Origin of the sequence: Enterococcus sp. DIV1767, from assembly GCF_050542585.1 — a bacterium.
Lineage (GTDB): Bacteria > Bacillota > Bacilli > Lactobacillales > Enterococcaceae > Enterococcus_D > Enterococcus_D innesii.
The window spans coordinates 1,324,474-1,380,531 of record NZ_CP172936.1; the positions used below are offsets into that span (position 1 = coordinate 1,324,474).

Here is a 56,058-nt window from a genome sequence, read left to right on the forward strand (position 1 = left end):
CTGTACTTATCAGTCTACTGGCTTTTGCTTGTGGCTCATTGATACGCGAAATCAGGCATTAGTGAGGCTGCACCAAATCAAATGGCATTATCAAGAAGGGGTAAGCAGTCGACGAATTGCTACACAAAAAGGGGAGCCTTACAGGAAAGAGACACTTCGACCTTTGTGCGAAACAGAAGGATCGAAGACCCACAATTTTTCTGAATGGGTAGCGACCGATTATCGGTTGTGGGTGATTCGAAAACTACGAAATAAACTGCCCAAAATCAGAGAGATTCAAGAAATAGTATACCCGTTGAATGGGAATGTCTCACAGCTGCCTTTGTGGTGCTACTGTGAAAGTCGGTTTGGCATTTTATTTGAACACCGCATACTGATTTTTCGCTTTCTCTATTTAAGTGATTGTCCCATTAGTTTTGAGCAGTGGTTGATCCGGCTGAGGCAGTTGCATTGGCAATGGCACTTTCCTTTGCTTGATCAAAGAGAAATATTGCGAGAAATCTTTCAAGAATGCCAATATTTAGAAAATTCGGTTTCTTTTTCAAGCCAATGATTTGGTTTCGTTGAAAAGTGTGATAAGATATTTTTAACCAATGAACAAGGAGTGAAGGGAATGTCAGAAACAAAACAATTACCAGCACGTGAATCGATCCCAGTCGAAAAAACGTGGGACTTAACGAAAATCTATGCCGATGATGCGGCTTTTGACATAGAATTTCAAGAAATTCAAGCACAGGTCAAAGAAGCCAGCCGTTACCAAGGCACTTTAGCAGACGGTCCGCAAGCCTTTTTAGCCGCTTTAGAATTTGTCTTAGATCTTTCTCGCCGCTTGGAGAAACTGTATGTGTACAGCCATCTAAAAAACGACCAAGACACCGCTAATACGACTTATCAAGGCTTATATGCGAAAGCCAGCAGTTTAGTTGCGCAAGTAAGTGAAGCCGTTGCTTGGTTTGATCCCGAGTTATTGACGATGTCCGATGAAACGATTTGGGGCTATTTCGATCAAGAACCTAAGTTAGCAGTTTATCGTCATATGATCGAAAAAACCATCAACGAGCGGCCCCATGTTTTGCCTGCCGATCAAGAAGCGTTATTGGCCGGTGCTGGCGAAATTTTTGGTGCCCCTGGCAATATTTTCTCTGTTTTAAACAATGCTGACTTGGATTTTCCAGTCGTTGAAGACGAAAATGGGGAAAAAGTGCAGCTGTCACATGGTGTCTACGGTGAGTTGATGGAAAGTACAGATCGCTCTGTTCGAGAAGCGGCCTTTAAAGGTCTCTATGGCGTCTATGAGCAATTCCGTAATACCTTTGCCCAAACCTTAAGTACGAATATCAAAGCCCACAACTTTAAAGCCAAAGCCCGTAAATACGATTCCGCACGCCAAGCCGCTTTGAGTGCCAATCATATTCCTGAAAGTGTCTATGATACGTTAGTGGACGTCGTTAATCAACATTTGCCGTTACTACACCGTTATATGGCATTAAGAAAACGCCTGTTGGCTGTCGACACACTTCATATGTATGATGTGTACACGCCGATTTTAGGGGAAGCACCGATTCGCTACACCTATGAAGAAGCAGTCGAAAAAGCGAAAGAAGCGCTAAAACCATTAGGGGAAGAGTATCTCGCTGTAGTTGAAGAAGCCTTCAGCAATCGGTGGATCGATGTCGTTGAAAACAAAGGCAAACGCAGTGGTGCCTATTCGTCAGGTGCTTATGACACGCTGCCTTATATCTTAATGAACTGGAATGATCGATTGGATCAACTCTTCACCCTTGTTCATGAGATGGGGCACAGTGTGCATAGTTATTTCACAAGGAATAACCAGCCTTATGCCTATGGCGATTATTCGATTTTCTTAGCAGAAATCGCTTCGACGACGAACGAAAATATATTAACGGAATACATGCTTCAGACTGAGACTGATCCACGGGTCAAAGCCTATGTCTTGAATCATTTTCTTGATGGTTTCAAAGGCACGATTTTCCGTCAAACGCAATTTGCCGAGTTCGAGCATTTCATGCACGTAGAAGATGCGAAAGGAACACCGTTGACCAGTGAATTCTTAAGCGAGAATTATGCCGAGTTAAATGCGAAATACTACGGACCATCAGTTGAAAAAGATCCTGAGATTCGTCTCGAATGGTCACGAATCCCTCATTTCTATTACAATTACTATGTCTACCAATATTCAACTGGTTTTTCCGCAGCTTCTGCTTTGGCGAAGAAAATCTTAGCTGGCGAACCGGATGCCTTAACCAACTATTTGAACTATTTGAAAGCCGGACGTAGTGATTATCCAATCGAAGTCATGAAAAAAGCAGGCGTCGATATGACGAAAGCAGATTATATTGAAGATGCGATGAAAGTATTTGAGCAACGTTTGAATGAATTGGAAGCACTCGTTAAAGAAATCGAAGCATAAATGAAACAGTACAAACCAATCCACAATGGATTGGTTTGTTTTTTGTTCGCGCACAATGAAAACGCTGCGCAACGAGCCAAACGTAAAGTCATCGTTTGGCTCATTGCGCAGCATTGCTATTGAATAGGGTTTCATAAAAGAATCAACCCGCGATCAATTTCATGAATCGTGGAAAGTTTTGGTGCTTGTAAGGATTGTGCACTTTGTAAAAATGTATCAAGCTCTGTCGCTGTGCCAAAGATAAGTGGAAGACTTTTTAGCTCTTCTGATCCTTCCAAGAGGACACCATATTCTTCTTCACTTGAAAAATCATACACCACAGCAGAAGGTGTGATCGTGATGCCCATGTCTTTCGCTACCCTTTGGTCGGTGGCAAAGTTCTTTTTCACTAGCTCAGATGTACGGTCTTCTAAGAACATCTCTAAATCACCGTTCGTTTCTGAAAATAGCTCTTTTACTAAGGTGTCACAATATTCCTGTTTTTCGATCCCTATTCGTTGTTGCAGTTTCAATAAGAAATCCCGAGCAATTTTTTTTCCTTGCAACTGGGCTGCTTTATAGTCCAGTGACGCAGCGTAGATTTGGTTTGTCTGTTCATTACGCAAGACCAAATCCGCCTTGTTCATGGACAAATAGTCCATCGAAACGCCTACTGAAAATAAATTAACGAAAGGTAGGATCTGCAAATGGATTTTTTTGCGATTTGTATTTAATCTGTTGATAATCTCTTTTTCGATATCATAACAAATAGGCCCAATCGGATTAATAAATAAAAATAGTTCGATCATTTGAATCTCTCCCCAATTAAGATTCTTTCGTATCTTGAAAAACAAAATAAGTATGTTTTATTAAATATAGCAAAAAAACGCGGAAAAAGTAAGCAAAAGGGCAGCCTACTATGATTTTTCTTCTACAGCACGAATGATCTTGTTTTTTGCTGGTCGGTAAGGAATATCAAAGGTGTGCAACAACGATTGAAAGGCAAGCTTTCCTTGGAGCGGCTCGCTTACTTCTAGCTCCAATTCATAATCATGTTGCTGACCATACCAGCTTTCATCCAAAGCGAGTAATCCTTCTTTGATCGGGAATTCCGCCCGTCTCGTTTTTAATGCTGCAATCATGCGTAATGAATCAGGTTCGATATTCGCTGCTCTTAAGCGTTGAGCAACTACACCCGTAGATAGAATTTTTTCTGAATCAATTAATGACGCAGCGATTTCCTTCGGTAAAGGATCAGTCGTTTCTAGTAGACCATGTTCAATGGGGGTCTTTAGTGTTAACTCCGCATGGGTAGTCGTCGTGCGAATACGCAAACCAAATTGCTTTTCCCGCAATTTATGGTCTGCTGTATCAAAGTAATAATTGGTCTGTGTCTTGAAGGCTGTTTCTGATAAATTGTAATAAGTAAGCAACTGGTGGTATTCTTTTTCCGTCAGCATCGTTTTATATTCAATCTCTACTTGTTCGACCATCGATTTTCACTCTCTTTCTATTGCAACCATAGTGTACGCTGTTTCAACTATTCCGTCAAAGAAACTATACAAAGAAAAGCAGCAACGATTGGATCAGACAAAAAATCTTTTGTTTCTGCACTTCTGTCCATTCAGTTTTATTCCAAGAGTATGGTAGAATAAGGGGTATGTTATGAACAGAATCGAGGGAGAAGAATGATTCGAGATTGGGAAGAATTCTTAGCGCCTTATGAACAGGCGGTTTCAGAATTAAAAGTAAAATTAAGAGGCATAAGAAAACAATATCGGGAACAAAACAAACATGTTCCCATTGAATTTGTCACGGGTCGTGTCAAGCCAGTGGATAGTATTTTAACGAAAAGCAAATTACGAGGGATTGCAATGGATCGGCTTGAAGAAGAGATGTCTGATATCGCCGGTTTGCGAATCATGTGTCAATTTGTGGAAGACATTCACCAAGTCGTTGAATTGTTGCGAACACGCAAAGACATGAAAGTCATCATTGAACGGGACTATATCACCAATAAAAAAGCCAGCGGCTATCGTTCGTACCATCTAGTGATCGAGTATCCCGTTCAATTGATCGATGGAGAAAAAATTATTTTAGCGGAGATTCAAATTCGGACACTAGCGATGAATTTTTGGGCAACGATCGAACATTCACTAAACTACAAATACCAAGGGGAGTTTCCCGCTGAAATCAGTGAACGGCTGCGTCGGTCGGCAGAAGCCGCCTATCAGCTAGATGAAGAAATGTCCAATATCCGTGAAGAGATCCAAGAGGCACAACGGTTATTTTCACATGGGAAAGGCAAGCGAGGCGGACATGATCAGAACCCGTTGCCAAAGGGGGAAACGGAATGAAAGGTATCCGCGTGGCAATCGTCCATAATCAAGAAAGCAAGTCGGTAGAAGTGACAAAGCGTTTAACTACGCTTTTAGAACAGTCAGAAAATAAGATCGATCAAGACAATCCTGAATTAGTGATTTCTGTTGGGGGAGATGGCACGCTCCTTTCTGCTTTTCACTTGTACAATCATAAGTTGGACCAAGTGCAGTTTTTAGGGGTTCACACGGGTCACCTCGGCTTTTATACGGACTGGCGAGATTATGAATTGGAAGAATTAGTCGAGTCTTTGTGCAATGACCATCAAAAAAGCGTCAGCTATCCATTATTAGATGTTCGTATTACTTATGCGAATGGCAAACCAGATAAGCATTTCCTAGCATTGAATGAATCAACGATCAAGCGCGGCAATCGAACGATGGTTGCCGATATTTCTATTAAAGAAGACCTCTTTGAAAAGTTTCGCGGCGATGGCTTATCGATCTCAACGCCCACCGGCTCCACTGCTTATAACAAGAGTGTTGGTGGGGCAGTCTTGCACCCAAGTATCAATGCCTTTCAATTGGCAGAGATTGCTTCGTTGAACAATCGTGTCTTTCGGACCCTTGGTTCGCCGATCGTCGTGGGTCACCATGAATGGGTCAAAGTACAACTGCAGCAAAGCACCGACTATTTAGTGACGATCGATCAGTTTACCATCGAACAAGAAGAAATCGATGCTATCTATTACCGTATTGCCGATGAACGGATTCATTTTGCGTCTTATCGGCATATGCATTTTTGGAATCGGGTCAAAGATTCCTTTATTGGAGAAGAATAAACCCATGGAATTTACGTATCACTATACTGGACAAGGACAGCAAGTCAAATACTTTTTGAAGGAACAAGGGGTGTCCAAAGGACTATTAGCAAAAATCAAATTTCAAGGCGGAAAGATATTTGTCAACGATCACGAGCAAAACGTCTTGTTTTCTTTGGCGCAAAATGATAGGGTAACTATTGTAATTCCTCCCGAAGGGGAACATGAGACGATGCTGGCTGACCCGACACCGATTGAGATCGTGTATGAAGATGCCCATCTGTTAGTCGTGAATAAGCCAGCAGGAATCTCATCGATCCCTGCGCAATATCATCCGACTGGCACGATGGCCAATCGCGTCAAGGCCTACTATCAAGCGCAGCACTATGAAGATCAAGTGATTCATGTAGTCACGCGGTTAGACCGTGACACATCAGGATTGATGCTTTTTGCAAAACATGGGTTTGCCCATGCGAAGCTGGATAGCCAGTTGCGAAAGAAGCAGGTCGTAAAAAAATATCAAGCCCTCGTTGCTGGTGAACTGCCCGCACTTTCTGCCCATGGTGAGATTGAGCTGCCGATTGCTAGGGACCTGACGTCACTATTGAAACGCAAGGTCAGTGACGAAGGAAAAGAAGCACGGACGGAGTATTGGCTAAAACAACGCAATTCAGATTGCGCTTTAGTTGATATTCAGTTACACACAGGCAGGACACATCAAATAAGGGTCCATTTTTCTGCAATCGGTTGTCCCTTATTAGGAGACGAGATGTATGGCGGTACAATGGCTCTTGGGATCAAACGACAAGCATTACACTGCTGTCAGCTGCAATTTCAGCATCCCTTTACGAATGAACCGTTGGCTTTTAAGCTGCCCTTACCAGCAGACATGGCCGCTGTTTGCTCAGCCATGGATAGGCAATAACAAATGAGGTGAAGAGATTGGATGAAAATCAAGAATTAACTGAACGGTTTGATCAACTGAATCAAGCATTAAAAGACAATGATATCCAGGGATTTCGTGAGGCGTTCTTGGATCTGCATATCTACGAGCAGGGTCAGTTCTACCAATCTCTAGAAGCAGCCGATCGACAAATCGTCTATACGTATCTTTCCCCGAAAGAATTGGCAGACATGTTTGACGTCATTGAAGAAGATGATGAACACATGGTGGACTATCTTTCAGAGATGCGCCCTGCCTATGCGGCTGATATGTTGGCGCAAATGTATACCGATAATGCGGTTGACCTGCTGAATACTCTGGATAAAAAACAAACAGCGAAATATTTGAGTTTGATGACCGCTGAAGCTGCTAGCGAAATCAAAGAGCTGCTGCACTATGAAGATGAAACTGCTGGATCGTTGATGACTACCGAGTTTGTTTCCATTGTGGCCAACCAAACGGTTCGTTCAGCGATGTATGTCTTAAAAAATGCCGCAGATGTTGCCGAGACGATTTACTATATTTACGTCGTGGATACTGATAATAAGCTTGTGGGCGTTATTTCTTTAAGAGACTTGATCATCAATGATGAAGATACCATGATCGCTGATATTTTGAACGAGCGGGTCATGTCGGTTCATGTTGGAGATGACCAAGAGGATGTCGCTCAGACCTTCCGAGATTATGACTTTCTCGCATTGCCAGTCACCGATTATGACGATCACCTATTAGGGATCGTGACCGTCGATGATATCATCGACGTTATCGATGATGAAGCAGCCAGTGACTACTCTGGTTTGGCAGGGGTCAATGTGGAAGAAGTCAGTGAGAACCCGATCAAAGCGTCTTCGAGACGCTTGCCTTGGCTTATCACCTTACTCTTTCTCGGAATGGCCACCGCCAGTCTTATCAGTCATTATGAAGAGTTGGTCAGCGAAGCAAGTATTCTCGCTGTTTTTATCTCACTGATCACTGGGACCGCCGGTAATGCTGGTACCCAATCCTTAGCCGTAGCCGTTCGTCGTCTGGCGATCAATGACGACAAAGAAAACAGCTTTATGAAGACGGTGGTCGGTGAAGTGCTGACAGGACTGTTCACAGGTGCCATCACGGGGTTGACGATCTTTGCTATCGTAGCTGTCTGGAAACAAAATCCGATTCTAGGGTTTGTGATTGGGATGGCGATGATGTGTGCCATCACAGTAGCCAACTTAGCGGGAAGTTTGATCCCGATGCTGATGGACAAGCTGGGTTTTGATCCAGCAGTGGCAAGTGGTCCGTTTATCACGACCCTTAGCGATTTGACCAGTGTTTTGATCTACTTCAACATTGCCAGTCTTTTTATGAACTATTTTATTCAATGAACAAAGAGCAAGCCGATGATTCTTCATTCGAAGGAAGGTCATCGACTTGCTCTTTAATTTTTTGGTTTTGGCAATACCCCAGAAGGAGAGACACCATAAAGTTTTTTAAAAGACTTGCTAAAGTGATAAGCATCCTGATAGCCCACAGCAGAGGCGACTTCTTTGATCGTGAGGTTTTCATTTTTTAACATGTCTTTGGCACGCTTTAAGCGAATCTCAATCAAGTAGTTGATGGGACTGACACCCGTCGCCTCTTTAAAAATCTTTGAAAGGTATGTCGGGCTGAGAAATTGATCCTGTGCGAGCTTCTCTAATGTGATTTCTTCTTTGTAATGATTTTCCAAGTAATAGACCGTATAGTTGACGATCTGTTGTTGTCGTCGTTGGCTTTTGGAAAGGTAAGGCACGACATTGATATGGTCTTCATTTAGTCCACGTAAAATGTAGACGAGCATCTCCATCAAAACAGCCTTTTGCATCAATTGAAACTCATCCCGCTCTTCACTGCTTTCTCTCACCAACTGCCAGGCTTTTTCCAAAACTTGATGATGGTATTTGCCTAGCTCCAACAAGGGGTGTTTGTTCGGGAAAAAATTCCGTTTAAACCCTTCCAAAGAAATATTTTTTAAACCAATATGCAGCTGATGGGAGCGAGTGCCCTTAGGCTGCAATTCGCAGTGATCGACGCCAGGATTGAAAAGCATGACGCTGCCAGCACGGATTTTTTTCGCTGGTTCTTTTTCAAAATAATAGGTACTTTCTCCTTCTAATAAGACGCTGATTTCTAAAAAGTCATGATGGTGCATTTCTCCATGACTTTCTGATTGCGTCCATGGGTCAAAGAGATAGATGATTTCTGGATTAAACGTACGAGGGTTAACTAAATTCATGGCTGATTCACTCCAATTGGGTGCTTATTTCCTGTAAAAAAAGGGAATGGTACTTCTTACTAATATTTTACATCAAAATGAGTAAGAAAAACCATTCAAATCGCTTTTCAAAACGCTAAGCTTAACAACGAGAGGGGGAATTAGATGAGTAATACACAATGGATCTGGCGCTATGCCAAAAAGAACCGCGGAAAAATCATATTGGCGATCCTATTTTTAGTGATCAATGCAGCGCTGATCATTGTTAATCCGTACTTGGGAGGAATGGTGATCGACGATGTCATCAATCAGCAAAAAACGCACTTATTGATTCCATTACTGTTGATCATGATTGCGACGACCGTCATTCGCACCATTGTCCGCTATAGTTATCAGATTTTATTTGAACGGGTCGGACAAAATACGCTATACGATTTACGGGAAGATTTGTATCAGAAACTGCAAGAATTGGATTTCGACTTTTTCAATCACACTCGTGTGGGAGATATTATGGCACGAATGACAGGGGATACCGATGCCATTCGCCACTTTGTTTCTTGGGTGACCTATAATATCGCTGAATGTATCTTATGGTTCTTTTCAGCGGTGGTGGTGATGAGCTTTATTGACTGGAAATTGATGCTGGCACTGGTGGCTGTCACACCGATCATTTTTCTGTTGACCAACCGCATGTCTAAAAAGGCACACCCATTGTTTTTTGACATTCGTGAGAGCTTTTCTCGCTTGAACTCAATGGTAGAAGAAAATATTGGCGGCAATCGGGTCGTAAAAGCCTTCGCTCGTGAAAATTTTGAGATCGAAAAATTTCGCTCCTACAACGAAGATTTTAAGACCCGCAACATGGCATCTGCCAAAGTTTCCCGTAGCTATCTGCCCTGGCTTGATGGCTTAGCAGGAAGTTTGTCAGTCATTGCCTTAGTTTTAGGCGGAATTTTCGTAATCAATGGGGACATGACCTTAGGAGATCTTGTTGCGTTTAATGGTTATCTATGGATGTTGAACAACCCCATGCGTATGAGTGGCTGGTTGATCAACGATGTTCAGCGATTTTCTGCGGCCTGTATCAAAATTCGACAAATGCTGGCACAAGAATCGAAAATACCGGTTCACCAACAAGAAAAATTAGAACCGATCAAAGGATTTGTGGAATTTAAAGATGTCTCTTTCCATTTTTCAGATGATCCAGAGCAAAATGTACTGGAAAACATCAACTTCAAGATTGGGCCGGGACAAACGTTAGGGATCTTAGGCGAAACCGGCTCTGGAAAAACGACGTTAGTAAATTTAGTTGGACGTTTTTATGATCCGACTGAAGGGGAAGTATTGATTGATGGAAAAAATGCCAAAGAGTATCCTGTGCGTCAAATGCGGGAAAATATTTCGATGGTGATGCAAGATGTCTTCTTGTTTTCTAATACTATCTCTGACAATATTGCTTTTGGAAATCCTTTAGCAGATGAAGGCTTTATTCGCCAAATGGCCGTAGTCGCCGATGCAGATACCTTTATTTCTCGAATGCCTCAAGGCTACGAGACGATTGTCGGTGAACGAGGCGTCGGACTTTCTGGTGGACAAAAACAACGGATCTCCCTTGCGCGGGCCTTAGCCAAAGATCCATCGATCTTGATTTTGGATGACACGACGTCTGCCGTCGATATGGAGACAGAATCGAAGATCCAACAAGAGCTGACAAAATTAACCGGAGAGAAAACGACGTTTATCATTGCCCATCGGATCTCCTCTGTTCGAGAAGCCGATCAGATTTTGATGATGGAAAAAGGTCGGGTTGTTGAACAAGGCACCCACGAAGAACTCGTCAAACTGCGAGGGAAGTACTATGAAGTGTATCAAAAACAATTAGGCTTGTCAGGAGGTGAAGACGATGGCGAGAAATAAATTTGATGTGGATGAGGAATTAGACCAGGAATTTAGCTGGAAGGATTTCAAGCGTTTGTCCCAATACGTCGTACCGTATAAAAAAAGCATTGGGAAAGTACTATTTACGATCATCCTGGCAAACTTAGCAGGAATGCTGGCGCCTGTTTTCACGAAGATCGCCATCGACTCATCGATTCCTGAGAAAAATGTCAATCAATTGCTGCTTTTAGGAGCTGCCTTTCTAGTGACCTTGATCGTTATCGGTGTCTGCATGCGTTATCGTATCTACCATATCACGAATATTGGGCAAGACGTATTGAAGGATATGCGCTTTGATATTTTTGAACATCTGCAGCGGCTGCCGTTTTCTTATTTCGATACAAGGCCCCATGGCAAGATCTTGATCCGCATCGTAAATTACATCAATACACTGAGTGACCTGTTGAGTAATGGACTAATCAATTTGATTTCCGATGTTTTCAACGTCATCATCACCTTGATTTTTATGTTTGCGATCGACTTCAAATTGACCCTGTATTCCCTTGCGTTGCTGCCAATCTTGTTCATCATGGTGATGGTAATCAAAAATAACCAGCGCAAAGCTTATCAGGTGTTGAGTAATAAACAGTCCAATTTAAATGCCTACATTCATGAAAGTATTGCCGGCATCAAGATCACCCAATCCTTCGCACGGGAAGAAGAAAATGCAGAGATTTTCCAAGAAGTCAGCAATGATTATCGGACTTCCTGGATGAAAGCTGTCAAAATTCAGTTTCTCATGTGGCCTGGGGTGCAAAACATTTCAGTCATTACAACTTGTTTGATTTATTTTGTCGGCATTCGCCAAATCGGTGTCGATGTCAGCACAGGTACTCTGATCGCTTTTATCAGTTATATCAATAATTTCTGGAATCCAGTCATCAATATCGGGAATTTTTATAATTCTTTGATTACAGCAACAGCCTATCTTGAACGGATTTTTGAAACGATGGATGAAGTCCCAGATATCGAAGACAAACCAGATGCAAAAGTATTGCCGACAATGAAAGGGACCGTTGATTTTGAACACGTGACCTTCCGATACGAAGAAGGCAAAAACATTCTTTCTGATGTCAATTTCCACATCGAACCCGGGGAAAGCATTGCCTTGGTTGGCCCTACTGGTGCAGGGAAGACCACGATCATCAATTTGCTGAGCCGCTTTTATGATGTCAATGAAGGCAGTGTTAAAGTAGATGGGATGGACGTTCGTGACGTGACGCTGGAATCCCTGCGCTCACAGATGGGGGTCATGCTGCAAGATACCTTTATTTTCTCAGGAACGATCATAGAAAATATTCGCTATGGAAAATTAGACGCGACAGAAGAAGAGATCATTGAAGCAGCGAAGATCGTCCGTGCTCACGACTTTATCACGGAGTTGAAAGACGGCTATCAAACCGTCGTCGAAGAACGAGGAAGTACTTTATCTGCGGGGCAACGGCAACTGATTTCCTTTGCCCGAGCGTTGTTGGCTGATCCAAAAATCTTGATCTTAGATGAGGCTACTTCTAGTATTGATACGAAGACAGAAGAATTGCTGCAAGAAGGACTGTTGAAGCTGTTAGAAGGCAGAACTTCATTCATCATCGCTCACCGGCTGTCCACAATCAAAAATTCTGATCGAATCTTTTACGTGGCAGGGGGCACGATTGCTGAATCTGGTAACCATGATCAGCTAATGGCACAAAAAGGCTTGTACCATCATTTGTATCAATCACAATACGACTTATTGCAAGCAATATAAAAAGAATTCCCACAAACGATGCGTTCTCATCGTTTGTGGGGATTTCTTTGCGTGATTCTTTTGTGTCACGCAAGCTCAATCATTAAGGTCGACGATTCTGGTTCCATGAACTTCTTTTACACCTAATGTATCAGCAACATGTTGGGCATTTTCAAAGGAAATGCCACCGCCAGGTAAAATCGTTAAACGCTCACCAGCATAGGCGATCAATTCTTTCAGATGATCGAAGTTGTCTTCAATCGGAGTCCCTGCAGCACCACCATGGGTCAAAATCCGCTGTACGCCATGCTCAGCTAACCAATCGATCGCTTTAAATTGGCGCGCTGCAGGAATCGCGTCGAAGGCCATGTGAAAAGTAACCTGCAAGCCTTCTGCGGTTTCTAACAATAGCTCCAATGCTTCTTCGTCTAACCAGCCGCTAGGAGTTAAGCAACCTAGAACAACGCCGTCTGTTCCTAGCTTTTTTGCTTCGATCAAGTCGGTGTGCATGATTTTCAACTCAGTGTCATTGTAAACAAAATCACCGCCTCGAGGTCGGATGATCGTCATAACGGGAATTCCTTTTTCGCCAGCATATTGCAAAACTTCTTCTTGCACACCGGTACTTGGTGTTGTTCCGCCGACCGCTAAGTTATCACAGAGTTCAATCCGCTGTGCGCCTCGGGCGATTGCTAAGGGAATATTGGTATAATTTTCTGCACAAAATTCTTTTAACATGATTTACCTCCAATAGTTGGTTGTTCAGTTGATTTGTTATTCTATCCACTAGCATTCTACCACAAGAATATGCTAAAGTAGAGCAGAGATGAGGGAAGTTGAATGTTAAAAAAAATCGATCGCGGGCGCCTTTTTTTAAACGCCCATTATCACTTATTTGAATGTCCATTGTGCCGCCAAGCATTTTTCCCGACCGAAAATGGCTTGGTTTGTCCAAATCGTCATCGATTTGACTTATCAAAGAAAGGCACACTTTTCTTTTTGGATCATCAAGTCAAAGCAGATTATGATCAAGCACTGTTTCTGCCGCGTCAACGTATGATCGCTAGCGGCATGTATGCACCAGTCATTGAATGCATCAAAGCAGTTTTGGGGGATGCTAAGCATCTTTTAGATGTCGGCTGCGGCGAAGGCAGTTTTCTGGCTCAGTTGGTCAATGAAAAGACCCAGGCGGCTGTCGGCTTTGATATCGCCAAAGACGGAGTTTATCTAGCAACCAATCAAAACGTACCGGCTTTTTGGTGTGTGGCGGATCTGACCAACTTGCCGTTTGCTGAAGCGAGCTTTGATACGATTTTCAATCTATTTTCGCCGTCAAATTATGGGGAGTTCAATCGTATTTTGAAAAAGGGTGGACAGTTGATCAAAGTCGTCCCTGCGGCGGATTATTTAAAAGAATTGCGGGCTGCTTTTTATCCGAATGATGAAGCGAAACAGCAATACTCAAATGAACGGGTCGTCACTAAATTTCTTGAACATTACCCCGACGCCTCCCGTCAAAGAGTGACACATGTTTTTACGATCCCTGAAGAAAATCGCCAAGATTTACTTGCCATGTCCCCGTTAGAGTGGGGGGCTTCGGAGGAACGCAAAGAAAAGCTCCGGCAAGCTCCTTTGAGACAGATCACTGTTGATGTTGAGGTGTTGATTGCGAAAATTTCCTGAAAATATTTTGAACTTTTTTGTTATTTACTCTTGCAATCATGCCATGGGAGTGATATATTGTTCTCAAGTCATTTTTCATTGGTTTTTATCAGGTTCCTGTTCTGATAAAAGTTAGTGAAAAGAGCTTCACTAACGTAACGACTCGCAGTGATCGACACCGAGTTGGTACGTTTTTTTTATGCCCAAAATTCTACACAAAAAATGTCGTTTCTAAAAAACAAGCGTGCCAAAATATGGTACTATAGAAGTTATTGAAGAAGCTATTGAGAATCAATTGTAAAACGCAAGATACAGAGATACAAAGGAAAGCGAGAACCGATCGGTAGTATCCGAGCGAAAGGAGTTTTTATCTATGAATCACATCGTTCTTTTTGAACCTCAGATCCCGGCCAATACGGGAAATATTGCACGGACGTGCGCAGCAACAAATACTCATTTACACTTAATCGAGCCTTTAGGCTTTTCAACGGATGACAAGCAATTAAAACGAGCTGGGCTTGATTATTGGCATGATGTCAATATTACCTATCATAAAGATTTAGCTGCTTTTATGGACTTTTTAGGGGAGCGTCCGTTGTATCTGATCTCGAAATTTGCCAATCGCGTGTATTCTGACGTCGATTACACCGCAGATGACGATCAGTTCTTCATTTTTGGGAAGGAAACGACGGGGCTTCCAGAAAGTTTTATGCGTGAGCATGCCGAAAAATGTTTGCGGATCCCAATGAATGATGAGCATGTTCGTTCCCTGAATCTATCAAATACGGCTGCTTTGATCATTTATGAAGTTTTGCGGCAGCAAGGCTTCCCAGAGTTGGAATTGACGCATCATTATGAGAACGACAAATTAGACTAAGAAGCGAGGCTTTTTCGATGCAATTATACTTTACCCGTCACGGAAAAACAGAGTGGAACCAAGCACGTCGCTTTCAAGGAATGCTGGGGGATTCGCCGTTATTGCCAGAAAGTTATGACGAAATCAAATTACTCGGTGATTATCTGGCAGCTATTCCTTTTGAGAAGATTTACTCAAGTACATCTTTGCGAGCAAAAGTGACTGCCCAAGAGATCCAAGCAAGACTCCAACACCCAGTTGAAATCATTTATAATGAGAATCTGCGAGAAATCGGACTCGGTGAATTGGAAGGTCGCTCCATCGATGAAATGCATGAGAAGTATCCCCAACAATTGACGGATCTGCGTAATCACTTGGATCGTTACGATCCAAGTGCCTTTAAAGGTGAGCCGATCCAAGAAACATTGAGTCGAATCGAGACCGTCGTCATGGATGCGGTGATGCAGCATGAAGGCCCATTATTGTTCGTCGGTCATGGGGCATCCTTTACGGCTGCTATCCAGTGGCTTGCAGGCAAACCATTAGCCGAATTAAGAGAGCAAGGTGGATTAGTCAATAACAGCGTTAGCTTATTAGAGACGAATGAACAAAAAGTATTGCCTTTTGAACTAAAACTTTGGAATGAAGCAAGCTTTTTAAGCAATCAAGCAGGATTAGACGCTTTGTTGTAAACCATGAAAGGAGCGGCACCATGATTCCAGAAAGAACGTTTTTTGTCGGCCATGTTGCCGCCATCTTTTTCCAGAATCCCAGCAATTTTTATAAAGTACTATTAGTTAAAGTCACTGAGAATAATGCCGACTACAAAGACTCGGAGATCGTCGTTACTGGTAGTTTCGGCGAAATCCAAGAAGAGGAAAAGTATCGGTTTTTTGGTGAGCTGGTCAATCATCCCAAGTATGGTGTCCAGTTGAAGGCCGAAAGCTACCAACAAGAACAACCGACCTCTGAACAAGGGTTGATCGCCTATCTTTCTGGAGAAAAATTTCCGGGGATCGGCAAGAAGACCGCTGAAAAAATCGTTGACCTTTTAGGAGAAGAAGCGATCGACCGGATGCTGGAAGAACCAACATTGTTGGAGCAGATTCCAGGATTGAATGAAAGTAAGCAAAAAATGATCTTAGATACTGTACGGCAAAATCATGGGATGGATCAAGTGATCGTTGGCTTGAGCCGCTATGGTTTTGGTAGTCAGCTTTCTTTTGCAATCTATCAAGCCTACAAAAATGAAGCATTATCAATTATCGAAGAAAATCCTTACCAGTTGGTGGAAGACATTGAAGGCATTGGCTTTAAACGCGCAGATGGCATCGCTGAGCAGCTAGGGATCGAAGCTTCGTCGCCGCAACGGTTTCGAGCAGCGGTCTTGCATCAGATCTTTGCGCAATCCTTACAGACAGGCAATACCTTTATCCATGCCCAAGACTTGTTAGAGCAGACACTGCGTTTATTAGAAACGAGTCGTCCTATTGAGATTGCGCCAGACGACCTGGCATCAACGATCATTCAATTAGTGGAAGAAGGAAAAATCCAGCAAGAAGAAACTCGTTTGTACGAAAACAGTCTGTACTTTTCTGAATGGGGAATCGCTAGTTCCATCGAACGCTTGCTTTCCCGCAAAAAAGAAATCGTCTATCCTGAGAAAACAATCAGCAAAACGCTGCGAAAAATTGAGAAGCATTTAGGTATCACCTATGGGTCTTCGCAAGAAGAAGCAATCAAAGAAGCCATTCGTTCGCCATTGTTTATTTTGACAGGTGGTCCGGGTACCGGGAAAACGACGGTGATCAATGGGATCGTACAATTGTTTGCTGAGTTGAACGATCTGGACTTAGAGACATCAAAATACAGTGAAGAAACCTTTCCGATTCTCTTGGCAGCACCGACTGGTCGAGCCGCCAAACGGATGAATGAAACGACAGGTTTGCCAAGCGGGACGATCCATCGTTTGTTAGGCTTGAACGGACGTGAAAAAGCGCCATCGATTAGTCCGAAAGAATTAGAAGGCGGCTTATTGATCGTCGATGAGATGTCTATGGTCGATACATGGTTGGCGAATACGCTCTTTAAGTCGATCCCTACAAACATGCAAGTGATTTTTGTGGGGGATAAAGATCAGCTTCCTTCTGTGGGACCAGGACAAGTCCTTCATGATTTGCTAGCGATCGATGCGATCCCGAAACAAGAATTGACAGAAATCTATCGCCAAGGAGATGGATCAAGCATCATTCCACTGGCTCATGCCATCAAAAACGGGCAGCTGCCTGCTGATTTTACACAAAACCAAAAAGATCGCTCCTTCTTTGCGTGTGATGCGTACAAAATCGAACCGTTGATCGCTCAGATAGTGAAACGGGCAAAAGACAAAGGCTACACGCCGCAAGATATTCAAGTGTTGGCACCGATGTATCGTGGGGCAGCCGGGATCGATGCTCTGAATAAAATGATGCAAGAGATTTTTAACCCCAATGATGGGACAAAAAAAGAGGTGACTTTCAATGATACGGTGTATCGTATCGGTGATAAGGTTTTGCAGTTGGTAAACTCACCAGAAGATAACGTGTTTAATGGCGATATGGGCCAAATCGTTGGGATTACTCTAGCCAAACAGTCGGAAGACAAGGTTGACGAACTGGTCATTCAGTTTGATGCCAATGAAGTGACCTATAAGCGGAATGAATGGAATAAGATCACATTATCCTACTGTTGTTCGATCCATAAATCTCAAGGTAGTGAATTTCAAATGGTTATTTTGCCGATGGTTCATCAATACCAACGTATGCTGCAACGCAATCTGCTATATACTGCTGTAACCCGCAGCAAAGAAATGCTGATTTTACTTGGTGAACCGCAAGCCTATCAAACTTGTGTCAGTCACGAATCTGCTACTCGCTTAACGACATTAAAAGAACGTATCAATGGTACGGAAAAAATGACGCCGCTGCAACGAGCAAAATTGGCCCAATTTGAAGAAGCGGATGATCCGTTTTATGATGATTCCTCTGAAAACACGAAGGCAAAAATGGTAGCTTCGAAGCCAAAGGAAAATCCCAGCACTGAAGCTGCTGCTAACCAGCAAGCGACAGAAAAGTCACCAGATAGTGGGTTGGACTTGTTTGCTTTTGCCGAGCCTGAGCCGTCGACATCAAATCAGACAGAAATTGCAAAGCCTCTGTCAGGGGGAAAAGACCTAAGTGAAGGGACTATGGGGGAAGAAGCACTCATCGAAGAAACGTCGAACGATGGTGTATTGACCTTAACGATGGTCAAAAAGCATTTAGTGGATCCAATGATTGGCATGAAGGACTGTTCTCCATACGACTTTATGCCCGCAAAAAACGGCTGATTGAAAGATGAGAAAATACTAAAAAAGGTACCTTAGTGAGCGCTTTCTTTTGGTTTTTTAGCTTCTTATGCTAAGCTAAAATCAAAAGGAGGCGTTACGTTATGGCGAAAGAAACCGAAGATAAATTAGCAAAATTAGCAAAAGAATCTGGCAACGACTTTAAGAAATTAGATGAGATGGAAAAAGAATTTAAACTAGATGAAAGTCCCGATGCAGAACGAGGCGAGCGGGATGAATCAGGGTTAGAAAAAACGTTAGAAAAGGCGCCGATTTTCCCGCCTAACACACCGAACAATCCAACGAATCCCGGCAGTCCCGGAAATCCATAGCTTGTCCACTAAAAACTACGACAGTCGGATAATCGAGTAGAAAACAAAAAACCTGAAGAATGCAGCTTCGCATTCTTCAGGCTTTTTTTTGCAATCGATGAGACTTACTGTAAATGCTGATAAAAATAGATTGCTAATTGCGTGCGATCCCGCAATTCCAGTTTTTCCAGTAATTGACTGATGTAATTACGGACAGTACCATCACTCAAGTACAAAGCATCGGCAATTTCTTTATTGTTTTTTCCAGCGGCTACTTCTTTGATGATCGCAAATTCACGTTCGCTAAAAGAAGATTGATTGTTAATTGATGGTTCGTTCTTCATTAGCTGCGTGAAGGTCTCAACGATTTCATTCCCGAAGACAACTTGGCCATTATAAGCGGCTTTGACAGAAGGGATGATCGCTTGTAAATTCTGCTTGATCAAATAACCTTTCACACCGATGGAAAAGGCTTCGCGAATGTATTCTTCATCTTTGAAGGTAGTCAATAGCAAAAGGATCGCTTGGGGAAATTTAGCCAATATTTCTTTGGCAGCATCGATCCCCGTTTGTTCCGGCATGCGGATGTCCGTCAGCAAAACGTCAGGATGATAGGTTTCATATAATTCCAGTGCGTCTTTGGCACAATGGCCGATGCCCAGCACCTGAATCTCTTCTGTGCTTTCAAGAATGGTTTGCAAAGATGTGGTCACAAACGGATCATCGTCAATAATAACTACAGTAATCATTGGTGTTCCTCCTTTGGTAAAATGATCGTCAACTGAAAGCGTTGGTTTTCTTGTAAAATATGAACTTGACCTTGTTGTTCTTGGACCCGTTGACGCATCGTTTTCAGACCGATTCCAGTGTCTGGATTTTGAGGTGTGCGGACGCCATCATTCGTGATTTGCAAGCGAAAAAATGCAGGCAGCGTTCGAAAATGCAACACGAGGGTTTTCGCATAACTATGTTTGATACTGTTGGTTAAGGCTTCTTTGATGACCATTAGGAAACAGTTTTGCTGTGCTTCATTCAACCCTTCAAATAGGTTTCCTTCAATCGTGACAGGTGATGGAAAATCAGCAATTAGAAACTCTAAGGATTGCTGGAAAGAAATCGATGTCTCGTGGAGATCGTGAACACTTTGTCGAATGCGATCCATCCCTGTATGAACGGTAGCACTTAAATTTGCTAGGGGGTCATTTAGTTTTGGCTCTTGATTGATCATTTCAAGCGCGCCAATCTGTAAAATGGCACTCGACAGTAGATGGCCGACATTGTCATGGATATCGCGAGCAATTCGATTTCGTTCTTCGGCAATTTGCAAGGCTAACTTTGTTTCTTGTGATAGGGCTAGCGCTTTGTTTTGCTGCGATAACTGTTGCTGCTTTTCCTAATGGGTATCTTTTGAAGCGATGTACTTTTTCTCAAGATCAGACATTCGCTGATCTTTTTTGCGTAAGTAAAAAGCAAAGAGCAACAAAAGGATGACAAAAGCGAGCTCCGTGAGAGAATGATGGACAACCGTTGCGATCAATAAAAATCCTAATAAAAATAGAACATCATCTTTACTATCTTCCGGAGCGATCACCCGCATCAATGCAGGCAGAAAGAGGGCAAGCTCTGGCCAAAACGTACATAGAAGCAACAGAATAACTTGAAAAAACCAGTTTGCTATTCTAGGCAGTAAATAACTGACGCCAGTAAATATAACGGCGATCAGTAGATAGATGACCTGCACAGCAACAAAACCTTGATTTACCAATAAAAGTAATGAGACGGCGAGTAGGAAGCCAGCTTCGCTGAGTAGTCGAGATTTAGACATGATAAACTCCTTCATTGTGACAAATGTCATGCTTAGTTTAGCCAATCGTCACTAGTTTCTTTCCTTGAAGTTTATTATAGTCAGATTAACAAGAAATTTGGAAGGAGTTTTTCATCGTGATTATCGAAATTGATAAATTAGTTAAACGCTATGGTGATTTTGTGGCATTGAATCATTTTGATCTGCAAGTACAAGAAGGAGAGGTTTTAGGATTATTGGGACCAAACGGCAGCGGGAAATCGACCGCCATCAACTGTATGCTCTCTTTGTTAAACTATGACAAAGGCACCATCAAACTTTTTGGATCAATCATGACGCCTGAAAATTATGCCGTTAAAGCAATGATCGGGGTCGTTCCTCAAGAGGTTGCCGTCTTTGAAGAACTTAGTGTGCAAGAAAATATCGATTATTTTTGCGGGTTATATGTTGCTGACAAAGAGAAACGACAAGGATTGATCGAAGAAGTGATTCAATTAGTGGGTTTGGAAAATTTCGTGACTTTTCATCCAGGAGAGCTGAGCGGTGGCTTGAAACGGCGGTTGAATATCGCCTGCGGGATCGCACATAAACCACGTTTGATTTTTTTAGATGAACCAACAGTAGCTGTCGATCCCCAAAGTCGTAATAAAATTTTGGAAAGCATCAAAGAGCTAAATCGCCAAGGAGCAACGATCGTTTACACGACCCATTACATGGAAGAAGTGGAAATTCTGTGTGACCAGATCGTGATTATGGATCAGGGACAGGTGATTGCCAAAGGGACTAAGGAATCTCTGAAAGACATGGTACGCACGGCAGATCGTTTGACCATCGACATCCCCTTATTGCCTGACCACGTGTTGGTAGCGATTCAGAACACCAATACTGCTAACGGAATCGTTTACAAAGACGGACAGCTCCAAGTAACAACAACGGAACTCAATACGGTCTTGTTACCTATTTTGACACTCTTACAAGCAGAGAAAATCAGTTACGGAAAAATTGCAACCAAAGAAGCGACCTTAAATGATGTCTTTTTAGAGATCACGGGCAAGGAATTGAGAGACTGAGGAGGGGGAAACCATGTTTTGGCATTTTTACAAATACCGCACAAAGGTGTTGTTGCGAAATAAATCGATGCTGTTTTGGACGTTGGCGTTTCCCATTCTCTTAGGCCTAATGTTTATGGCGGCCTTTGGGGAGATCGATCAAGCGGGAAATTTAGAGACAATCACGACGGGGATCGTAAAAACCGGGGACCAAATAGCGCTTACGGAAAATTTTTCCACCGTCCTTGAACAAGTGGAAATCAATGAAAAACCATTATTTGCACTCGAGGAATTACAAGAAACAGAGGCAGTTGAAAAGCTGACTGCCGGTGAATTAGCTGGATATTTCCTGATTGACGACAAAACCATTTCTCTGCATGTGGGCCAAGCGGGCATGAGTCAGACGTTGATGAAAAATGTAATGGATCAATTTTTACAACGTACAGCGATCATTTCTAGTAAAGCAGCAGAACTTGAAACGCTTGATCTTGCACCTATTATGGCCGCATTTGAACAGGAGGCGACTTTTCAAGAAGTGAATGCAGATCGTGACATGAGTGTCAAAAGTTTTTATTTCTTTACCTTGATCGGGATGGCGATCCTCTATGGGACGATGTGGGGTGTCCGTAATGTCCAGGATCAGCAAGCCAATCAATCCGCGAATGGTATTCGGCTTTCCTTGATACCAAGAAAACGGACATTGGTTTCAAGTGCGAATTTAGCGGCGAGTTTTACGATTGTGTTAGTAGAAGTCTACATTATTTTAGCGGTGTTTCGTTTTGTCTATCAAGTAGACTTTGGCGATCGTTGGCAATGGTTACTACTGGTTGCCGCATTAGGATCATTGTGTGCGATTTTGCTAGGGACATTGATTGGAAATCTGACGCCAAAAATGAATTTGGTGCAAAAAGATGGCATTTTGGTCTCCGTTACAATGGCAATGAGCTTTTTTGCTGGGATGATGGGCTCGGAACAAATCAAGTATTGGCTTGATCTACATGTGCCGATACTGGGGCAAGTAAATCCCGTCAATTTGATCAGTGAAAGTCTTTATCAATTGTATTACTATACAGATTTGAGTAGCTTTTATACCAATCTTTTCTGGTTGACTGGCTTTATCGTCCTTTTGTCAATTGGAAATGCTTGGATCGAAAGAGGGGTGCGCTATGACGCTTTATAAAACGATTTGGACTTTGCTGAAGGCAAATAAGTCGAACTTACTAATTGGAGTATTGATCACAGTTGGTGTCACGTTCTTTTATGCGCAAAGCATCGACGTCGAAAACACCTCTTTACAAGAAGCCAACATTGCTTTGATCAGTGAGGAGGAGTCGCCAGTCGTTGATGGTCTTCGGGAGTACTTGAAGGAAAAGCAAACCTTGGTTGCTTTAGAGGGGACCTCACAAAAAGAAATTGACGATGCCCTTTATTTTAATCGTGTAAACATTGTCTTGCATTTGCCAGCTGATTTCTCCAAACAAGTGGAGGCTGGCCAGATGCCAACGATCGAGATTCAAAGCCGGCCAGATGCTTTTTCTAAAACCATTGTCACCCAGCAAGTGAACACGTTCTTACAGACGCTTTTACTTTTTCAAGAAGAAGGCAAAACAGTCAGTGAGGCGATAGAAGAAACACAAACAGCGCTAGCCGTCACAGGGCAAGTTGAGCTCAGTACAGAATATAGTCAACGAATGAAAAAAATGTTAACAGGCATGACCTTTAACTTATTGTCATATGGCCTCTTTCTATCAATATTTAGCGGGTTTGGTGTGATCAATCTGGCCTTTAACCGCCAAGAAATCAGCAAGCGAAACCAGAGTGCGCCTCTTCCAAAGCGGATGCTACAGCGGAAAATCCTGTTAAGCTTAATCAGTTACTCGCTGCTTTTAACCTTCGGCTTTTTATTACTGATGGTGTTACTAGTGATTCGCACATCCTGGGATACAGCAGCTTGGTACCACATTTTGAACACGTTTTTGTTTTTACTACCTGTCATCAGCTTCTCGGCTTGTGTCACCTCTCTTGTGAAAAATTCAGAAGCGATCGGCGGTATCAGCAATATCTTTATAACCGGAAGCTGTTTTATCGGTGGGGTCTTTGTGTCCGCGAACTTTCTGCCGGATATCGTCAATAAAATCGCGGCATTCACGCCAACCTATTGGTTTGTTCAAAACAATACCTTGATCAGTGAGACCCTCACGTATAATCAAAGGTTCACTGAATCCTTCTGGTTCAATGGCTTTGTCTTGGTAACATTTGCAGCAGTATTTTCAATGATCCACTTTATTTTGGGAAGAGAAAAAAGCCGTCGTTGGCAGTACAACTCGGCGAAAAATTAATAATCTAACGTATAGAAAAACGATACAAATCAGCAGCGATTTGTATCGTTTTCTTTATGGGCACCAAAATAATTGACTAGCTGTTGTAAAAGTAATATCAAAGGGACGTTGGCCCATTTCCTCACCGTCTTCTTGTCCATGTTGGGGCACGGTAGAGATAATTCTCAGCTTCGACGTGGAAAGATGGTGAAAGTAACGTGAATTCATGTGTTTCTTTCGCATCAGTAAACCGATCAGCCAGAAAATCTTAAAAATCGATACACGCTCGACAAGAACAAAATCAAACTTTTTCTCTTTGACCGAAGCGGTTGGGGCGATCGCAACACCGCCGCCAAAGTAAGGATGGTTGGTCGTAGTGCATAGAAAAGCTTTCTTATAACTGAATTGTTGCCCATTACACTCAACTAAGATCGGGAAGCCTTTTTGGCGAAACAAAACCCGAATAATTGCAGCGATATAGGAAAAGGAGCCGAGGTTAAACTTATTCAGACTACTTTTTGCCACAGAGTGATTGGTGGTGTAGACGATTGCCGCATCAAGGCCAATACCGACATTGTTAAGCGCAATGCCGCTTTCCTCCTGGATCTGCTCATCATAGTGGATAATGGCCAATTCTTGGGGCTTAGTAGTACCCGCAATTTTCCAAAATGCTTTTTCCGGTTCCCGCGGCAACTCGATACTTCGCGCAAAATCGTTTCCTGAGCCAGCGGGGATGTAAGCAACGGGGATTTGTTGTTGTTCAAGTTGTAACTCTGATACTACTTGGTGCAGCGTTCCATCTCCCCCAATAACGACCAGCAATGGATATAGCATTTCGCCATTTTCTAAATAAACATCGTCCCAAGGCAAAAGGCGTTCTTTTAAGAGTTTTCGGGTGATGTTTCGTTCGTCGCCGGGCGATTTTGTTAAATAGAGTTGATGGGGGAAACGATGCTTGTTTACGATTTTTTGCACACGCTCCGCCGCTTTTTTCCCCCTTCCACTGCCTGAGGCAGGGTTTACGAGGAAGTGATAATAATAGTTCATTTTATGAATAGCTCCATATCGTTTTTTCGTTCAATGCGTTTAATTATAGCATGTTTCGAAAGAAGGCGGGGAGACGATGCCTGAAAAAAGAGCAAAAAAATAGATTCGACGATTGTGCTTTCTGGGTTTTCAAAGGTTCTTATGTCCACTTTGATCCTCAGGTAACGATGCCCATCGCCGAATCCTATTCAATTAGTAAGGAGTAACTCAAATTCCCACATCCTTTGTCTTTTATTCTAAGTTGACAACAATTCTTTTCTTGCAGAACCTGCTTCGTCTGCTTTACTGGGAATCCTTGCTCCTTACACTTATAGTATAGCACATTTTTTATATTGGGCAATCGCTTACATTGTTTTGTTGTTGCCTTTTAGAGAAATTTAAATAGTTTAATGAAAGGTAAAGGAAAAAGGGTGGAGATTATGATCATCGCCGCTTTTGAACGGCTCTTCTAAAGGATTTGTAATCAAAGTGAATTTGCGAGAAGGTAGGCTAACTAAAGAATACTAGATTGAAATTGCCTTATATACAGTACATTAAAATGATTTTAAATCATTTAATTGTATTTTCATTATTATTTATTGCTTTTTCCTTGTTAAAAAAAAGCGATAGGAGTAAATTAGTAGTGTAAAAAACTTATTTTAGGAGGAAGTATTATGTGTACTGCGTTAACTTATGTAACGAAAGATCATTATTTGGGCAGAAATTTTGATTATGATGTTTCTTATAAAGAAGTAGTGACCATTACTCCGAGAAATTATTCATTCAAATTTCGCAAAGTAAGTGAAATAGATCACCATTACGCAATGATTGGGATTGCTGCTGGTGTCGCTGAGTATCCACTGTATTATGATGCGGTCAATGAAAAAGGTTTAGGTATCGCTGGATTGAATTTTCCAGAAAATGCTTTCTACAATGAATTTCAAGAAGGAAAAGAGAATGTTACGCCTTTTGAGTTCATTCCATGGCTTTTAGGACAATGCGCTACTGTTGAAGAGGTAAAAGGGTTATTAGCCAATGTCAATCTCGTTCGGATCAATTTTAGTGAAGATTTGCCTCTATCGCCTTTGCATTGGATGATTGCTGATAAAAAAAGTGCCATCGTTGTGGAAAGTATGAGTGATGGCCTTCATATTCATGAAAATCCGGTGGGAGTTTTGACAAATAATCCGCCATTTGACTATCAATTGTTCAATTTGAATAACTACCGTGTGTTATCATCGAAAACTCCGGAAACTCATTTTTCTGACAAGCTGGATTTTGATGAATATAGTCGTGGAATGGGAGGCTTAGGGCTGCCAGGAGATCTTTCTTCGATGTCTCGCTTTGTCAAAGTAGCTTTTACCCGATTGAATTCCGTTTCTGGAGAATCTGAATCCGAAAGCATTAGTCAGTTCTTCCATATTTTAGGTTCGGTTGAGCAACAAAAAGGACTTTGTGACATAGGCAATGAGCGCTATGAGTACACGATTTATACTTCTTGCTGCAATACAGATAAAGGAATCTATTACTATCGTACGTATGAAAATAGTCAAATCGTTGCAGTTGATATGAATAAAGAAGATTTGGAAGGTAATGCACCGATTTCTTATCCATTAATTGAAGACCAACAAGTTCTTTTCAGTAACTGATCCAATCTTAAAAAAACCATCTCAAAGCTGTTTTGAGATGGTTTTTTTCTTTTCCATTTTTAAAATAAATCACTCTCATTTGTTGTCGTCTTCGTCCCTGCGGTACTTTTATTCGGAAATGGAAAAAAGCGATTCACCAATATCGCAATCGTCATGCCGATAAAACTATCAACAATCCGATTAAAAGCATACAAGTAAGATTCAGTTTGAGGAATCATAAATAAAATCGTCAATAGTGTGGCACAAGCACCAACTGTTCCCTCGGAATAATCAAATTTGACCAGTAAAGCGATCATCAACATGATCACTAAAGGGATCGCAATCATTTGTATAAAGGACGAATGTCCGAAAAAGTTAAAAATTGCTATACAAAACACGGAGGCAATTGCGCCAAAGCTATTACCTGCAATCCGATGTTTCCCGTATTTGACGGTGTTTTCATGATCTTCTCTTAATGTGAAAACAGCTGTGATCGTCGATACGACGTAGGTTTCTCGATTCAAAAGAAAACTGATCAAAATACAGAGGAATACACTGATTCCCGTTTTTACATTTCTTAAGCCAAAGGTCAATCCAAATAAGTTCAATCATGTCATCCTTCCAAAATAAATTTCAACGAATTAGATTATACCACATTGCAGGCGGTCATTCGTTTCGATTCTCAGAAAAACGAACACTGACTTTTCTTCGTAAGTCAAGATGCACCTTCTATCAGTAGTTGAATAGCTAGTTTGATGCTAAGCATTTTTCAACTTCGAGTTTGAAGTAATACAATAATTGGAACGCCCTCTAGAAGTGTTGATTTTACGCTTTACCCAGCAGTTCATTTTCTAAGTGAGTTGAAATGATGAAAAATTATTTATTGCTTATAAATAGATTGTTTTTTAACAATATTATTGGCATAATCAAAAATAAGGAGGGGTTAAAATGAAAAAAGTTTCTATACTATTGGTGCTATTGCTTGGCTTCGTTGTTTTTCCGATGACAGTTTTTGCTGCATCTTCACCAAGTGTGAGCTATCAAACAAATGTCCAGTCTCAAGGGTGGCAATCATGGAAAACAAATGGTCAGACGTCAGGGACCATAGGGAAAGCAAAGCGACTTGAAGCAATCAAGATAAAAATTACTAATGAAAAATACAAAGGGAATATTGAATATAAAACCTCCATTCAGAAACAAGGATGGGAAAAATCGTATAGAAAAAATGGGACTCTGTCTGGTACAAGTGGAAAAGGGCAACGGTTGGAGGCGATCCAAATCAAACTCACCGGTGAGATCGCTAAGTATTACGATGTCTATTATCGAGTCAATGCACAACAATTTGGCTGGATGGGGTGGGCGAAAAACGGGCAGTCTTCAGGAACGTCCGGCTTTGGCTTTCAACTGGAAGCAATCCAGGTCAAACTGGTGAAAAAAGGTGGGAAAGCACCTGGAACGACGAATGATGCATTTCGAGATGGATTAAAAAAGTACGTAGACAAACAAGGCAAAGGGTTGATCAAAGGGTCCAAGCAAAAGATTTACCACATACCGGGTAGTCAATACTATAAAAAAACGACAAGTCCGATTCGTATGTTCAAGACGGAAGTGGAAGCGTACAAAGCGGGCTTTCGACCAGCTAAATAGAGGTGTGGCAGGCATTCGCTGAGTAAACATCTATGAGAAATTGCTTTACCAAAAAAGTTACGAGGCAACGAGAAGAAAGCTATTTTTGATCAAAAAGTAACTGAATCGTCTGATTCATTCTAAACATCCCTTTCCATTAATGAAAAGGGATGTTTTACGTATTCAAGATGATTACTGTGCGTAGATCAGGCGGATCTTATTAACCTTCCATCACGAGATCCGTCTTCATTTAGCGAGGTTCCAACATAAAGCCACCATCTTCATCGTTTATTTCTTCGGTAGGCGTAAAAATAATATTTTTGCCATCTCTTTCAAGGGTAAAGATTGAATCACAAGCCATTAGGAAATCTGACGATGGATGACTCATTGATCGTCGAATAGGGCTAGAAAATGAAAGCTGCGAAGTGTTTCTTTGAATCAACGAATGAAGGAATAGAGGGAGCAATTCCATCTGCATAAATTTTTGTCAGGTGAATTCGAGATGATTTGATGATTTAATGCCCAGTTTAACATTGATATATGGCTATTAATGTGTATAATAAGTACTTGTGCGAAGCGCACCGCGGTTCATCAACTAAAACGTTTAAATTCGATTAAAACCCTTCAAACCAACATAACAATCACCTTTTTATCATTTTCATCCACAAAACATCCACATGGAAATAAAATATATTTTAGAAATAACGTTCATACATAGATATAGCTTCAGTTTCCATTTTCTTAGAAATAGGAAGATACACGTTTGCGATCATATTTATCGAAGAGTGTCCTAAACGTTCCGATACATATTTAATGTTTGACCCACTTTCAAGTAAATGTACTGCATGAGAATGTCTTAGTGCATGAGGCGAGAGACGAGGTAGCTCGGCTAAATCGCACATTTTATAAAAGTAGGTTCTATAATTCGACTGCTTGATAAAGTTCCCGCGTTCATCTGCAAAAATATACTCTTGATTAGCTATGTTTCTGGATGAAGCGAGGGCTAGCTCGTTTTTCTTGATTTTGAAATTCTTCAATAATTCGATTAAGTATCTGTCAATTACAATTGTTCTATAGCTTGATTGAGTTTTTGGAGGGTTTATATAGTCAGTTTTTCCCTCGCGATACAAAGTTTTGTTTATTTCTATTTTATTTCTGTTCCAGTCATCCCATTTTAATGCAGAAGCTTCTCCCAGTCTCAAACCAGTTCGCGATAATAGTATAGATAATACAAAATACAGGTAGTCCATGAAATCATTTTCTTCCGCGTGACTTTTGCTGATGTCTAAAAAATAGACTAAATCATCTTTTTCAAAGAATTTTATCTCTTTTTTATATTTTTGTAATTTAGGATACTTTATGCTTTTCATCGGATTGGATTCTAAGAGCTGATATTCTACAACAGCATCTTCGAGCGCGCTATTGAATGGGGCAACATAGGATTTGACAGAGTCTACATTTAAGTGATCACAAAGTTCGTTAATCCATGTTATACATTCAAGTCTTTTGATTTCAGTAAGTTTGTAAAACTCGAATCGTGGAAGAATGTATAAGCGAATAGATTTTTTTATTCTATATAAAGTTGACTGTTTGACAGTCCGTGCTTTTAGATCGATCCACATCTTTAAATAGTCGCCCACAAGCATGGATTTATCAGTAGTAACAGAAAACTTTGTACCAGTGATTGTGATTGCGTGTTTAGTAGTTGGTTATATTATCAAGACTACACCTGTTTTAACCAATAAGGTGAATGATTACATTCCATTGATTGTCGGCTTACTAGGAGCAATTCTAGGGCTTGTCATGAATGGTTTTGCGGTTGAATCAATCGTTTACGGCGCTGTTAGTGGATTAGCATCTACAGGCTTGCATCAATCATTTACCAGAATTATTAGTCAAGGAGCAGCTGAATAAGCTGTTTTTTTTTATAAAAAATTTGGAGGGATAACCATGAGAAACAAAGCAAAATTTATTGAAGACTTTGAATCAGTAGCCCAGCCAGAAATTATCGAAGCTGTACATCCGATACAAGACGCGGCACACACGATGAATCAGCTCGAGGAATCAGAATATCATTTGACTGTTAAGTTTACGAGAGATAGCCAAGATAAGACCTTTCAATTTGAAGTAAAGAAACGTGAAAAAACGGATGACTCTTCTGAAGAAATTGATGATTACTTTTACATCGGAAAGGGGGAGTAAACATGGTCAAATATAATAATTCAACCTCTCATAGAGGGCATAATGCGATTGTACCTGGCGCATCTGGTTGCGGTTTGAAAGAACACGAAGTTGCTCAAAAGATTCATGACAAATTTCGAGCAGCAACTAAAGCCGTAGATGCTACTGATGATGTGGGTACAACCGCTAACGATAATCTCTACAATATCGTTCGAAAAAATGAATTCAGTTGGAAAATCCTTCCATGTTAGCCATCACCTAAATGCTTTTAATGGGAGTGCGAATGATTTTGAAGTGTGGTACTTCGCTGGGAATGAAGAAGCTCGTAAACTGGCACAAGCTATTTGTGATGCAGTATATAAAGTTACTGGCTGGGTTAATCGTGGAGCGAAGGCTACTACATCCTTATATGTGATTCGAGCATCTGAAGGATCAGCAATCTTGATTGAATGGGGCTTTATGGACAGTTAAAAAGATATGGATATCATGGCCAAGAAAATGGACGATGCAGTTAATGCTGCATTGGATGTTATGGGATACAAATCATCTTCGAATGGAGGCGTAGCAAAAGTGACAAACAAAAAAACATATATTCAAAATGCAAGACGTGTAGAAGTGATTCGAGAAAGTGGAGATCAAGAGTACACGGATTTAGAATCTACTAATATGCGTGGTAACTACTATCCGAAGGGCAGCAAGCTTCTGGTGAAAGAGGTTGTGAAGCATGGCAACATTACACGTCTTCTTTTAGAATCTGGTGGGTATTTTACAGCTAATGAAGCTTACGTGAAGAAACTCAGATAAACACAAACCCCCCTTACTCGTTTGAGTAGGGGCTTTGTACATAAACTCAGATAAATTATATAGGGGAATCAACTTCTGCCTAAATTACGTTAAAAGTTTTTCTTTTTTTCATTATAAAAGAGAAAAATTCCAAAAAGTACAATGAACGATTTTGGACTTAATATATCGTTGAATAGAAAGTGCGAGAAAGTAAAATTACCAGAAATTAAAGAAACAATCAAAATTATTAGGACATAATACAAGAGCATTTTTGAGATAAACATTATAGTTTGCTTTTTAGTCATATTAAATTCCTCCCTCACACAAATTTACATGATAATATTTTTCTGATTAAAATACTATTTTATGAGAAAAATAAATTGTCTTGAACATTCAGATAATTTATTTTTTAGTAAATTTGTGAACAGAATCATAGCTCCCTATTAATTTCTTTCTTGCTGAATCTGAGTAAGCTTTAACATTCTCTTTTACATATAAGTTTTTCGAATCAGTATCTTTATAAGTAGTAATTGTTAAGTAGACAGTAGCTTTGGGTTTAAATTTTAGGTCTAATTTTGAAAGGAAATAAGCCCCCACAGCCCCTGCAAATTCCCCAGCCTTCATCACACCTTTAAGAACTATACCACCAAAGTAAATTGTTGCTATCCCAAATATGGTGTTGCCTAGATTAGCAACGAATGCATTGTCGAACTTGGTGTCAGTTTTTCTACTATCGATTTGTTTCCAATTCCAGCCGCCATCAGCTACGACAGCTCTAGTAGAAATAGTAGATGAGTTTGAGTCTTTAATATATAAAACACCATCTTCGTATTTGGCTGCTTCTTCTTTTGTCACAGACTCAGTAGTTTGCGGTATAGTTGAATTAGGTATTGAAATTTCATCGGATGACACAACTTTAGTAGGTAATACGATATTTATTAATAGACAAACTACAAAGCCAATAACCAAAAGATTAAATACTTTTTTACTTTTTAACATATTCTGATGCTCCGTTCTATTAAAATTAAGATACTTTACGTGTCAAAATTGTCAATGTTTTAACATAATCAGGCCTTCGTCACCCACCTGTAGAGATTGGATGACTTCTACTTAAATGATGTTAAAGCTAAGCAGTTGAAATCGGTTCAATAAATCTTGTATTGGAGATACATCTTTCACATTCAACTGTGTTTTCTTTCCAGCTTGATCACTATTCAAATAAGCAACTGCTTTAGGGCGGACGTTTCATCTGCTTTTACCTCCGACGTTCAAAAAAAAGCAAATACAGCAAGAGCAAGTACCGATAACAACAACGCTAGTTTTCTTTTCATTCTACATTCTTCCTTGTTTATTTAAAGAACAAAACATACAAAATAAATAGGACAAGAATAACTCCAAAATAAATTAAAGTATCAGTCCATTTTGTACCGATATTAGGATCTCCTGCAGGCATACCAGTATCTATTCTTCGATTTTTTTCGATGGTAGAGAAAACATCGTTTTCTTTTTTCTTTTCTTTACCCTTCATAAAAACTCTCCTCGTAATATGCCAAGTAGTATCAATAGGAATTATCAGAATTATACAACAACTCAACAGGGATGTAAAATGGTAACAGACTTTTTTTAGACTGTAATATGATTTAATTACAAAAAGACACGTCCTAGCACAACCGGTTTCTAATGTAGAATTTCTTATAGCGACATAAAACTCGACACATTCTGAGCCGCACAAAGCTTCCTGAGATTTAGAAATCGAGTTCGGGAATTCATTTATAAAATCAGAAAGAGATAGGTAGCCTTGTTCATATTGAGTAATAAGATTCATATCAATTGCCACCTGGTTTATACTTTGTGTTAGGGTCGTATTTTCTAAGAATCTTGTCTTGAGTCCTAACGTGATCGAACAGATAATTTTCACCGTCTATTTTAAATACAAAAGCCAACTCTTCAGAATAATGACTATAGCTGATGGGTACAGTGAAATAGGGTTTTCCAAAGTTCTCCATCGTCCGAACAAACTGATCGTAAAGCAAGTGGGCTGGCCCCATTCCTTCTATAAACTCGTAGTAATATCTTTCCAATGCGTAAGTTCTTTGATGCGCTAACGGTATTTGCATATCATTCACTCCTTGCAAGAATTACACGAACAGAAAATAAAAAAAGCTCCCAACCAAATAAGGTAGGAGCAATTTTACGATTTTATTCAATTCAAACAACCGTATTTTAAGGTCTGTCATTCATCGATTATTTAGTCAAATCGAATGTGACATCAAAATCTTTATAATTATCCTCGTCATAATTTTCGATGTCGTAGCTAGCAGACCATTTCAATCGAATATTAGACACATTGCTAACATCTTCTATTTTAGGTACTGAAAATGTCACAATTCCTTCTTTTGTTACACCGCTTAAGATTTCTCCACCAATACTATCACTTAAAAACATTTCAGCTTCGATTTGCTGACCTTCCACAACCATTGTTGCTTGGTCTGGATAAGTATCAAAATCCATGTCCGAATTGTTGGTAATTTCGAAATATACTTGAACAGCGTATTTATTTTCTAGACCTTGCATTTCAATCTCATCATCGGATAGTTCTACAATCACCACTTTATTGATGTTCGTGGTCAGTCCATTCCAATCTTCTGAAAAATTCGCTGAATATTCGGCACGGTCCACAGTAGCGCTATTGCTTTCTATGGTGCTGCTTTCTGTAGTATTTTCAGCAGAAGATTCAACAATTGATTCGGTTTGAGCAGTGGCAGAACCTTGAGCAACTGTTTTCTCACCTTCGGGACTTGAGCAAGCCGATAAAAATAATAAATTGATACCAATAAAAACACCAAAATAAACTTTTTTTATGTTTGCTATAAGCTCCTCTTCTTTTTTCTTAATTGTATCAGAGAAGGGTGTTACTTTGTAAACAAAAATGATAGTGCTTAACTAAGTAATAAAAGTAAAAAGATTAAATAACACAGCTTTCGAGGGTTTCATCCACAAAACATCCACACAGTTTCTCCAAATTAATATAATAAACGGAAAACAAAAAGAGAACAATGTGCATGGAAAGGTTGATAAAACAATATTCTTGTGTATAATAAGTACTTGTGCGAAGCGCACCGCGGTTCATCAACCATCCCGCGTAATCAAAACTCGGAGAAAGTAGGGATCATATGGAAAAATCAACAAATCTAACCAATCAACGTTTGCGTGTCGTCGCAGCCAATGGGATCATCATGGCACTTTATATCGCTGTAACGGTTCTAGTCGCACCCGTTGCCTCAGGAGCGATTCAATTCAGGATATCTGAAGGATTGAATCACTTAGTCGTTTTCAACAGGAAATTGATGTGGGGTGTCGTCGGCGGGGTTGTTGTGTATAACTTGTTCTTTGGAATGGGGATCTTGGATGTCGTATTCGGTGGGGTCGGAAGCTTTTTGGCTTTAGGAGCGACTGCGCTGGTACAGAAGAAGATTCCAAATGTTTTCTTAAGACTAGCATTTAACACCATTGTTTTTTCATTAAGCATGTTCCTGATTGCGATTATGCTAAATATCACCTTAGCATTGCCTTTCTGGCCAACATTTGCAACAACAGCATTAAGTGAATTTATCGTGATGACGATTACGGCACCTGTGATGTATATTATCAATCGTGCTGTTCGTTTTGATAAACGCGTTTAAAGAAAACTTGTTTTTTGCTTTGATGGTTCTCAAAAAACAAGAAAAAGATCATTCCTAAGAAATGAAGGAATGATCTTTTGTTTTATTCTGCTTTTAAGTCTTCGATTTCTACAACTTTGAAGTTTTTTGCTTCTAGTTGCGTAACGATCTTGTCGCATAATTCTTTTGATGTGTTTGCTGGTAAAGTAATCATCGTACGACGAATAAATTCGTCTTTGCCGATATCCAGTGTGATACAGCTGGCGATACTGCTGTATTTTGCGATTATTTTTGAGATAACCGCTAAGTCGCCTTGTTGACCTGTTGATGCGATCGTCAACACATAGCTTCCTTGCTCAACGCTCCATGATTGTGACAACATATTCAATAAGGAGCTGTGGGTCAAGATGCCGTAAAATTGATTGTTTTCATCTAATACCGCAATATAAGGCAATTCTTTGATCGTAAAGAAAACCTTAAAAAATGAAGAGTTGACATAAATGAACTTCGTCGCATTTTTTAGCAGATAGGTGACGGGTAAAGTCATGTCGCCGCCGTTTGCTTTATGGCGATAGATGTGCATTTTATAAATATTTCCTCTAAAAATCTTTCCTGATTCATCTAGGATAGGCACACAACGATAACCAGACTCTTCTAAAATTGCCAGCGCTTCTTCTAAGGTAGCTGTTTCCTTTACCGTTGTTAAATCGCGTTTTTTGTAAACCATTGTTTTTAATAACATAATTTTCCCTCCCAAATACCCATTTAACACCATTATCATACCACAAAATCAGCAGAAACTATATTTATACGACAGAAAATCAAAAATTGACACAATCTTAATTAAATGGTATTTTTAGTGTTGGAAAACTTTATAAAAAGGGGGAGGACACTAAGATGGCAACGAAAAAAGCTGCTTTGGCTTGTTCTGTCTGCGGATCCCGCAACTATTCAAAATCAGTCAGTGAAGGTAAAAAAGGCGAACGCCTTGAAATCAACAAATTTTGCAAGTATTGCAATCAATATACTTTGCATCGTGAAACGAAGTAAGGAGGGAATCGAATGAAATTTTTGAAAAATGTTGTTGAAGAAATGAAAAACGTTTCTTGGCCATCAAAAAAACAATTACGCAAAGATACCTTTGTGGTGATTCAAACAACCATTATTTTTGCATTGATGTTCTTTGTGATGGACACACTGATTCAAACAGTCTTCAATTGGATCCTAAAGTAAGACTTCTTACTGATAGCGCTAGTCATTTATCGCAAATCATGCTATAATCGCTTTGAGGAAAAACTTCGGTGCAGCTGAGGTTTTTTTATTTTACAAAAAGATGGGGAGTCCGAAAAAAATGGAATCTTTTGAAAAAAATTGGTATGTTCTACATACGTATTCAGGTTACGAGAACAAAGTAAAAGCAAACCTAGAGTCACGTGCACAAAGCATGGGGATGGGTGATTATATTTTCCGTGTCGTTGTTCCCGAAGAAGTGGAAACAGAAGAAAAAAATGGCAAAACCAAAGAAATCGTTCATAAAACCTTTCCTGGTTATGTGCTAGTTGAGATGGTCATGACGGATGAATCTTGGTACGTGGTTCGGAATACACCAGGTGTGACTGGTTTCGTTGGCTCTCATGGTGCAGGAAGCAAGCCGGCGCCTTTATTACAAGAAGAAATCAATTCGATTTTGCGTTCGATTGGTATGAGCACCCGAACAGTTGAGTTAGAAGTAGAAATCGGCGAAACCGTCAAGATCATCGAAGGTGCGTTCTCTGGTTTAGAAGGTCAAGTAGCAGAAATTGATGAAGAGAAACAAAAACTAAAAGTGAACATCGATATGTTCGGTCGTGAAACCAGTACAGAACTTGATTTTGAGCAAGTAGATAAAATTTAACTGCTGGATAGACTAGCATGAACGGCTCATTTACGGTAAAATAACAGTAATGAGAATAAAGTGGACCAATTCGTTGGCCCACTTTTTTTCTCAAAATGAGTAAGCGCTTTATAAGAGGAAGGGGTCCTATGTCAAAATTAGTTGATTTTTTTAGAGTAAAGTTTCACAATGATTTTCATCCCCATACTAAAGGGATGATCTCTGTACATAATGGGTATAGCTTGTTGTTTCTTTTTAATTTGCTACTGTTTTTCTTTGCCATGTTGTTTTTCGATCCAAGGGTGGCAGTCGAAGAGCTCAAGTTGATTTTATTTTCGGAAAGTCATCTTGTGACAGATTATATTGCTATGACTTCTGTAGGGACGGCTTTATTAAACAGCAGTTTGATGACGTTTGTAGCGATCTCGATTTGTTATCATTATCGGGTGCCGATCACAGGCGGTGCGGTGTCCGCTATCTTTATGGTGACTGGGTATGGTTTTTTTGGGAAAAATCTACTAAATTTTATCCCGATATTTTTAGGCGTCCGCCTGTATTCGTATTTTATGAACGAACCACTGAAAAAATTTCTGTTGATCGCCTTGTACGGATCGTCGGTTTCTCCGATCGTCAGCTATTTTGCTTTCAATGATTCCTTACCACCTTATTTTAGTTTAGTGATGGGGTATGGCATTGGAATTTTTACCGGTTTTTTGATGGTTCCCATGGCACTGTACTTTCAAACGCTATTTCAAAGTGTCAGTCTTTACAGTTCGGGGTTCACTTCAGGAATGCTATGTACACTAGTTGCCGCTATCTGTCGGATGTTTGGCCTAACGATCGAGCTGCGAACAATGGTGTCACAAGAACAGCAACCGCGTTTGATTTTCATGATGCTGGTTTTAGGAAGTATGCTCGTAGGCTATGGTTCGCTGATGGCGATCAAGAAAAAACGGTTGAATATGCGAGCGATTTGGTCTCATAGTGGCAAAATCGAACGCGATATCTTACGTGATACCGGCGTTTATAATACGATGATCAATATGGGGTTAATGACATTCTTGTTAGTGGCTTACGTTGTCAGTATTGGTGCGGTTTTAAATGGACCGGTTATCGGTGCGATCTTTTGTGTCATCGGCTTTTCTGCTTGTGGCTCTCATGTGTTTAACTCGCTGCCTTTATTGGCAGGGGTGACGATCGCCAATCTATTGAGTGTATACACCATCAACGAGACGGTTACAGTCACGTCAGCGATTTTTGCGATGATGCTCTGTGCAGTAACGAATGCCTATGGCTGGAAAGGCGGCTTGGTGGTCGGTTTTGTCCACGCCTCAATGGTACTGAATATTGATTTCTTACATGGAGGTTTGAATCTGTATAACAATGGTTTTTCTGGCGGGCTCGTCGCCATGATGATCATTCCCCTATTGGATCTCAGCAAACAGCTTTGGCAAAAATCAGCCGATCAGGTGCCAGCTACCCAGAAAGAAAAAACACAAACAGTCTCGAAAGTACAAGAAAGTGAACAGCCATTAGTCCCATTGGATCAAACAGAAGGAAAACCTAAATTTTCCGAGCCTGTGAAGGTATTAACACCTGTTGCCCAAAAGAAACGCTATGGAGTAAGCGAGTGGGAGTAGAGAAATCCTCAGTGCTGTTTGTTACTTATTTAACAAATAGGAGGGACTTACCTTCCTGAGAAATAGTGAGAAAATGAAAACCAACCAAGAACAAGCAACGATTGGTTGTTCTTGGTTGGTTTTTATTGGTGTTCATTTCTAAAAAAAATCAACGATTGGCTTCTAAGATTTCTGCCTGCAAGCGTTGGGCAGTCGGTGTCATGGCTAGGCCGCCTTCAGCCGTTTCCTTGAAAATGCTAGGCATTTGCCGACCGACTTGATACATCGCTAAGACCACTTCATCTGGTGGGATGACACTTTCGATTCCTGCCAGTGCCATGTCGGCAGAGATAAAGGCTTGGGAAGATCCCAGGGCATTGCGCTTCACACAGGGGACTTCGACTAAGCCCGCGACAGGGTCACAAATCAAGCCCATCATATTTTTTAAGGTGATCGCCACCGCTTGAGCCGCTTGGTGAGGGGTGCCACCTTTTGCACAAACCAAAGCCGCCGCTGCCATTGCACTAGCAGAACCGATCTCTGCTTGACAACCGCCTTCGGCACCGGAAATCGAGGCATTGTTGGCAATCACCAGACCAAAGGCGCCGGCTGTAAACAAAAAGTCGACTTGTTGCGCTCGAGTCAGTGCCAAACGCTCACGCACGGCCATCAATACACCAGAAACAACACCCGCACTACCGGCAGTCGGAGTGGCGCAAATCAAGCCCATTTTCGCATTGACTTCATTGACTGCAATGGCATTTTGGACCGCTTGTAGAATGGTTTCTCCGCTTAAAAAATCACCGGCAGCAAGGTAGTCGTTCATCCGTGTCGCATCGCCACCGGTCAATCCCGTCACCGATTTTACACCAGCGACACCTTCAGCGACTGATTGCTCCATAACAACTAAATTCTTTTCCATGATTGCAAGGATCTGTTCGCGACTACGGCCAGTATTTTCTGCTTCGATTGCAATCATCATCTCTGCAACGGAAGGATAATTTTTACTCTCTGTTACTAATTCTTCTATTGTATAGAACATGTGCCTTTTCTCCTTTAATCAAAATACGCAGCGCTGTAAACGTGTGGCAAAACTTTGATTTGTTGGGCCAGCTGATCATTGCGCTGATCGACTTCGATGATCATGATGGCTTTATCACCGACAGCTTCTCTTGTTACGGTCATCGTACCGATATTGATTTGAGCCTCTGATAGTAAATTGGTTACTTTCGCAATCATTCCTGGAACATCTTGATGGACGATCACATAAGTTGGCGTACCTAGCGTCAGAGAAATTTTGAAGCCGTTAAGCTCTGAGATTTGAATATTGCCACCACCAATCGAAATACCAGTGACGGATAGTTTGTGGCTACCTTTTGTCAAAATCATCTTGACCATATTTGGATGTTCCGCTTTTTCTTTTTTAGGGACGAATAAGACTTCGATCCCTTTCTCATAAGCGATTTTTAAAGAGTCTGCTAGGCGAGCGTCATCTGGCTCCATGCCTAAGAGACCGCCAACTAACGCAATATCGGTTCCATGACCGCGATAGGTTTTGGCAAACGATTCATACAACAGGATATCTACACTGTCTGGCTGTTCGCCAAAAATACTGCGAACGATTTTTCCAATCCGGGCAGCACCGGCTGTATGAGAACTGCTGGGACCCACCATGATGGGTCCGATTATATCAAATACACTGCGGTATTTTAATTGTTCCATTTTTTTCACCTCGAATAGTAGTAAACGAATAGGGAAGAATTCCAGTAGTAGTGTAGCATAAAAAAATGAGAGAATGAAAAAAGCAGACCAAAAGCAAGGGATTTTTATTTATTTTTTTAGCGAAGGAATAACGAAAAGCGCTGGTGAGTATTTTTTCGAAAAAAACAGCTGAAAAACCTTGAATTATTCCTTAAAGATGCTATAATATTCCAGTGTGCTTTCGTCACACGTTTTTTGTGTGTGCACATGAATCACCAAAGTGGGAGGAGAAATTTGGATCTCCAATTAACCACATCACGGACTCAAGGAGGTATGTCTCGTGGCAAAAAAAGTAGAAAAAATCGTTAAATTGCAAATTCCTGCAGGTAAAGCAACACCAGCTCCGCCGGTAGGTCCTGCGCTAGGTCAAGCGGGTATCAACATCATGGGATTCACTAAAGAATTCAATGCTCGTACAGCTGATCAAGCAGGTTTGATCATTCCAGTAGTGATCTCTGTATACGAAGACCGTTCATTTACTTTCGTTACAAAAACACCACCAGCAGCAGTATTGTTGAAAAAAGCAGCAAACGTTGAAAAAGGTTCAGGCGAACCAAACAAAACAAAAGTTGCAAAAGTTTCACGCGATCAAGTAAAAGAAATCGCTGAATTGAAAATGGAAGACCTAAACGCAGCTGACGTTGAAGCAGCAATGCGCATGGTTGAAGGAACTGCACGAAGCATGGGGATCACTGTAGAATAATTACAGCCCTAAGGAAGTAGCTTCTCAGTCGGCTTCATATTGAAAAATATGGGACACGTGGGAGGTTCTACCGTTATAACCACATCAAGGAGGAAACAAAATGGCTAAAAAAAGCAAAAAAATGCAAGAAGCATTGAAAAAAGTTGATGCTACAAAAGCTTATTCAGTTGAAGAAGCAGTAGCTTTGGCAAAAGAAACAAATATTGCAAAATTCGACGCAACGGTTGAAGTTGCTTACAAATTAAACGTAGACCCTAAAAAAGCGGATCAACAAATCCGTGGCGCGGTTGTATTACCAAACGGTACTGGTAAAACACAAACAGTTTTAGTTTTTGCTAAAGGCGATAAAGCCAAAGAAGCAGAAGCAGCTGGTGCTGATTTCGTTGGTGACGACGATATGGTTCAAAAAATCCAAGGTGGCTGGTTCGACTTTGACGTTGTTGTTGCAACGCCTGACATGATGGCTACTGTTGGTAAATTAGGTCGTGTATTAGGCCCTAAAGGTTTGATGCCTAACCCTAAAACTGGTACAGTAACAATGGACGTAACAAAAGCAGTTAACGAAGTAAAAGCTGGTAAAGTTACTTACCGTGTTGACAAAGCTGGAAACATCCACGTACCAATCGGAAAAGTTTCTTTTGAAGATGACAAATTGATCGAAAACTTCAAAACGATCCATGAAACATTGTTGAAAGCTAAACCTTCAGCAGCAAAAGGTCAATACATGAAAAATATCTCAGTTACAACAACATTTGGACCTGGGATCCATGTAGAACAAGCTTCTTTCTAATTTAATACAAAAATTTAAAACTTTTATTGACTTGACTGCCTTATCTATGGTAAGGTAGTCAAGGTTAAAAGTTTAACTGTACCGAAGACAGTAGGTGGCATTTGCCTTAATTTCCTACCGAGGACGTTTATTGAGAACCTTCAATAGTCCCTCTATGTCTACGGTGGCATAGAGTTTTTTATTGTCTTTTTTTAAGACAAAGGAACCGTTCGTTTCGAAGAAACTCTTCCATCAAAATCAGGAGGTGAAATATAAATGAGTGAAGCAGCTATCGCTAAAAAATCCGCGATCGTTGATGAAGTGAGTGAAAAATTCTCTGCAGCCGCATCTGTAGTCGTTGTTGACTACCGTGGACTAACTGTTGATGAAGTAACTCGCTTACGTAAACAATTGCGTGATGCAAACGTTGAGATGAAAGTTATCAAAAACTCAATTCTTTCTCGTGCTGCTGAAAAAGCTGGTCTAGAAGGTTTAGGTGAAGTATTCACTGGTCCTACTGCCGTAGCATTCAGTAACGAAGACGTTGTTGCACCTGCAAAAATCATTAACGATTTCGCAAAAGACGCAAAAGCTTTAGAAATCAAAGGCGGTATCATCGAAGGCAAAGTTTCTTCATTGGAAGAAATTACTGCATTGGCGAAATTGCCAAACCGCGAAGGACTTCTTTCTATGTTGCTATCTGTGCTACAAGCACCTATCCGCAACGTGGCTTACGCTGTCAAAGCAGTGGCAGAAAAAGAAGAAGATGCAGCATAATTGCCGCATGATTTTTCAGTATTAAAAAACTAAACTACTTACTTAAATGGAGGAAAACAAAATGGCATTGAACATTGAAAACATTGTCGAAGAGCTAAAAGGCGCGACAATCTTAGAATTAAACGATTTAATTAAAGCTATCGAAGAAGAATTTGGCGTATCTGCTGCAGCTCCTGTAGCTGTAGCTGGTGGAGCTGGCGATGCTGGTGCTGCTGAAGAACAAACTGAATTCACTGTAGAATTGACTGCAGCTGGCGATCAAAAAGTTAAAGTTATCAAAGCAGTTCGTGAAGCAACTGGCTTAGGCTTGAAAGAAGCGAAAGCAGTCGTTGACGGAGCTCCTTCAGCAGTTAAAGAAGGCATCTCTAAAGACGAAGCTGAAGCATTGAAAGCAGCTTTAGAAGAAGTTGGCGCTTCAGTAACAGTTAAATAATTTTTCTTAGTGTCAAATCCTTTCGTATGAAGGGGTTTGGCGCTTTTTTTAATAAATGAAATCCCTGCAAAAGGAATAAGCAGCGATCCCCGTTTCTTACTAGCGAGGATCACTGCTTATTTTTTTCTAAATTGTTGGAATAAGAACACAAAAATAAAAAAGAAAAATGCTTCCCACAATGTTGTGGTCCAGCTAAAACTGCGGTTGATACCAAAAACGAGATTACCGATATTGGAAACCACCAAATACAATGCTGTTGCTAGCAAAGAATAGCCGAGTCGTTTGCCCATCATTACGCCTCCCTTTGCTATGATTGTAACAAGTCAAAAGAGTTGTGGCAATCAATTCTAATGCAGTGATGATAAATTGATCGATAGAAAGAGAAAAACCGAACGATCACAACGGATCGTTCAGCTGAAGAGGATATACACGGTTCGCTTAACCCAATGGGACGTCAAAGATCCAACCAGTTGGTGCGGCAATGTCTCCGAATTGAATGCCGGTCAATTGGTCATACAATGCTTTGGTTTGTGGACCAACTTCTGTTTCGCTATAGAACACATGGAAATCCTCACCGTTTTGGATCCCGCCAATCGGAGAAATAACAGCAGCTGTTCCGCAGGCACCCGCTTCGACAAAACGATCCAGCTCATTGAGATAAACATCACCTTCAACCGGGGTCAATCCTAATGAATGTTGCGCTAGATGCAGCAATGAATATTTTGTGATACTTGGCAAAATAGAAGGAGATTTTGGTGTCACAAATTCATTGTCAGCCGTGATCCCGAAAAAGTTGGCAGAACCGACTTCTTCGATTTTGGTATGTGTTTCTGGATCAAGATAGATGCAGTCGGAAAATTTCCGTTGATGGGCTTCGTATCCAGGCAATAAACTCGCCGCATAATTTCCGCCAACTTTGGCTGCACCAGTACCATTTGGTGCCGCGCGATCATAATCAGAAACAATGAAATTCGTCGGTGTCAATCCGCCCTTAAAGTAAGGACCGACAGGCATACAAAAAACCGTAAAAATGTACTCTGGTGCTGGACTAACACCGATGTTTTCTCCGACGCCAATCAATAGCGGACGAATATACAAGGTGGCGCCGCTGCCATAAGGCGGAACATATTCCTGATTTGCTTTCACTACTTGTTTTACCGCATCTAAGAAGAAGTCCTCAGGAACCTCTGGCATGCGCAGACGATAGGCACTGCGGTTCATCCGTTTGCTATTTTCGTCTGGACGGAACAAATTGATGCCGCCATCTTTTCTTCGGTAGGCTTTTAGTCCTTCAAAACATTGCTGTCCATAATGAAGAGCGGTTGATCCCTCGTGGATATGCAGATAATTATCCTCGGTAAGTTCGCCTTCATTCCAAGAACCGTCTTTCCATGTTGCCAAAAAACGCCATGGCGTTTTGATATAAGAAAACCCTAAATTTGACCAATCGATTGTCATTCGTTCACACCCTTTTTTAATTTTTCTAAGTATAGCACTTCAGAAAAGAAATGTCATTATTTTCTGAAAATTCTTCTGTAAGAATATTTGGTGACATTGACTTGTAAAGAAAGGGGAAGTGATCTTTGCTTGTACGAGTTCCCCAGATTGTTTTTCTACAAGTTCTGTGCTTCAATGAGAGTATAAAAAAACAAAAAAGGGGGAACGTTTGTGATTGAGGAAGTGTTGACGGACAGTCTAGGGATCGCTGCTGCGTATCGACGATTGAAACCAATCATGATCCATACACCACTTGCACCAAGTAATATTTTAGGTAAAGAAAAAGAGGGCACGATATTTTTGAAATTAGAAAATCTACAGCGCACCGGCTCCTTTAAAGCGCGTGGGGCGTATAACAAACTCGCTTCATTGACTGATGCAGAAAAACTTCGCGGTGTCATTGCCTGTTCTGCAGGAAATCATGCACAAGGTGTTGCCCTCGCCGGATCGTTACTGGGGATCAATGTCCGAATCTTTATGCCATTGACGGCTGCCAAAACAAAAATAGAGGCGACAAGAAGCTATGGCGCACAAGTCGTTTTAGCAGGAGAGACGTTTGATGAAACCAAACAACTGACACTAGAGGCCATGAAAGACAGTGGCGAAGTATTTGTCTCTCCTTTTGATGATCGTGCAGTAATGGAGGGGCAAGGAACGATTGCAATCGAACTGTTGGAGGATCTTCCGGATGTTGATAATGTCATTATTCCCATCGGCGGTGGTGGGTTGATCGCTGGGATCGCTTTAGCCTTAAAAGAACTTCGTCCAGAAGTCAAGATCATCGGCGTTCAATCCTATGGCGTTTATGGCATGATCGCCTCACTTTGGCAGCAAAAGCTAGTAGCCAATCGCCGTAGCCGAACGATCGCCGACGGCTGTGATGTCGCTTTGGCAGGGGAGCTGACCTATGATGTTTTAAAGACCCGTATCGATGAAACAGTCTTAGTTGAAGAATCCGACATCGAACAAGCGATCCATTACTTGGCTTTGAAGGAAAAAGTCATTGCAGAAGGTGCCGGTGCATTAAGTACGGCGGCGATTTTAAGTGGACAGATCGATCATTTGCTTCGAGGAAAGAAAACTGTGGCATTGGTCTCCGGCGGAAATATTGATTTCTCTGTGTTTAAGGAAATCATCTGAGTGCAACAAGCCTTCCAAAAAAGAAAGAAGAGACCTGATTAGACATTCTCCTAATTGGGTCTCTTCTTTTAAATTCAAAGCAGGTGCTCAGATGATTACTTTGGGGGAGAAAGGATTGCTTCGATCCACTGTCCAAAGGTTGTTACATATTTCAAGGGTCCGACCAATGTAAATCGTGCCATCGTTGGGTTGATTTTTTCAAAGTAAAAACGCCGACTTTCCCCTGAGTAAAGTGCATTGAATTCATCAATAACGATTTTTTTTTGCTGTTGTAGCAATTCCTCTGATTCAATAAAGAAATCAATGGCAAGTAAGCTTTCGGGTATCTGTTTTTCTGAACGTATTGAAGCAAAAGAAAGCAGGGGATCTTCAAATGGTTCGCCCATCAACGAAGCCACATCTTTGTAAGAAAAGCGCCACTGCCCGCCAATTTTTGTCCCTATAAGTTGGTTGGTCTTTTGATAATTTCGTATGGTTCGAGTCGTTACGCCCAGTTTTTCAGCGACTTCTTCAACGGTATAATAATCTTTCATCGGTTCCTCCTACAAAGCGATTGTACGATCACAAAAGCGTTGCTCCTCTTTCTTATGACTAGTATAGATGATAATGCGTTTTTCTGCATGTTTTTTTAAACACTTCATAATCTTTTCGGCAGCTTCATCATCAAGGCTGCTGGTAGCTTCGTCTAAAAGAATGATTTCGGCATCACTTAATAAGATGCGAGCTAGAGCGATTCTTTGCTTTTCTCCTCCAGACAAGTCGGCACCATTTTCCGTAAGCCTGCTAGTCCATGAGCGCTGTTGAAAAATAGGCGCTAAAATACCAGAGGTTTCGATAATTGTTTTTTCTTCTTCCGTCATTTTTCTTCCCCATACAAGATTTTCTTCAATTGTCCGAGAGAGAATCGTAGGGTCTTGAGCAAGGTAGATGGTTTTATCTGTTTCAGGGTTTCTTGGCTTGATGCGTGTACTCTTCGTTGAAAGCGAAATTCCTTCTGATGGATAAAGGCCAGCAATTGCCTTTAAAAACGTTGATTTTCCTTTTCCTGAAGCGCCAGCCAAGTAAATATGTTCACCAGGCTTCAAGGTTTCTTCAATGAGAAAGGAAAAGCTGTGGTTGCCAATTGATACGACAGGGTGGTCGAAAGTAAGACTCAGAGTAGCTTCACTCGTTTGGTTCCAGCAGTCATCGGGAGCAGCCAATTCTTCGTTAACAAAACGTTGATTGGTCCTCAGAGTAGCGGTATCAAGATTGATTTTCGTTAAACCACTTAACGCAGAAAAGTAAATGGGTAATAGTACGCCAATCAAAATCAACGCAGAGGTTGGCAGTTCATCTTGTAATATTCCTTGAATCATAAACAAATAGATGCCGATCTGGGCGATCTGATTGATCGCATTAAGGACTAAACTAGTCGTTTGGGCAAATGTATTGGTGTTTGCTAATGTTTGATACATCGATGACAATTGAGAGGAAAACAGCTGCTCAAGAACAGCGTCACTCCATTGCTTCATTGTATCAATATGGGACAATGTTGTTAACATTTCCTTATTGCTGAGAGCAAATGCTTCTTGCATATTTTTCATCTTAATACTCAACTGTTGATTGATCCATCGAAACCCAAAAACATTGATGGGAAATAGCAATAGTAAAATGAAACCCAGTAAATAATACAATTGGAAACACAAAAAAAGTGGGATCAGCAATAAGAAAAAGCAGCGAATAGCTTCGCTAAAACTACCGCAAATAAACAAGTATAAGGAATCAACAACGCCAAAGATGCGGTTTAATAGATAAGTGGGCTCCTTTTCAGAGAGCTCAACATAACTCTTCCTTTTCATTTTTTTTAACAATTCTAAGAGATGGCGCACATTCATCGAAGCTGCATAGCGCTCTTTCATCACAATCAATAAGAATTGCGCGCAATAAGTAATGCTTAATATGAACGCTAATAAGCCGACGAGATGATCAAAGCGCAGTGCGTGATCTTCTTGTAGAAGCAAAGGGAAAGCGAGGTTTGTCAGGACAGTCAAAAAAACTAGCAAACTACTCAAACTGATAAAAAGTTTATTGTTTCTAATAATTTCAAACATAAAATCAACTCATTTCCTATATTTTCCTAAATGGTAGATGTTTTTATGAAAAATGTCAACAAAAAAAGAGTTCCTGATTAAAGGAACTCTTGAAAAATCAAAAGCTGCGTCCGCCGCCACCGAATGTACCGCCACCGGAAGAGTGGGTCGTACTGCCGCCACCGCCGCCAGAAAAACCACCGCCGCCTCCACCATTATTCGAAGGACGGGGGATGCGTCTGGTTGTGACAAAGGAATTGACTAAGCGATCTTCTTTTTGGGTTAGATCAATACTTGATTTTTCTAGATAGTTAAATTTGTAGCCGCCCATTTTTAATTGATAACGGGATTTAACAATGATGAAAAAGGCGATACTGATCACTGCCGCGATCGCTAAGCAAATAGCAATTTCTAGTGGCGTTATCACTTTGTAATAAGTAATTTTTCCGGTATCACGATCGATACGATAGTGATCGGCAGGAACACCCGCTTCCACAAAACTTTCTGCTTTTTGCAGATAGACCAATGCCGCTTGATAATAATTTCCCTCTGCCATCTGGTCAAATACCGCATCAAGTAGCTTATCTAGACGTGAATCGGTAAGATAATCGATCATATTTCCGGAAGTAGAAACGTGAAATTCCCGTTGCGCCATATCGATCACCAATGCCGAACCGTTGTTGTCATTGCCGATCCGTCTTGAAAGATATCGATCAGTGTACAACTCGATATCTCCCGTATTGCTGTTCGTTGTTTGAATAAAAACTTCGCCTTTGATCTTCGCATTCAGCGCTTCTGCTTCCTCGTTCAACTTCTGGATCTCTTGTTCGGTAAAGAGTCCAGCGTGGTCTGCGACTGTCTCTTCGGCTGCGAAGGCGGGCAGGGTGGTTAAGAAAAAGCCAACCAGTAGAAGCAACAAATAAGATAGTTTTTTCATAAGAAATACGCTCCAATCAATGCGAGGATGGTCGTTGCCGCGAAAATGGCGCCACTGACGATTCCCAAGCGTTTGTAACTGATCGGTAAAACACCGCTGACTTTTCCTGTTTGCCCATTCATCGCATAATAAAAGGCACTCTTGTTTTCATCATCGGCTCGATAGGTCACTAGCCATACAGGAAGCAAAACGTAGTTGTTTTCTTCTTTTGTTAGATTGATGGATCGATTGTTGCGTTTAAAACTAGTATAGCCATTGACGGTGCCTGCTAGCAGGTTTTCAGCATAACCCGATAATTCGTTTTTGACTTCGTCGGAAAGATCGATGTACTCAATGTCTCTTTTTTCTGCTTGGAAGCCGGCTAAATACTGACTGCGAAACGCAACGGCTTTTTCAAGGGGGAACGGTTGAACGCCAGTTACCATTTTTTGTTGGACGTTTTTTGACAGTGCATGCTTGAGTAATTCGTTCACCTTGATTTTGCCTCGCCGCAAGACGTCGTATTGTTTATGCTCAGTATATTCAATGTCACCAACCCGCCAAATACGCAAGGAGGTACCCATTCCTGAAAGCGAACCATTCATCTCGGCATCGACGACCCAATAAGGGAAGTATACGCCAGTCAATTTCTCTACTTGTGCTTGGTCGAAGAAATCCCGTGGGACGAATTTTTTCTTTTGCGCCCATTCTAAAAACTTTTTCGTTGCTTCTTCTTTTTCGATCGCAAAGGGAAGGACTTTGTTTGGCAAAAATTCTCCCGAAAGCCGACCAGACAAAACGACCGGATTATGGCAAAAGTAGCAATAGGTTGCAGCTGTAGTCGCATCCGTCACGATTTCAGCACCGCAGCTGGGGCAGATGAAAAGGTCCATCTGTCCTGCTTGTGCATCGGCTTGCTCTCTAACTTCTTCTTGAAGGGACGGTTCGGTCTCGGTCGCTGCAGAAGGATCTGAGACAGGAGTATCGGCCATCTGCGCTTCTTTTTGCTTTTCTTCAAAGGCAGTGACTTCGTCTTCAGTAAAAATACTCAGACAAAATGGACAATGAAATTTTTGATCGCCAGGATCAAAGGTTAAAGCGCCCCCACAATTGGGGCACTTATGTGTGATAACATCCATCAGCAATCCTCCTCAATTAGTCTACTGGGACACCTTTGAAAGGTTTGCCGCAATTCGGACAGAATTTTGGAATACCGTTGGCTAAATCGATCACTTCACCACAATCGCTGCATTTCATTTTTAGGCTTGGTCCATCGCTCGTTGGTTTTGGCGTCCCGCAATTGCTGCAGAATTTACCAGTATTAGAGGTGCCGCATTGTGGACAGTCCCAATGATCTGCGTTGGTTTGTGCGGAAGCCTGTTGCTGCATTTGCTGTTGGTTGTTTTGTGACACTTGGTTCAAATAACCGCCACCAGCGTTCATCCCCATGCCCATGCCAACAAACCCAGTCGTAGCCCCAGCGGCATTGCTACCGGCAGATTCCATACCACGAGCAACCGAACCTTGAACATAGCCTTCACGAATCGAAGGGTCGCCTAACATTGCCCCTTGGTTCCGCATGTTGATCAGTTTTACGGAATCATCCGTATAAGAGATGCTTGCGACAGCAACCGAAACGATTTCCATTCCTCGGAGTTCTCGCCAGCTGTCATCAAGAACCGTTCCCATATATTTGCTTAATTCCATACTCTTAGATGGAACGTAAGAAATTCGTTCGCCATCTGCTGACATTTTGTTGATCGCTGTTTGTAGGGCGGTCAAGAATTCAGCTAAGTACTGCTCATTGATGTCGTTAATATCGACTTGACTTTTGTTTTTGGGGATCGCATTCGTATAGAACAAAATTGGATCGGTAATTCGTAAGGAGTAGTTTCCGTGCGCCCGCAAGAAAAGTTCTGCGTTATAAAAGTTGTCAAAATAATTCAAAGGCGATGAAGTACCGAAGCGAATTCCTTTGATTTCTTGTAGATTGATATAAAAAACTTGTTGTTTTTGCGGTGTAACGCCACCAAACTTAAAGCGGTCGAAGGTTTCAGAAATCGCATCTTTCAATGAACCATTCAACATCGAAGGCGCTAATTCGTTTTTCACTGTATAGTAGCCTTCTTCGGCGGTATAATCGATGATTCGCCCGCCATCAACCAATAACATCATCATATTCGGATAGACATGGATCACTGAGCCATCAGTGATGACATCTTCCGTGCCTTTTCTGTTGGCACCGCGTTTGTCATTACGCCGCACTTTGACACCTTTTGTCATTACTGTCGAATCACTCATATTGTCAGGCTCGATCACCTCTAGCCATTGATCTGCTAATCCGCCGCCAATTGTGCTTGTTGCCGCTTTGATAATACCCATTTTCAGTCCTCCTTTAAATTGTTTTCATCACAATAGATGAACATAGATTCATTATACCATAGGAGGAGAGATATACGTTATCAGTCTAAAGTTGGAGAAGAGGAATGGTCTTTTTTCTTGAAAATAGGGAGGAACAAAAGGATATAGTGAGTGAAAGCGCGCGGAATGGCTCTTCGAATTAAATTTCCATTTCTTTTGAGATTCCACCACGCAAACGGTGGTTTTTTTAGCTGATATTACGTATAATAGAAGGTAGCGAATTTTGAAATGAGTGTGGAAAACTATGGCCTATCAAGCATTATATCGTGTTTGGCGTTCTCAGCGTTTTGATGATGTTGTCGGACAAAAAGCAATTACCCAAACCTTAAAAAATGCAATCGATCAAAACCAGATCTCGCATGCCTATTTGTTTACGGGTCCTCGAGGAACCGGGAAAACAAGTGCAGCGAAAATTTTTGCCAAAGCCATCAATTGTCCAAACCGGGTCAACGGTGAGCCTTGCAATGAGTGCGACATGTGTCGCTCAATCACAGCAGGGACGCAAGAAGACGTGATCGAAATCGATGCGGCAAGCAACAACGGTGTAGAAGAAATTCGCTTTATTCGTGATCGTGCGAACTATGCACCGACCCAAGCTGAATACAAAGTTTATATCATCGATGAAGTGCACATGTTGTCGACAGGGGCCTTCAACGCGTTACTAAAAACATTGGAAGAACCAAGGAAAAATGTTGTCTTTATTTTGGCAACAACAGAGCCCCATAAGATTCCAGCAACGATCATTTCTCGTACCCAACGCTTTGATTTCAAACGGATCAATACGCAAGACATCGTGGGTCATTTGGAAACGGTCCTTACTACTAGTGAGATCAATTACGAAGCAGAAGCTTTACAGATCATTGCGCGAGCCGCAGAAGGCGGGATGCGGGATGCCTTGAGTATTACCGACCAGGCGATCGCTTTTAGTGATGGAACCTTAACGACCCAAGATGCTCTAGAAGTGACGGGCAGCTTGTCCTATGAAATGATGGACCGTCTGATGCAGGCTTGTGGGGAAAAAGAAGTTGCCGATGCGTTAGCGACCTTGCGGGAGTTATTAGCCTCTGGTAAAGAAGCCCGCCGCTTATTGGAAAACTTGTTGGTTTATTGTCGAGACTTGCTGATGTATCAACAAGCGCCGCAGCTGCTATCTGAAAAGTCGCTGCAGTTGACGGAAGCGTTTCAAACACTGGCAAAAAATACCCCGCCAGCAAAGATCTATCACTGGATCACGGTCTTAAACGATACGCAAAATGAAGTACGATTTACCAACAATTCTACGATTTATTTGGAAGTGGCTGTGGTCAAATTAGCCAATGATCCAGAAAGTGCTGCTGTTGCTAGCAATTCAGCTGACAATAGTCAAGAAGTGGCGCAGTTGCGGCAAGCACTGCAAAAGCTTCAAGCAGAGGTACAACGACTGCAAGAGAATCGACCAGCGGGTGTTGTTGCTGAGACCAACGCGCCAGTGAAGAAAACCAAGGCGACCACTACGTTCCGTTTACCAAAGGAACGCGTGTTCCAAGTACTGAAAAGTGCCACGAAGAAAGACTTGGCAAATGTTCGTAATGTCTGGGACGATCTTTTGATGTCTCTTTCCGTGACGCAAAGAGCGATGCTCCACTCCAGTGAAGCAAAAGCTGCCAGCGAATCGGGCGTCGTGATCGCTTTTGACTATGAGATCTTATGCCAACGAGCAAGTAACGACCAAGAGTTTCAATTGATGATCCATAATCAATTGTCCCGTATGATCAAAGACTACGCGCCGCAGGCTGTCTTTATTACAAAAGAAAGTTGGCCGGCGCTAAGACAAGAGTTTTTGGCTGGCGGTCAAGCAACGGAAGAGTCGGAAATTGAAGTAGAACAAGAGGATACCGAAGTGGTCTCTGTCGAACCTGAAAATGATGACTTAGTAACCAAAGCGCAAGAGTTATTTGGTGAATTAACCAGCATTGAAGAAAATTAATGAAAATGGAGTGATGGATAATGATGCGAGGCATGGGAAATATGCAAGGCATGATGAAACAAATGCAAAAAATGCAAAAAGAAATGATGAAAGAACAAGAAGCGCTGAACAGCAAACAATTTATCGGCGAATCGACAAATGGCTATGTCAAAGCGACCTTTACTGGCGATAAGACGTTACAAGACATTGCTATCAATGAAGCGATCGTTGATGCAGACGACGTGGAAATGCTGCAAGATATGATCATCCTAGCAGTAAACGATGGTTTAAAGAAAATTGAAAAAGAATCGGAACAAACAATGGGCAAATATACACGAAACATTCCGGGTCTATAAAAGGAGAAATGACGGTGCAATATCCTGAACCGATCGCCCGATTGATCGACAGTTACATGAAACTGCCGGGAATCGGCCAAAAAACCGCAACACGTTTGGCGTTTTATACGATTGATATGAAAGAAGAAGTCGTGAATGAGTTTGCCAAATCACTGCTTAGTGTCAAACGAGATTTGCACTTTTGTAGTATCTGTGGAAATATAACGGAAGAAGATCCTTGTGAGATCTGCAGTGATCCCACAAGAGACAAAGAAACGATTTTAGTGGTGGAAGAGCCTAAAGATGTGATGGCGTTAGAAAAAGTCCGCGAGTATCATGGACTTTATCATGTGCTTCACGGTGTGCTATCCCCAATGGAGGGAACCGGACCAGAAGATATCAACATTGCATCGCTAATACAGCGGCTGCACGATGATCAGGTCAAAGAAGTGATAATTGCGACCAATGCGACCACGGAAGGTGAAGCAACGGCGATGTATATGTCGCGTTTGATTAAGCCTGCTGGTATTAAAGTCACGCGTTTGGCTCATGGGTTATCTGTGGGCAGCGATATTGAGTACGCGGATGAAGTGACCTTGCTTAAAGCAGTAGAAGGTCGCCGAGAATTATAATAGATATTGGAGGCAATTAGGGTGAATGGATTATTTATAACCATCGAAGGACCTGATGGCGCTGGTAAGACCAGTGTGATCGAAGAGTTGTATCCTCGATTACAGCTCGAAGCAACAAGAAAAATCGTCAAGACAAGAGAACCTGGCGGAGTCAAGATTGCTGAAAAGATACGTAAAATTATATTAGATCCTCGAAATGAGGAAATGGATGAGCGGACAGAAGCCTTGCTTTACGCAGCAGCTCGTCGACAACACTTGATTGAGGTTGTCCTGCCGGCATTGAATGCCGGGCACATCGTGATCTGTGACCGTTTTGTCGACAGTTCGTTGGCTTATCAAGGAGCTGGCCGGCGGATCGGGATTCCTGAAATCGCCCGGATCAACGAGTTTGCGACGGAGGGAACGACCCCTGATTTTACGTTGTACCTAGATGTCGACTCAGATACTGGTTTGCGACGCATTCAGGAAAACCGTGCCCATCAATATGACCGTCTTGATTCGGAAGGATTGGAGTTTCATCAACGCGTCCGTCATGCGTATCTAAAGCTGGCGGAAGAAAATCCTGTACGCATTCATAAGATTGATGCTAGAATGGGGTTACAAGAAGTTGTTGAATCCAGCTATTCAGCAATCGTTGAATCGTATCCTGCTTACTTCAAATCAATCTAAGGTAGGCTGGATAACACAAAGGAGATGGTCCCATGAAATTAATTATGGCAATCGTACAAGACAAAGACAGTAATCGTTTGGCAAATGAGTTTATTGATGCCAATATCCGTGCAACAAAATTGTCATCAACAGGTGGGTTTTTAAAGGCTGGTAATAGTACCTTTATCATTGGTATTGAAGATGATCGTGTGCAAGATGCGTTAGAATTGATCAAAAAAACCTGTCAATCAAGAAAGCAGTATGTCTCGACACCGATGTCTCTAGATATATCCTTAGATGGTCAAGTTCCTTATCCAGTCGAAGTCGAAGTTGGTGGCGCCACCGTATTCGTACTGCCAGTTGACGGATTCCATCAATATTAAAAAAGGAGCATTTCATGGAGGAGTTATTTCTACAAGAATATCAGCCTCTTGTTTTTGCCCAACTAAAAAAAAGTATCAAGCATGGGCGCATTGCTCATGCTTATCTTTTTGAAGGGGACAAGGGGACTGGCAAGCATGAGTTAAGTCTATGGCTCGCAAAACGCCTTTTTTGTACCGACGTGCAAGAAGAAGCACCTTGCGGGAAATGCAGTAACTGTGTGCGGATTGCTCAAGGAGAGCATCCGGACGTTATCCAAATAGAACCAGATGGACAGATGATCAAAGTTGATCAGATTCGGCAACTACAAGAAGAATTCTCAAAAAGCGGTTTTGAGAGCCGTTTAAAGATTTTTATTTTGTCTCAAGCAGATAAAATGAACAACAGCGCTGCCAACAGTTTATTAAAGTTTTTGGAAGAACCGGTGGGAAACTTTTTGGCAATCTTAGAAACGGAGAGCCTTGGTCGTATTTTGCCAACCATCCAGTCTCGCTGTCAGATCATTCATTTCTCTCCTTTGTCAAAAGAAAAACTGCAAGAAAAGTTACAAGAAGAGGGACTTTCTAAAGAGACAAGCCGACTTCTAAGCCACTTGACCAATAGTTATCATAAAGCAGTTGAAATCTCGCAAGATGAATGGTTTAATGAAACTAAGGATGCTGTTAAGCGTTGGGTGAATTACCTTTTGAAGAAAGATCCGCAAGCATTTATTTTTGTTCAGAAAAAATTATTGGGTCTAGCAAAAGAAAAAAATCAGCAATCAGAAATCTTTTTGCTCTTGTTATTTTACTTTCAAGAGGAGCGGGATCGATTGTTGGCGCAAGGTTTATGGGGAAAAGAGATCAATCGTGCCATTGAAGCCGCATTGCAAGCACAAAAAAAGCTGCAAGCCAATGTGTCTTTTCAAGGTGTGGCAGAACAATTTTCCGTGAAAATCATCTATGGATAATATGCAGCAGCCGGAAAAGGAGACCAGAGATGATCGAAGTTGTCGGAGTGCGTTACCATGACGTAGGCCAGATTTATTTTTACGCACCGAAAAAACAGACCTATACCATAAATGACCAAGTTATCGTGGAATCACAAGATGCCAAATGTCTTGCTACGGTGGTTACCAAAAGCAGAAAAATGGACGAAAGCGATCTGCCTCAGATAGTCAAACCGATTCTACGTCGGGCGACGAAGAAAGATTTGGAACAAGCGGCAGCCAATCAACAAGCGGCAGATGAAGCCTTAAAAATCGGAAAAGAAAAAATCCGGGCGCACCAGCTGCCGATGAAACTGATTCGAGTAGCTTATACCTTCGAGCGAACAAAGCTGATTTTCTCGTTTACCGCAGAAAGCCGTGTTGATTTTCGTGAATTAGTCAAAGACTTGGCAAGTGAATTTCATACTCGGATCGAACTGCGCCAAATCGGCGTCAGAGATGAAGCCAAAGCACTAGGGGGAGTGGGTCCTTGCGGGCGAAAACTGTGCT

The 56,058-nt window shown here is 41.4% G+C and carries 63 protein-coding genes, 1 pseudogene and 1 other annotated feature (2 of these 65 cut by a window edge); of the genes and pseudogenes, 40 read left to right on the plus strand and 24 right to left on the minus strand.

The window, feature by feature from the left end:
• Both IGI78_RS06365 and pepF read left to right on the plus strand, forming a co-directional pair.
• A protein-coding gene (locus IGI78_RS06365) for a competence protein CoiA (protein ID WP_223272985.1) crosses the window boundary here: on the plus strand, window positions 1-553 show its 3' portion. 446 nt of this gene lie to the left of the window's left edge; the window shows 553 of its 999 coding nt (coding positions 447-999); its start codon lies off the left edge, out of view; it ends in the stop codon at window positions 551-553.
• A gap of 60 nt (window positions 554-613) precedes the next feature.
• Entirely contained in the window at window positions 614-2,431 is a 1,818-nt protein-coding gene (gene pepF, locus IGI78_RS06370) for an oligoendopeptidase F (protein WP_194195364.1), read from the plus strand.
• A gap of 131 nt (window positions 2,432-2,562) precedes the next feature.
• Here pepF and IGI78_RS06375 read toward each other — a convergent pair whose 3' ends face one another.
• Together IGI78_RS06375 and IGI78_RS06380 are read right to left on the minus strand one after the other, a co-directional pair.
• Entirely contained in the window at window positions 2,563-3,219 is a 657-nt protein-coding gene (locus IGI78_RS06375; RefSeq protein WP_096742518.1) for a DsbA family protein, read from the minus strand.
• A gap of 108 nt (window positions 3,220-3,327) precedes the next feature.
• Window positions 3,328-3,903 carry a CYTH domain-containing protein gene (locus IGI78_RS06380; protein ID WP_081118447.1) on the minus strand — a complete coding sequence of 192 codons (576 nt, stop codon included), beginning with the start codon at window positions 3,901-3,903 and terminating at the stop codon, window positions 3,328-3,330.
• 195 nt (window positions 3,904-4,098) lie between these two features.
• On the opposite strand from IGI78_RS06380, the gene IGI78_RS06385 reads away from it, so the two are divergent.
• From IGI78_RS06385 to mgtE, 4 genes are read left to right on the plus strand one after another with little or no spacing between them, the layout of a single operon-like run.
• Window positions 4,099-4,767, plus strand: coding sequence for a GTP pyrophosphokinase (locus IGI78_RS06385; RefSeq protein WP_140965490.1), 669 nt, complete (start codon window positions 4,099-4,101; stop codon window positions 4,765-4,767).
• Between the two features lie 5 nt (window positions 4,768-4,772).
• On the plus strand, window positions 4,773-5,570 hold the full coding sequence (locus tag IGI78_RS06390) for an NAD kinase (protein ID WP_189372256.1): 798 nt from the start codon (window positions 4,773-4,775) through the stop codon (window positions 5,568-5,570).
• Between the two features lie 4 nt (window positions 5,571-5,574).
• Complete coding sequence (locus IGI78_RS06395; RefSeq protein WP_074932946.1) at window positions 5,575-6,474, plus strand: RluA family pseudouridine synthase; 900 nt, start codon at window positions 5,575-5,577, stop codon at window positions 6,472-6,474.
• A gap of 17 nt (window positions 6,475-6,491) precedes the next feature.
• Window positions 6,492-7,856 carry a magnesium transporter gene (gene mgtE / locus IGI78_RS06400; RefSeq protein ID WP_010749430.1) on the plus strand — a complete coding sequence of 455 codons (1,365 nt, stop codon included), beginning with the start codon at window positions 6,492-6,494 and terminating at the stop codon, window positions 7,854-7,856.
• Window positions 7,857-7,909: 53 nt separating this feature from the next.
• Here mgtE and IGI78_RS06405 read toward each other — a convergent pair whose 3' ends face one another.
• Window positions 7,910-8,746 (minus strand): AraC family transcriptional regulator, encoded by an 837-nt coding sequence (locus IGI78_RS06405; protein ID WP_010749431.1) that lies wholly within the window; start codon window positions 8,744-8,746, stop codon window positions 7,910-7,912.
• Window positions 8,747-8,890: 144 nt separating this feature from the next.
• Here IGI78_RS06405 and IGI78_RS06410 point away from each other — a divergent pair, with 144 nt between their 5' ends.
• Together IGI78_RS06410 and IGI78_RS06415 are read left to right on the plus strand one after the other, a co-directional pair.
• The gene (locus tag IGI78_RS06410) at window positions 8,891-10,642 is read left to right on the plus strand and encodes an ABC transporter ATP-binding protein (RefSeq protein ID WP_195265755.1); all 1,752 of its coding nucleotides are present in this window, start codon (window positions 8,891-8,893) and stop codon (window positions 10,640-10,642) included.
• Window positions 10,629-12,410: an ABC transporter ATP-binding protein gene (locus IGI78_RS06415; protein WP_077452509.1), complete on the plus strand. Its 1,782-nt coding sequence runs from the start codon at window positions 10,629-10,631 to the stop codon at window positions 12,408-12,410. The genes IGI78_RS06410 and IGI78_RS06415 overlap by 14 nt, the downstream gene beginning before the upstream one ends.
• A gap of 75 nt (window positions 12,411-12,485) precedes the next feature.
• On the opposite strand, the gene IGI78_RS06420 is transcribed toward IGI78_RS06415, so the two are convergent.
• Entirely contained in the window at window positions 12,486-13,127 is a 642-nt protein-coding gene (locus tag IGI78_RS06420; protein WP_016621321.1) for a copper homeostasis protein CutC, read from the minus strand.
• A 102-nt stretch (window positions 13,128-13,229) separates the two neighbouring features.
• Here IGI78_RS06420 and IGI78_RS06425 point away from each other — a divergent pair, with 102 nt between their 5' ends.
• From IGI78_RS06425 to IGI78_RS06445, 5 genes are all read left to right on the plus strand, one after another.
• Window positions 13,230-14,072: a methyltransferase domain-containing protein gene (locus IGI78_RS06425; RefSeq protein WP_077452507.1), complete on the plus strand. Its 843-nt coding sequence runs from the start codon at window positions 13,230-13,232 to the stop codon at window positions 14,070-14,072.
• 352 nt (window positions 14,073-14,424) lie between these two features.
• The gene (gene trmL, locus IGI78_RS06430) at window positions 14,425-14,928 is read left to right on the plus strand and encodes a tRNA (uridine(34)/cytosine(34)/5-carboxymethylaminomethyluridine(34)-2'-O)-methyltransferase TrmL (RefSeq protein ID WP_077452506.1); all 504 of its coding nucleotides are present in this window, start codon (window positions 14,425-14,427) and stop codon (window positions 14,926-14,928) included.
• A 17-nt stretch (window positions 14,929-14,945) separates the two neighbouring features.
• Window positions 14,946-15,599, plus strand: coding sequence for a histidine phosphatase family protein (locus tag IGI78_RS06435; protein ID WP_005229730.1), 654 nt, complete (start codon window positions 14,946-14,948; stop codon window positions 15,597-15,599).
• A 20-nt stretch (window positions 15,600-15,619) separates the two neighbouring features.
• On the plus strand, window positions 15,620-18,274 hold the full coding sequence (gene recD2, locus IGI78_RS06440; RefSeq protein ID WP_140965494.1) for an SF1B family DNA helicase RecD2: 2,655 nt from the start codon (window positions 15,620-15,622) through the stop codon (window positions 18,272-18,274).
• A gap of 101 nt (window positions 18,275-18,375) precedes the next feature.
• Window positions 18,376-18,603, plus strand: a complete 228-nt coding sequence (locus IGI78_RS06445; protein ID WP_081118454.1) for a cold-shock protein — start codon at window positions 18,376-18,378, stop codon at window positions 18,601-18,603.
• Window positions 18,604-18,707: 104 nt separating this feature from the next.
• Here the strand turns inward: IGI78_RS06445 and IGI78_RS06450 are convergent, their stop codons facing one another.
• Both IGI78_RS06450 and IGI78_RS06455 read right to left on the minus strand, forming a co-directional pair.
• Complete coding sequence (locus IGI78_RS06450) at window positions 18,708-19,331, minus strand: response regulator transcription factor (RefSeq protein ID WP_140965496.1); 624 nt, start codon at window positions 19,329-19,331, stop codon at window positions 18,708-18,710.
• Window positions 19,328-20,437, minus strand: a pseudogene (locus IGI78_RS06455) (sensor histidine kinase). Before IGI78_RS06455 ends, IGI78_RS06450 begins: the two are co-directional and overlap by 4 nt.
• 86 nt (window positions 20,438-20,523) lie before the next feature.
• Between IGI78_RS06455 and IGI78_RS06460 the strand changes: the two are divergent.
• The 3 genes from IGI78_RS06460 to IGI78_RS06470 are packed head-to-tail and all read left to right on the plus strand — an operon-like array spanning window position 20,524 to window position 23,774.
• Window positions 20,524-21,456, plus strand: coding sequence for an ABC transporter ATP-binding protein (locus IGI78_RS06460; RefSeq protein ID WP_140965497.1), 933 nt, complete (start codon window positions 20,524-20,526; stop codon window positions 21,454-21,456).
• A gap of 13 nt (window positions 21,457-21,469) precedes the next feature.
• Window positions 21,470-22,615 carry an ABC transporter permease gene (locus IGI78_RS06465; RefSeq protein ID WP_140965499.1) on the plus strand — a complete coding sequence of 382 codons (1,146 nt, stop codon included), beginning with the start codon at window positions 21,470-21,472 and terminating at the stop codon, window positions 22,613-22,615.
• Window positions 22,602-23,774: an ABC transporter permease gene (locus tag IGI78_RS06470; protein WP_140965501.1), complete on the plus strand. Its 1,173-nt coding sequence runs from the start codon at window positions 22,602-22,604 to the stop codon at window positions 23,772-23,774. Before IGI78_RS06465 ends, IGI78_RS06470 begins: the two co-directional genes overlap by 14 nt.
• Before the next feature lie 54 nt (window positions 23,775-23,828).
• On the opposite strand, the gene IGI78_RS06475 is transcribed toward IGI78_RS06470, so the two are convergent.
• Entirely contained in the window at window positions 23,829-24,800 is a 972-nt protein-coding gene (locus IGI78_RS06475; RefSeq protein ID WP_077452497.1) for a diacylglycerol/lipid kinase family protein, read from the minus strand.
• 653 nt (window positions 24,801-25,453) lie between these two features.
• Here IGI78_RS06475 and bsh point away from each other — a divergent pair.
• The gene (gene bsh, locus IGI78_RS06480) at window positions 25,454-26,428 is read left to right on the plus strand and encodes a choloylglycine hydrolase (RefSeq protein WP_140965503.1); all 975 of its coding nucleotides are present in this window, start codon (window positions 25,454-25,456) and stop codon (window positions 26,426-26,428) included.
• Window positions 26,429-26,487: 59 nt separating this feature from the next.
• Here the strand turns inward: bsh and IGI78_RS06485 are convergent, their stop codons facing one another.
• Window positions 26,488-27,015, minus strand: a complete 528-nt coding sequence (locus IGI78_RS06485) for an FUSC family protein (protein WP_140965504.1) — start codon at window positions 27,013-27,015, stop codon at window positions 26,488-26,490.
• A 340-nt stretch (window positions 27,016-27,355) separates the two neighbouring features.
• On the opposite strand from IGI78_RS06485, the gene IGI78_RS06490 reads away from it, so the two are divergent.
• Window positions 27,356-28,054, plus strand: a complete 699-nt coding sequence (locus IGI78_RS06490) for an Ig domain-containing protein (RefSeq protein WP_140965505.1) — start codon at window positions 27,356-27,358, stop codon at window positions 28,052-28,054.
• A gap of 229 nt (window positions 28,055-28,283) precedes the next feature.
• On the opposite strand, the gene IGI78_RS06495 is transcribed toward IGI78_RS06490, so the two are convergent.
• Entirely contained in the window at window positions 28,284-28,421 is a 138-nt protein-coding gene (locus tag IGI78_RS06495; RefSeq protein WP_422718467.1) for a hypothetical protein, read from the minus strand.
• A 307-nt stretch (window positions 28,422-28,728) separates the two neighbouring features.
• On the minus strand, window positions 28,729-29,673 hold the full coding sequence (locus tag IGI78_RS06500; protein ID WP_430618550.1) for a tyrosine-type recombinase/integrase: 945 nt from the start codon (window positions 29,671-29,673) through the stop codon (window positions 28,729-28,731).
• 4 nt (window positions 29,674-29,677) lie between these two features.
• Between IGI78_RS06500 and IGI78_RS06505 the strand changes: the two genes are divergently transcribed.
• Genes IGI78_RS06505 through IGI78_RS06525 form a run of 5 tightly spaced genes read left to right on the plus strand, consistent with a single transcriptional unit; the run spans window position 29,678 to window position 31,018 of the window.
• Window positions 29,678-29,947, plus strand: a complete 270-nt coding sequence (locus tag IGI78_RS06505) for a phage holin family protein (RefSeq protein ID WP_140965507.1) — start codon at window positions 29,678-29,680, stop codon at window positions 29,945-29,947.
• A gap of 36 nt (window positions 29,948-29,983) precedes the next feature.
• Window positions 29,984-30,235 carry a hypothetical protein gene (locus tag IGI78_RS06510; protein ID WP_140965508.1) on the plus strand — a complete coding sequence of 84 codons (252 nt, stop codon included), beginning with the start codon at window positions 29,984-29,986 and terminating at the stop codon, window positions 30,233-30,235.
• A 2-nt stretch (window positions 30,236-30,237) separates the two neighbouring features.
• Window positions 30,238-30,465 carry a hypothetical protein gene (locus tag IGI78_RS06515; protein WP_223272986.1) on the plus strand — a complete coding sequence of 76 codons (228 nt, stop codon included), beginning with the start codon at window positions 30,238-30,240 and terminating at the stop codon, window positions 30,463-30,465.
• Window positions 30,434-30,685: an N-acetylmuramoyl-L-alanine amidase gene (locus IGI78_RS06520; RefSeq protein WP_223272987.1), complete on the plus strand. Its 252-nt coding sequence runs from the start codon at window positions 30,434-30,436 to the stop codon at window positions 30,683-30,685. Before IGI78_RS06515 ends, IGI78_RS06520 begins: the two co-directional genes overlap by 32 nt.
• A gap of 6 nt (window positions 30,686-30,691) precedes the next feature.
• Window positions 30,692-31,018: a DUF5776 domain-containing protein gene (locus tag IGI78_RS06525; RefSeq protein ID WP_223272988.1), complete on the plus strand. Its 327-nt coding sequence runs from the start codon at window positions 30,692-30,694 to the stop codon at window positions 31,016-31,018.
• 381 nt (window positions 31,019-31,399) lie between these two features.
• On the opposite strand, the gene IGI78_RS06530 is transcribed toward IGI78_RS06525, so the two are convergent.
• The 4 genes from IGI78_RS06530 to IGI78_RS06545 all read right to left on the minus strand — a co-directional run bounded on the left by IGI78_RS06530 (window position 31,400) and on the right by IGI78_RS06545 (window position 33,676).
• Window positions 31,400-31,996, minus strand: coding sequence for a hypothetical protein (locus IGI78_RS06530; protein WP_008377778.1), 597 nt, complete (start codon window positions 31,994-31,996; stop codon window positions 31,400-31,402).
• Window positions 31,997-32,345: 349 nt separating this feature from the next.
• Window positions 32,346-32,525: a hypothetical protein gene (locus IGI78_RS06535; protein ID WP_195265756.1), complete on the minus strand. Its 180-nt coding sequence runs from the start codon at window positions 32,523-32,525 to the stop codon at window positions 32,346-32,348.
• 298 nt (window positions 32,526-32,823) lie between these two features.
• The gene (locus IGI78_RS06540) at window positions 32,824-33,114 is read right to left on the minus strand and encodes a DUF5960 family protein (protein ID WP_140965512.1); all 291 of its coding nucleotides are present in this window, start codon (window positions 33,112-33,114) and stop codon (window positions 32,824-32,826) included.
• A 127-nt stretch (window positions 33,115-33,241) separates the two neighbouring features.
• A complete protein-coding gene (locus tag IGI78_RS06545; RefSeq protein ID WP_223272989.1) occupies window positions 33,242-33,676 on the minus strand; it encodes a DUF4352 domain-containing protein in 435 nt (144 codons plus the stop codon).
• 494 nt (window positions 33,677-34,170) lie between these two features.
• Between IGI78_RS06545 and IGI78_RS06550 the strand changes: the two genes are divergently transcribed.
• Window positions 34,171-34,680 (plus strand): QueT transporter family protein, encoded by a 510-nt coding sequence (locus tag IGI78_RS06550; protein ID WP_077452494.1) that lies wholly within the window; start codon window positions 34,171-34,173, stop codon window positions 34,678-34,680.
• 82 nt (window positions 34,681-34,762) lie between these two features.
• Here the strand turns inward: IGI78_RS06550 and cbpA are convergent, their stop codons facing one another.
• A complete protein-coding gene (gene cbpA / locus IGI78_RS06555) occupies window positions 34,763-35,401 on the minus strand; it encodes a cyclic di-AMP binding protein CbpA (protein WP_077452493.1) in 639 nt (212 codons plus the stop codon).
• A 155-nt stretch (window positions 35,402-35,556) separates the two neighbouring features.
• On the opposite strand from cbpA, the gene rpmG reads away from it, so the two are divergent.
• The 4 genes from rpmG (at window position 35,557) to IGI78_RS06575 (ending at window position 38,172) form a co-directional block, all read left to right on the plus strand.
• On the plus strand, window positions 35,557-35,709 hold the full coding sequence (rpmG, locus tag IGI78_RS06560) for a 50S ribosomal protein L33 (protein WP_005229764.1): 153 nt from the start codon (window positions 35,557-35,559) through the stop codon (window positions 35,707-35,709).
• 12 nt (window positions 35,710-35,721) lie between these two features.
• Window positions 35,722-35,892 (plus strand): preprotein translocase subunit SecE, encoded by a 171-nt coding sequence (secE, locus tag IGI78_RS06565; RefSeq protein WP_005229766.1) that lies wholly within the window; start codon window positions 35,722-35,724, stop codon window positions 35,890-35,892.
• Window positions 35,893-36,010: 118 nt separating this feature from the next.
• Window positions 36,011-36,553, plus strand: coding sequence for a transcription termination/antitermination protein NusG (gene nusG, locus IGI78_RS06570; protein ID WP_005229769.1), 543 nt, complete (start codon window positions 36,011-36,013; stop codon window positions 36,551-36,553).
• Window positions 36,554-36,681: 128 nt separating this feature from the next.
• Complete coding sequence (locus tag IGI78_RS06575; RefSeq protein WP_140965514.1) at window positions 36,682-38,172, plus strand: DUF1576 domain-containing protein; 1,491 nt, start codon at window positions 36,682-36,684, stop codon at window positions 38,170-38,172.
• 148 nt (window positions 38,173-38,320) lie between these two features.
• Here IGI78_RS06575 and sdaAA read toward each other — a convergent pair whose 3' ends face one another.
• Together sdaAA and sdaAB are read right to left on the minus strand one after the other, a co-directional pair.
• Window positions 38,321-39,193, minus strand: coding sequence for an L-serine ammonia-lyase, iron-sulfur-dependent, subunit alpha (gene sdaAA, locus IGI78_RS06580; RefSeq protein ID WP_010749448.1), 873 nt, complete (start codon window positions 39,191-39,193; stop codon window positions 38,321-38,323).
• Window positions 39,194-39,207: 14 nt separating this feature from the next.
• A complete protein-coding gene (gene sdaAB, locus IGI78_RS06585) occupies window positions 39,208-39,873 on the minus strand; it encodes an L-serine ammonia-lyase, iron-sulfur-dependent subunit beta (protein WP_005229781.1) in 666 nt (221 codons plus the stop codon).
• 319 nt (window positions 39,874-40,192) lie between these two features.
• Here sdaAB and rplK point away from each other — a divergent pair, with 319 nt between their 5' ends.
• From rplK to rplL, 4 genes are all read left to right on the plus strand, one after another.
• Window positions 40,193-40,615 carry a 50S ribosomal protein L11 gene (rplK, locus tag IGI78_RS06590; RefSeq protein ID WP_005229787.1) on the plus strand — a complete coding sequence of 141 codons (423 nt, stop codon included), beginning with the start codon at window positions 40,193-40,195 and terminating at the stop codon, window positions 40,613-40,615.
• A 100-nt stretch (window positions 40,616-40,715) separates the two neighbouring features.
• Window positions 40,716-41,405: a 50S ribosomal protein L1 gene (rplA, locus tag IGI78_RS06595; RefSeq protein ID WP_005229790.1), complete on the plus strand. Its 690-nt coding sequence runs from the start codon at window positions 40,716-40,718 to the stop codon at window positions 41,403-41,405.
• 63 nt (window positions 41,406-41,468) lie between these two features.
• Window positions 41,469-41,595: a sequence feature (ribosomal protein L10 leader region), on the plus strand.
• Window positions 41,596-41,660: 65 nt separating this feature from the next.
• A complete protein-coding gene (gene rplJ, locus IGI78_RS06600) occupies window positions 41,661-42,161 on the plus strand; it encodes a 50S ribosomal protein L10 (RefSeq protein WP_016610861.1) in 501 nt (166 codons plus the stop codon).
• 61 nt (window positions 42,162-42,222) lie between these two features.
• On the plus strand, window positions 42,223-42,594 hold the full coding sequence (rplL, locus tag IGI78_RS06605; protein WP_003127081.1) for a 50S ribosomal protein L7/L12: 372 nt from the start codon (window positions 42,223-42,225) through the stop codon (window positions 42,592-42,594).
• A gap of 116 nt (window positions 42,595-42,710) precedes the next feature.
• On the opposite strand, the gene IGI78_RS06610 is transcribed toward rplL, so the two are convergent.
• Window positions 42,711-42,884 carry a hypothetical protein gene (locus IGI78_RS06610; protein ID WP_005231922.1) on the minus strand — a complete coding sequence of 58 codons (174 nt, stop codon included), beginning with the start codon at window positions 42,882-42,884 and terminating at the stop codon, window positions 42,711-42,713.
• Between the two features lie 148 nt (window positions 42,885-43,032).
• Entirely contained in the window at window positions 43,033-44,052 is a 1,020-nt protein-coding gene (locus IGI78_RS06615) for a branched-chain amino acid aminotransferase (protein ID WP_140965515.1), read from the minus strand.
• 210 nt (window positions 44,053-44,262) lie between these two features.
• Here IGI78_RS06615 and IGI78_RS06620 point away from each other — a divergent pair, with 210 nt between their 5' ends.
• Window positions 44,263-45,231, plus strand: coding sequence for a pyridoxal-phosphate dependent enzyme (locus IGI78_RS06620; RefSeq protein WP_086292668.1), 969 nt, complete (start codon window positions 44,263-44,265; stop codon window positions 45,229-45,231).
• A gap of 95 nt (window positions 45,232-45,326) precedes the next feature.
• Here IGI78_RS06620 and IGI78_RS06625 read toward each other — a convergent pair whose 3' ends face one another.
• The 5 genes from IGI78_RS06625 to IGI78_RS06645 all read right to left on the minus strand — a co-directional run bounded on the left by IGI78_RS06625 (window position 45,327) and on the right by IGI78_RS06645 (window position 50,601).
• Window positions 45,327-45,764 (minus strand): helix-turn-helix domain-containing protein, encoded by a 438-nt coding sequence (locus tag IGI78_RS06625; protein WP_140965516.1) that lies wholly within the window; start codon window positions 45,762-45,764, stop codon window positions 45,327-45,329.
• A gap of 9 nt (window positions 45,765-45,773) precedes the next feature.
• On the minus strand, window positions 45,774-47,234 hold the full coding sequence (locus IGI78_RS06630; RefSeq protein ID WP_430618551.1) for an ATP-binding cassette domain-containing protein: 1,461 nt from the start codon (window positions 47,232-47,234) through the stop codon (window positions 45,774-45,776).
• 187 nt (window positions 47,235-47,421) lie between these two features.
• Complete coding sequence (locus IGI78_RS06635) at window positions 47,422-48,240, minus strand: TPM domain-containing protein (RefSeq protein ID WP_077452486.1); 819 nt, start codon at window positions 48,238-48,240, stop codon at window positions 47,422-47,424.
• Window positions 48,237-49,358 (minus strand): TFIIB-type zinc ribbon-containing protein, encoded by a 1,122-nt coding sequence (locus IGI78_RS06640; protein ID WP_430618552.1) that lies wholly within the window; start codon window positions 49,356-49,358, stop codon window positions 48,237-48,239. The genes IGI78_RS06635 and IGI78_RS06640 overlap by 4 nt, the downstream gene beginning before the upstream one ends.
• A 16-nt stretch (window positions 49,359-49,374) precedes the next feature.
• On the minus strand, window positions 49,375-50,601 hold the full coding sequence (locus IGI78_RS06645) for an SPFH domain-containing protein (RefSeq protein ID WP_430618553.1): 1,227 nt from the start codon (window positions 50,599-50,601) through the stop codon (window positions 49,375-49,377).
• 283 nt (window positions 50,602-50,884) lie between these two features.
• On the opposite strand from IGI78_RS06645, the gene dnaX reads away from it, so the two are divergent.
• The 7 genes in view from dnaX to IGI78_RS06680 are tightly spaced (at most 32 nt apart) and all read left to right on the plus strand, a layout consistent with a single transcriptional unit that may run on beyond the window.
• Window positions 50,885-52,606: a DNA polymerase III subunit gamma/tau gene (gene dnaX / locus IGI78_RS06650; protein WP_140965520.1), complete on the plus strand. Its 1,722-nt coding sequence runs from the start codon at window positions 50,885-50,887 to the stop codon at window positions 52,604-52,606.
• A 20-nt stretch (window positions 52,607-52,626) separates the two neighbouring features.
• Window positions 52,627-52,941, plus strand: a complete 315-nt coding sequence (locus IGI78_RS06655) for a YbaB/EbfC family nucleoid-associated protein (RefSeq protein ID WP_081118470.1) — start codon at window positions 52,627-52,629, stop codon at window positions 52,939-52,941.
• Between the two features lie 14 nt (window positions 52,942-52,955).
• Complete coding sequence (gene recR, locus IGI78_RS06660) at window positions 52,956-53,552, plus strand: recombination mediator RecR (RefSeq protein ID WP_005229813.1); 597 nt, start codon at window positions 52,956-52,958, stop codon at window positions 53,550-53,552.
• A gap of 21 nt (window positions 53,553-53,573) precedes the next feature.
• Window positions 53,574-54,221: a dTMP kinase gene (gene tmk / locus IGI78_RS06665; protein WP_005229815.1), complete on the plus strand. Its 648-nt coding sequence runs from the start codon at window positions 53,574-53,576 to the stop codon at window positions 54,219-54,221.
• 32 nt (window positions 54,222-54,253) lie between these two features.
• Window positions 54,254-54,583 carry a cyclic-di-AMP receptor gene (locus IGI78_RS06670; RefSeq protein WP_005229817.1) on the plus strand — a complete coding sequence of 110 codons (330 nt, stop codon included), beginning with the start codon at window positions 54,254-54,256 and terminating at the stop codon, window positions 54,581-54,583.
• A 14-nt stretch (window positions 54,584-54,597) separates the two neighbouring features.
• Entirely contained in the window at window positions 54,598-55,530 is a 933-nt protein-coding gene (gene holB, locus IGI78_RS06675) for a DNA polymerase III subunit delta' (RefSeq protein ID WP_081118471.1), read from the plus strand.
• A gap of 29 nt (window positions 55,531-55,559) precedes the next feature.
• Window positions 55,560-56,058, plus strand: the 5' portion of a protein-coding gene (locus IGI78_RS06680; RefSeq protein WP_086292659.1) for a PSP1 domain-containing protein. 302 nt of this gene lie beyond the right edge of the window; 499 of the gene's 801 nt are visible here — the first part of the coding sequence; it begins with the start codon at window positions 55,560-55,562; the stop codon falls past the right edge of the window.

Excerpts from the sequence above, each read along its gene's own strand:
- IGI78_RS06625 (WP_140965516.1), bottom strand. The coding sequence starts at position 45,764 with ATGAAAGATTATTATACCGTTGAAGAAGTCGCTGAAAAACTGGGCGTA.
- IGI78_RS06425 (WP_077452507.1), top strand. The coding sequence starts at position 13,230 with ATGTTAAAAAAAATCGATCGCGGGCGCCTTTTTTTAAACGCCCATTAT.
- pepF (WP_194195364.1), top strand. The coding sequence starts at position 614 with ATGTCAGAAACAAAACAATTACCAGCACGTGAATCGATCCCAGTCGAA.
- IGI78_RS06465 (WP_140965499.1), top strand. The coding sequence starts at position 21,470 with ATGTTTTGGCATTTTTACAAATACCGCACAAAGGTGTTGTTGCGAAAT.
- IGI78_RS06550 (WP_077452494.1), top strand. The coding sequence starts at position 34,171 with ATGGAAAAATCAACAAATCTAACCAATCAACGTTTGCGTGTCGTCGCA.
- IGI78_RS06415 (WP_077452509.1), top strand. The coding sequence starts at position 10,629 with ATGGCGAGAAATAAATTTGATGTGGATGAGGAATTAGACCAGGAATTT.
- IGI78_RS06505 (WP_140965507.1), top strand. The coding sequence starts at position 29,678 with ATGGATTTATCAGTAGTAACAGAAAACTTTGTACCAGTGATTGTGATT.
- IGI78_RS06470 (WP_140965501.1), top strand. The coding sequence starts at position 22,602 with ATGACGCTTTATAAAACGATTTGGACTTTGCTGAAGGCAAATAAGTCG.
- IGI78_RS06385 (WP_140965490.1), top strand. The coding sequence starts at position 4,099 with ATGATTCGAGATTGGGAAGAATTCTTAGCGCCTTATGAACAGGCGGTT.
- IGI78_RS06510 (WP_140965508.1), top strand. The coding sequence starts at position 29,984 with ATGAGAAACAAAGCAAAATTTATTGAAGACTTTGAATCAGTAGCCCAG.
- secE (WP_005229766.1), top strand. The coding sequence starts at position 35,722 with ATGAAATTTTTGAAAAATGTTGTTGAAGAAATGAAAAACGTTTCTTGG.
- dnaX (WP_140965520.1), top strand. The coding sequence starts at position 50,885 with ATGGCCTATCAAGCATTATATCGTGTTTGGCGTTCTCAGCGTTTTGAT.
- IGI78_RS06535 (WP_195265756.1), bottom strand. The coding sequence starts at position 32,525 with ATGAAGGGTAAAGAAAAGAAAAAAGAAAACGATGTTTTCTCTACCATC.
- holB (WP_081118471.1), top strand. The coding sequence starts at position 54,598 with ATGGAGGAGTTATTTCTACAAGAATATCAGCCTCTTGTTTTTGCCCAA.
- IGI78_RS06375 (WP_096742518.1), bottom strand. The coding sequence starts at position 3,219 with ATGATCGAACTATTTTTATTTATTAATCCGATTGGGCCTATTTGTTAT.
- bsh (WP_140965503.1), top strand. The coding sequence starts at position 25,454 with ATGTGTACTGCGTTAACTTATGTAACGAAAGATCATTATTTGGGCAGA.
- IGI78_RS06520 (WP_223272987.1), top strand. The coding sequence starts at position 30,434 with ATGAATTCAGTTGGAAAATCCTTCCATGTTAGCCATCACCTAAATGCT.
- IGI78_RS06380 (WP_081118447.1), bottom strand. The coding sequence starts at position 3,903 with ATGGTCGAACAAGTAGAGATTGAATATAAAACGATGCTGACGGAAAAA.
- IGI78_RS06540 (WP_140965512.1), bottom strand. The coding sequence starts at position 33,114 with ATGCAAATACCGTTAGCGCATCAAAGAACTTACGCATTGGAAAGATAT.
- IGI78_RS06615 (WP_140965515.1), bottom strand. The coding sequence starts at position 44,052 with ATGACAATCGATTGGTCAAATTTAGGGTTTTCTTATATCAAAACGCCA.
- IGI78_RS06530 (WP_008377778.1), bottom strand. The coding sequence starts at position 31,996 with ATGTTAAAAAGTAAAAAAGTATTTAATCTTTTGGTTATTGGCTTTGTA.
- IGI78_RS06670 (WP_005229817.1), top strand. The coding sequence starts at position 54,254 with ATGAAATTAATTATGGCAATCGTACAAGACAAAGACAGTAATCGTTTG.
- IGI78_RS06635 (WP_077452486.1), bottom strand. The coding sequence starts at position 48,240 with ATGAAAAAACTATCTTATTTGTTGCTTCTACTGGTTGGCTTTTTCTTA.
- IGI78_RS06420 (WP_016621321.1), bottom strand. The coding sequence starts at position 13,127 with ATGTTAAAAGAATTTTGTGCAGAAAATTATACCAATATTCCCTTAGCA.
- IGI78_RS06575 (WP_140965514.1), top strand. The coding sequence starts at position 36,682 with ATGTCAAAATTAGTTGATTTTTTTAGAGTAAAGTTTCACAATGATTTT.
- IGI78_RS06405 (WP_010749431.1), bottom strand. The coding sequence starts at position 8,746 with ATGAATTTAGTTAACCCTCGTACGTTTAATCCAGAAATCATCTATCTC.
- IGI78_RS06490 (WP_140965505.1), top strand. The coding sequence starts at position 27,356 with ATGAAAAAAGTTTCTATACTATTGGTGCTATTGCTTGGCTTCGTTGTT.
- IGI78_RS06515 (WP_223272986.1), top strand. The coding sequence starts at position 30,238 with ATGGTCAAATATAATAATTCAACCTCTCATAGAGGGCATAATGCGATT.
- IGI78_RS06435 (WP_005229730.1), top strand. The coding sequence starts at position 14,946 with ATGCAATTATACTTTACCCGTCACGGAAAAACAGAGTGGAACCAAGCA.
- rplA (WP_005229790.1), top strand. The coding sequence starts at position 40,716 with ATGGCTAAAAAAAGCAAAAAAATGCAAGAAGCATTGAAAAAAGTTGAT.
- rpmG (WP_005229764.1), top strand. The coding sequence starts at position 35,557 with ATGGCAACGAAAAAAGCTGCTTTGGCTTGTTCTGTCTGCGGATCCCGC.
- IGI78_RS06640 (WP_430618552.1), bottom strand. The coding sequence starts at position 49,358 with ATGGATGTTATCACACATAAGTGCCCCAATTGTGGGGGCGCTTTAACC.
- recD2 (WP_140965494.1), top strand. The coding sequence starts at position 15,620 with ATGATTCCAGAAAGAACGTTTTTTGTCGGCCATGTTGCCGCCATCTTT.
- IGI78_RS06525 (WP_223272988.1), top strand. The coding sequence starts at position 30,692 with ATGGATATCATGGCCAAGAAAATGGACGATGCAGTTAATGCTGCATTG.
- cbpA (WP_077452493.1), bottom strand. The coding sequence starts at position 35,401 with ATGTTATTAAAAACAATGGTTTACAAAAAACGCGATTTAACAACGGTA.
- IGI78_RS06475 (WP_077452497.1), bottom strand. The coding sequence starts at position 24,800 with ATGAACTATTATTATCACTTCCTCGTAAACCCTGCCTCAGGCAGTGGA.
- IGI78_RS06450 (WP_140965496.1), bottom strand. The coding sequence starts at position 19,331 with ATGATTACTGTAGTTATTATTGACGATGATCCGTTTGTGACCACATCT.
- IGI78_RS06645 (WP_430618553.1), bottom strand. The coding sequence starts at position 50,601 with ATGGGTATTATCAAAGCGGCAACAAGCACAATTGGCGGCGGATTAGCA.
- IGI78_RS06395 (WP_074932946.1), top strand. The coding sequence starts at position 5,575 with ATGGAATTTACGTATCACTATACTGGACAAGGACAGCAAGTCAAATAC.
- rplJ (WP_016610861.1), top strand. The coding sequence starts at position 41,661 with ATGAGTGAAGCAGCTATCGCTAAAAAATCCGCGATCGTTGATGAAGTG.
- IGI78_RS06495 (WP_422718467.1), bottom strand. The coding sequence starts at position 28,421 with ATGAGTCATCCATCGTCAGATTTCCTAATGGCTTGTGATTCAATCTTT.
- IGI78_RS06445 (WP_081118454.1), top strand. The coding sequence starts at position 18,376 with ATGGCGAAAGAAACCGAAGATAAATTAGCAAAATTAGCAAAAGAATCT.
- IGI78_RS06410 (WP_195265755.1), top strand. The coding sequence starts at position 8,891 with ATGAGTAATACACAATGGATCTGGCGCTATGCCAAAAAGAACCGCGGA.
- IGI78_RS06610 (WP_005231922.1), bottom strand. The coding sequence starts at position 42,884 with ATGGGCAAACGACTCGGCTATTCTTTGCTAGCAACAGCATTGTATTTG.
- rplL (WP_003127081.1), top strand. The coding sequence starts at position 42,223 with ATGGCATTGAACATTGAAAACATTGTCGAAGAGCTAAAAGGCGCGACA.
- nusG (WP_005229769.1), top strand. The coding sequence starts at position 36,011 with ATGGAATCTTTTGAAAAAAATTGGTATGTTCTACATACGTATTCAGGT.
- trmL (WP_077452506.1), top strand. The coding sequence starts at position 14,425 with ATGAATCACATCGTTCTTTTTGAACCTCAGATCCCGGCCAATACGGGA.
- sdaAB (WP_005229781.1), bottom strand. The coding sequence starts at position 39,873 with ATGGAACAATTAAAATACCGCAGTGTATTTGATATAATCGGACCCATC.
- IGI78_RS06655 (WP_081118470.1), top strand. The coding sequence starts at position 52,627 with ATGATGCGAGGCATGGGAAATATGCAAGGCATGATGAAACAAATGCAA.
- sdaAA (WP_010749448.1), bottom strand. The coding sequence starts at position 39,193 with ATGTTCTATACAATAGAAGAATTAGTAACAGAGAGTAAAAATTATCCT.